The sequence below is a fragment of the Ruegeria sp. CRTD044 genome, from assembly GCF_059613485.1.
Map to the genome: position 1 here is coordinate 170820 of NZ_JBXWSP010000007.1, position 55782 is coordinate 226601.

The 55782-nt window shown below is 61.1% G+C and carries 58 protein-coding genes and 1 tRNA gene (2 of these 59 running past the window's edge); 18 read left to right on the plus strand and 41 right to left on the minus strand.

Going from position 1 to position 55782, the window contains the following annotated elements; genetic code table 11:
- The 9 genes from AC2FNL_RS08560 to AC2FNL_RS08600 form a co-directional block, all read right to left on the minus strand.
- Positions 1-214, minus strand: partial view of an ATP-binding cassette domain-containing protein gene (locus AC2FNL_RS08560; RefSeq protein ID WP_496833124.1) — the beginning only. It extends 521 nt beyond the left edge of the window; only the first 214 of its 735 coding nucleotides appear in the window; its start codon is at positions 212-214; the stop codon falls past the left edge of the window.
- Positions 207-920, minus strand: coding sequence for an ABC transporter permease (locus tag AC2FNL_RS08565; protein ID WP_260065751.1), 714 nt, complete (start codon positions 918-920; stop codon positions 207-209). Before AC2FNL_RS08565 ends, AC2FNL_RS08560 begins: the two co-directional genes overlap by 8 nt.
- 153 nt (positions 921-1073) lie before the next feature.
- Positions 1074-2063, minus strand: coding sequence for an ABC transporter substrate-binding protein (locus AC2FNL_RS08570; RefSeq protein WP_093961809.1), 990 nt, complete (start codon positions 2061-2063; stop codon positions 1074-1076).
- A 63-nt stretch (positions 2064-2126) separates the two neighbouring features.
- Complete coding sequence (locus AC2FNL_RS08575; RefSeq protein ID WP_496833126.1) at positions 2127-2972, minus strand: ABC transporter permease; 846 nt, start codon at positions 2970-2972, stop codon at positions 2127-2129.
- A complete protein-coding gene (locus tag AC2FNL_RS08580; RefSeq protein WP_170403668.1) occupies positions 2969-3886 on the minus strand; it encodes an ABC transporter permease in 918 nt (305 codons plus the stop codon). Before AC2FNL_RS08580 ends, AC2FNL_RS08575 begins: the two co-directional genes overlap by 4 nt.
- Entirely contained in the window at positions 3883-4314 is a 432-nt protein-coding gene (locus tag AC2FNL_RS08585) for a GNAT family N-acetyltransferase (RefSeq protein WP_496833128.1), read from the minus strand. The genes AC2FNL_RS08580 and AC2FNL_RS08585 overlap by 4 nt, the downstream gene beginning before the upstream one ends.
- Positions 4314-5111, minus strand: coding sequence for an ABC transporter ATP-binding protein (locus AC2FNL_RS08590; RefSeq protein WP_093961805.1), 798 nt, complete (start codon positions 5109-5111; stop codon positions 4314-4316). Before AC2FNL_RS08590 ends, AC2FNL_RS08585 begins: the two co-directional genes overlap by 1 nt.
- Before the next feature lie 51 nt (positions 5112-5162).
- On the minus strand, positions 5163-6617 hold the full coding sequence (hydA, locus tag AC2FNL_RS08595) for a dihydropyrimidinase (RefSeq protein WP_496833130.1): 1455 nt from the start codon (positions 6615-6617) through the stop codon (positions 5163-5165).
- Between the two features lie 72 nt (positions 6618-6689).
- Complete coding sequence (locus tag AC2FNL_RS08600) at positions 6690-7940, minus strand: Zn-dependent hydrolase (protein ID WP_496833132.1); 1251 nt, start codon at positions 7938-7940, stop codon at positions 6690-6692.
- A gap of 171 nt (positions 7941-8111) precedes the next feature.
- On the opposite strand from AC2FNL_RS08600, the gene AC2FNL_RS08605 reads away from it, so the two are divergent.
- The gene (locus tag AC2FNL_RS08605) at positions 8112-8720 is read left to right on the plus strand and encodes a TetR family transcriptional regulator C-terminal domain-containing protein (protein WP_093961802.1); all 609 of its coding nucleotides are present in this window, start codon (positions 8112-8114) and stop codon (positions 8718-8720) included.
- Between the two features lie 43 nt (positions 8721-8763).
- On the opposite strand, the gene preA is transcribed toward AC2FNL_RS08605, so the two are convergent.
- The 3 genes from preA to AC2FNL_RS08620 form a co-directional block, all read right to left on the minus strand.
- Positions 8764-10068 (minus strand): NAD-dependent dihydropyrimidine dehydrogenase subunit PreA, encoded by a 1305-nt coding sequence (preA, locus tag AC2FNL_RS08610; RefSeq protein WP_093961801.1) that lies wholly within the window; start codon positions 10066-10068, stop codon positions 8764-8766.
- A 69-nt stretch (positions 10069-10137) separates the two neighbouring features.
- Positions 10138-11472: an NAD(P)-dependent oxidoreductase gene (locus AC2FNL_RS08615; RefSeq protein ID WP_496833134.1), complete on the minus strand. Its 1335-nt coding sequence runs from the start codon at positions 11470-11472 to the stop codon at positions 10138-10140.
- A gap of 160 nt (positions 11473-11632) precedes the next feature.
- The gene (locus AC2FNL_RS08620; RefSeq protein ID WP_170368316.1) at positions 11633-12265 is read right to left on the minus strand and encodes a cupin domain-containing protein; all 633 of its coding nucleotides are present in this window, start codon (positions 12263-12265) and stop codon (positions 11633-11635) included.
- 151 nt (positions 12266-12416) lie between these two features.
- On the opposite strand from AC2FNL_RS08620, the gene AC2FNL_RS08625 reads away from it, so the two are divergent.
- The 3 genes from AC2FNL_RS08625 to AC2FNL_RS08635 all read left to right on the plus strand — a co-directional run bounded on the left by AC2FNL_RS08625 (position 12417) and on the right by AC2FNL_RS08635 (position 15494).
- On the plus strand, positions 12417-13412 hold the full coding sequence (locus tag AC2FNL_RS08625) for a GT-B fold glycosyltransferase domain-containing protein (protein ID WP_170339642.1): 996 nt from the start codon (positions 12417-12419) through the stop codon (positions 13410-13412).
- Between the two features lie 72 nt (positions 13413-13484).
- Positions 13485-14777 carry an O-acetylhomoserine aminocarboxypropyltransferase/cysteine synthase family protein gene (locus AC2FNL_RS08630; RefSeq protein ID WP_496833135.1) on the plus strand — a complete coding sequence of 431 codons (1293 nt, stop codon included), beginning with the start codon at positions 13485-13487 and terminating at the stop codon, positions 14775-14777.
- A gap of 6 nt (positions 14778-14783) precedes the next feature.
- Entirely contained in the window at positions 14784-15494 is a 711-nt protein-coding gene (locus AC2FNL_RS08635) for a GNAT family N-acetyltransferase (RefSeq protein ID WP_496833137.1), read from the plus strand.
- Between the two features lie 2 nt (positions 15495-15496).
- On the opposite strand, the gene AC2FNL_RS08640 is transcribed toward AC2FNL_RS08635, so the two are convergent.
- A complete protein-coding gene (locus tag AC2FNL_RS08640; RefSeq protein ID WP_496833139.1) occupies positions 15497-16192 on the minus strand; it encodes an SIMPL domain-containing protein in 696 nt (231 codons plus the stop codon).
- 164 nt (positions 16193-16356) lie between these two features.
- Here AC2FNL_RS08640 and AC2FNL_RS08645 point away from each other — a divergent pair, with 164 nt between their 5' ends.
- The gene (locus tag AC2FNL_RS08645) at positions 16357-18387 is read left to right on the plus strand and encodes a hypothetical protein (protein ID WP_496833141.1); all 2031 of its coding nucleotides are present in this window, start codon (positions 16357-16359) and stop codon (positions 18385-18387) included.
- 60 nt (positions 18388-18447) lie between these two features.
- Here AC2FNL_RS08645 and hppD read toward each other — a convergent pair whose 3' ends face one another.
- A complete protein-coding gene (gene hppD / locus AC2FNL_RS08650; RefSeq protein ID WP_496833142.1) occupies positions 18448-19545 on the minus strand; it encodes a 4-hydroxyphenylpyruvate dioxygenase in 1098 nt (365 codons plus the stop codon).
- A 145-nt stretch (positions 19546-19690) separates the two neighbouring features.
- Between hppD and AC2FNL_RS08655 the strand changes: the two genes are divergently transcribed.
- Both AC2FNL_RS08655 and AC2FNL_RS08660 read left to right on the plus strand, forming a co-directional pair.
- A complete protein-coding gene (locus AC2FNL_RS08655) occupies positions 19691-20146 on the plus strand; it encodes an Lrp/AsnC family transcriptional regulator (protein WP_093961793.1) in 456 nt (151 codons plus the stop codon).
- Positions 20147-20165: 19 nt separating this feature from the next.
- Positions 20166-22043 carry a monovalent cation:proton antiporter-2 (CPA2) family protein gene (locus AC2FNL_RS08660; protein WP_093961792.1) on the plus strand — a complete coding sequence of 626 codons (1878 nt, stop codon included), beginning with the start codon at positions 20166-20168 and terminating at the stop codon, positions 22041-22043.
- A 27-nt stretch (positions 22044-22070) separates the two neighbouring features.
- Here AC2FNL_RS08660 and cobT read toward each other — a convergent pair whose 3' ends face one another.
- Positions 22071-23084: a nicotinate-nucleotide--dimethylbenzimidazole phosphoribosyltransferase gene (gene cobT, locus AC2FNL_RS08665; RefSeq protein ID WP_496833145.1), complete on the minus strand. Its 1014-nt coding sequence runs from the start codon at positions 23082-23084 to the stop codon at positions 22071-22073.
- Positions 23085-23163: 79 nt separating this feature from the next.
- Between cobT and cobS the strand changes: the two genes are divergently transcribed.
- Positions 23164-23928, plus strand: coding sequence for an adenosylcobinamide-GDP ribazoletransferase (gene cobS, locus AC2FNL_RS08670; protein WP_496833147.1), 765 nt, complete (start codon positions 23164-23166; stop codon positions 23926-23928).
- Here the strand turns inward: cobS and AC2FNL_RS08675 are convergent.
- The 6 genes from AC2FNL_RS08675 to AC2FNL_RS08700 form a co-directional block, all read right to left on the minus strand.
- Entirely contained in the window at positions 23925-24686 is a 762-nt protein-coding gene (locus AC2FNL_RS08675) for an ion channel (protein WP_496833149.1), read from the minus strand. The two genes, cobS and AC2FNL_RS08675, sit on opposite strands and share 4 nt — an antisense overlap.
- A 126-nt stretch (positions 24687-24812) precedes the next feature.
- The gene (locus AC2FNL_RS08680; RefSeq protein WP_093961789.1) at positions 24813-25322 is read right to left on the minus strand and encodes a CarD family transcriptional regulator; all 510 of its coding nucleotides are present in this window, start codon (positions 25320-25322) and stop codon (positions 24813-24815) included.
- A 282-nt stretch (positions 25323-25604) separates the two neighbouring features.
- A complete protein-coding gene (fdxA, locus tag AC2FNL_RS08685) occupies positions 25605-25943 on the minus strand; it encodes a ferredoxin FdxA (protein ID WP_093961788.1) in 339 nt (112 codons plus the stop codon).
- 66 nt (positions 25944-26009) lie between these two features.
- The gene (locus tag AC2FNL_RS08690; RefSeq protein WP_496833151.1) at positions 26010-26381 is read right to left on the minus strand and encodes an RNA-binding S4 domain-containing protein; all 372 of its coding nucleotides are present in this window, start codon (positions 26379-26381) and stop codon (positions 26010-26012) included.
- A 6-nt stretch (positions 26382-26387) separates the two neighbouring features.
- A complete protein-coding gene (locus tag AC2FNL_RS08695; protein WP_496833153.1) occupies positions 26388-29210 on the minus strand; it encodes a helicase-related protein in 2823 nt (940 codons plus the stop codon).
- 20 nt (positions 29211-29230) lie between these two features.
- Positions 29231-29839 carry a tetratricopeptide repeat protein gene (locus AC2FNL_RS08700; protein ID WP_496833155.1) on the minus strand — a complete coding sequence of 203 codons (609 nt, stop codon included), beginning with the start codon at positions 29837-29839 and terminating at the stop codon, positions 29231-29233.
- 29 nt (positions 29840-29868) lie between these two features.
- On the opposite strand from AC2FNL_RS08700, the gene AC2FNL_RS08705 reads away from it, so the two are divergent.
- From AC2FNL_RS08705 to AC2FNL_RS08720, 4 genes are all read left to right on the plus strand, one after another.
- Complete coding sequence (locus tag AC2FNL_RS08705; protein WP_170433170.1) at positions 29869-30159, plus strand: SCP2 sterol-binding domain-containing protein; 291 nt, start codon at positions 29869-29871, stop codon at positions 30157-30159.
- Positions 30159-31136 carry an alpha/beta fold hydrolase gene (locus tag AC2FNL_RS08710; protein WP_496833157.1) on the plus strand — a complete coding sequence of 326 codons (978 nt, stop codon included), beginning with the start codon at positions 30159-30161 and terminating at the stop codon, positions 31134-31136. The genes AC2FNL_RS08705 and AC2FNL_RS08710 overlap by 1 nt, the downstream gene beginning before the upstream one ends.
- A gap of 70 nt (positions 31137-31206) precedes the next feature.
- Positions 31207-33027 (plus strand): M3 family oligoendopeptidase, encoded by a 1821-nt coding sequence (locus AC2FNL_RS08715; RefSeq protein ID WP_496833159.1) that lies wholly within the window; start codon positions 31207-31209, stop codon positions 33025-33027.
- Between the two features lie 101 nt (positions 33028-33128).
- On the plus strand, positions 33129-33260 hold the full coding sequence (locus AC2FNL_RS08720; RefSeq protein WP_254920109.1) for a hypothetical protein: 132 nt from the start codon (positions 33129-33131) through the stop codon (positions 33258-33260).
- Positions 33261-33278: 18 nt separating this feature from the next.
- Here AC2FNL_RS08720 and AC2FNL_RS08725 read toward each other — a convergent pair whose 3' ends face one another.
- Genes AC2FNL_RS08725 through AC2FNL_RS08740 form a run of 4 tightly spaced genes read right to left on the minus strand, consistent with a single transcriptional unit; the run spans position 33279 to position 35463 of the window.
- Complete coding sequence (locus tag AC2FNL_RS08725; RefSeq protein ID WP_176432420.1) at positions 33279-33656, minus strand: EamA family transporter; 378 nt, start codon at positions 33654-33656, stop codon at positions 33279-33281.
- Positions 33647-34165 carry a DMT family transporter gene (locus AC2FNL_RS08730; RefSeq protein WP_496833161.1) on the minus strand — a complete coding sequence of 173 codons (519 nt, stop codon included), beginning with the start codon at positions 34163-34165 and terminating at the stop codon, positions 33647-33649. Before AC2FNL_RS08730 ends, AC2FNL_RS08725 begins: the two co-directional genes overlap by 10 nt.
- The gene (locus AC2FNL_RS08735) at positions 34162-34431 is read right to left on the minus strand and encodes a DksA/TraR family C4-type zinc finger protein (protein ID WP_093961778.1); all 270 of its coding nucleotides are present in this window, start codon (positions 34429-34431) and stop codon (positions 34162-34164) included. The genes AC2FNL_RS08730 and AC2FNL_RS08735 overlap by 4 nt, the downstream gene beginning before the upstream one ends.
- Before the next feature lie 57 nt (positions 34432-34488).
- The gene (locus AC2FNL_RS08740) at positions 34489-35463 is read right to left on the minus strand and encodes a Gfo/Idh/MocA family protein (RefSeq protein ID WP_496833163.1); all 975 of its coding nucleotides are present in this window, start codon (positions 35461-35463) and stop codon (positions 34489-34491) included.
- Between the two features lie 147 nt (positions 35464-35610).
- On the opposite strand from AC2FNL_RS08740, the gene AC2FNL_RS08745 reads away from it, so the two are divergent.
- The gene (locus AC2FNL_RS08745; RefSeq protein WP_496833165.1) at positions 35611-36789 is read left to right on the plus strand and encodes a dipeptidase; all 1179 of its coding nucleotides are present in this window, start codon (positions 35611-35613) and stop codon (positions 36787-36789) included.
- A 60-nt stretch (positions 36790-36849) separates the two neighbouring features.
- On the opposite strand, the gene rpoH is transcribed toward AC2FNL_RS08745, so the two are convergent.
- Positions 36850-37746 (minus strand): RNA polymerase sigma factor RpoH, encoded by an 897-nt coding sequence (rpoH, locus tag AC2FNL_RS08750; protein WP_170339116.1) that lies wholly within the window; start codon positions 37744-37746, stop codon positions 36850-36852.
- A gap of 124 nt (positions 37747-37870) precedes the next feature.
- Complete coding sequence (locus tag AC2FNL_RS08755) at positions 37871-38914, minus strand: RluA family pseudouridine synthase (RefSeq protein ID WP_496833167.1); 1044 nt, start codon at positions 38912-38914, stop codon at positions 37871-37873.
- Here AC2FNL_RS08755 and AC2FNL_RS08760 point away from each other — a divergent pair.
- Positions 38913-39215, plus strand: a complete 303-nt coding sequence (locus tag AC2FNL_RS08760; protein WP_093961773.1) for a DUF6476 family protein — start codon at positions 38913-38915, stop codon at positions 39213-39215. The genes AC2FNL_RS08755 and AC2FNL_RS08760 overlap by 2 nt on opposite strands.
- Positions 39216-39233: 18 nt before the next feature.
- Here the strand turns inward: AC2FNL_RS08760 and AC2FNL_RS08765 are convergent, their stop codons facing one another.
- The 7 genes from AC2FNL_RS08765 to AC2FNL_RS08795 all read right to left on the minus strand — a co-directional run bounded on the left by AC2FNL_RS08765 (position 39234) and on the right by AC2FNL_RS08795 (position 46282).
- Complete coding sequence (locus AC2FNL_RS08765) at positions 39234-40217, minus strand: hypothetical protein (protein WP_496833169.1); 984 nt, start codon at positions 40215-40217, stop codon at positions 39234-39236.
- Positions 40217-41221: a glycosyltransferase family 2 protein gene (locus tag AC2FNL_RS08770; RefSeq protein WP_496833171.1), complete on the minus strand. Its 1005-nt coding sequence runs from the start codon at positions 41219-41221 to the stop codon at positions 40217-40219. Before AC2FNL_RS08770 ends, AC2FNL_RS08765 begins: the two co-directional genes overlap by 1 nt.
- A 164-nt stretch (positions 41222-41385) precedes the next feature.
- Positions 41386-43380: a hypothetical protein gene (locus tag AC2FNL_RS08775; protein WP_496833173.1), complete on the minus strand. Its 1995-nt coding sequence runs from the start codon at positions 43378-43380 to the stop codon at positions 41386-41388.
- Positions 43377-44312, minus strand: coding sequence for a hypothetical protein (locus tag AC2FNL_RS08780; protein WP_496833174.1), 936 nt, complete (start codon positions 44310-44312; stop codon positions 43377-43379). The genes AC2FNL_RS08775 and AC2FNL_RS08780 overlap by 4 nt, the downstream gene beginning before the upstream one ends.
- Positions 44313-44317: 5 nt before the next feature.
- Entirely contained in the window at positions 44318-45301 is a 984-nt protein-coding gene (locus tag AC2FNL_RS08785) for a glycosyltransferase family 2 protein (protein WP_496833175.1), read from the minus strand.
- Between the two features lie 365 nt (positions 45302-45666).
- Positions 45667-45743, minus strand: a tRNA-His gene (locus tag AC2FNL_RS08790).
- A 47-nt stretch (positions 45744-45790) separates the two neighbouring features.
- Positions 45791-46282, minus strand: coding sequence for a GNAT family N-acetyltransferase (locus AC2FNL_RS08795; RefSeq protein WP_496833177.1), 492 nt, complete (start codon positions 46280-46282; stop codon positions 45791-45793).
- A gap of 70 nt (positions 46283-46352) precedes the next feature.
- Between AC2FNL_RS08795 and AC2FNL_RS08800 the strand changes: the two genes are divergently transcribed.
- The gene (locus AC2FNL_RS08800) at positions 46353-46541 is read left to right on the plus strand and encodes a DUF6324 family protein (RefSeq protein WP_496833179.1); all 189 of its coding nucleotides are present in this window, start codon (positions 46353-46355) and stop codon (positions 46539-46541) included.
- A 2-nt stretch (positions 46542-46543) separates the two neighbouring features.
- On the opposite strand, the gene AC2FNL_RS08805 is transcribed toward AC2FNL_RS08800, so the two are convergent.
- The 7 genes from AC2FNL_RS08805 to AC2FNL_RS08835 all read right to left on the minus strand — a co-directional run bounded on the left by AC2FNL_RS08805 (position 46544) and on the right by AC2FNL_RS08835 (position 52014).
- Entirely contained in the window at positions 46544-46975 is a 432-nt protein-coding gene (locus tag AC2FNL_RS08805) for an MmcB family DNA repair protein (RefSeq protein WP_170339701.1), read from the minus strand.
- 349 nt (positions 46976-47324) lie between these two features.
- Positions 47325-48437, minus strand: coding sequence for a PIG-L deacetylase family protein (locus tag AC2FNL_RS08810; RefSeq protein ID WP_496833181.1), 1113 nt, complete (start codon positions 48435-48437; stop codon positions 47325-47327).
- Positions 48438-48791: 354 nt separating this feature from the next.
- A complete protein-coding gene (locus AC2FNL_RS08815; protein WP_170339706.1) occupies positions 48792-49088 on the minus strand; it encodes a hypothetical protein in 297 nt (98 codons plus the stop codon).
- 67 nt (positions 49089-49155) lie between these two features.
- The gene (gene nusB / locus AC2FNL_RS08820) at positions 49156-49638 is read right to left on the minus strand and encodes a transcription antitermination factor NusB (RefSeq protein ID WP_093961764.1); all 483 of its coding nucleotides are present in this window, start codon (positions 49636-49638) and stop codon (positions 49156-49158) included.
- Positions 49635-50186: a 6,7-dimethyl-8-ribityllumazine synthase gene (locus AC2FNL_RS08825; protein WP_093961763.1), complete on the minus strand. Its 552-nt coding sequence runs from the start codon at positions 50184-50186 to the stop codon at positions 49635-49637. The genes nusB and AC2FNL_RS08825 overlap by 4 nt, the downstream gene beginning before the upstream one ends.
- Before the next feature lie 2 nt (positions 50187-50188).
- Positions 50189-51310 carry a 3,4-dihydroxy-2-butanone-4-phosphate synthase gene (gene ribB, locus AC2FNL_RS08830; RefSeq protein WP_093961762.1) on the minus strand — a complete coding sequence of 374 codons (1122 nt, stop codon included), beginning with the start codon at positions 51308-51310 and terminating at the stop codon, positions 50189-50191.
- 116 nt (positions 51311-51426) lie between these two features.
- Positions 51427-52014 carry a riboflavin synthase gene (locus AC2FNL_RS08835; protein WP_170339138.1) on the minus strand — a complete coding sequence of 196 codons (588 nt, stop codon included), beginning with the start codon at positions 52012-52014 and terminating at the stop codon, positions 51427-51429.
- A 152-nt stretch (positions 52015-52166) separates the two neighbouring features.
- Between AC2FNL_RS08835 and AC2FNL_RS08840 the strand changes: the two genes are divergently transcribed.
- The 3 genes from AC2FNL_RS08840 to AC2FNL_RS08850 form a co-directional block, all read left to right on the plus strand.
- Complete coding sequence (locus AC2FNL_RS08840) at positions 52167-53465, plus strand: capsule polysaccharide biogenesis protein (protein ID WP_496833185.1); 1299 nt, start codon at positions 52167-52169, stop codon at positions 53463-53465.
- Positions 53466-53557: 92 nt separating this feature from the next.
- Positions 53558-54691, plus strand: a complete 1134-nt coding sequence (locus AC2FNL_RS08845) for a polysaccharide biosynthesis/export family protein (RefSeq protein ID WP_093961759.1) — start codon at positions 53558-53560, stop codon at positions 54689-54691.
- 3 nt (positions 54692-54694) lie between these two features.
- Positions 54695-55782, plus strand: the 5' portion of a protein-coding gene (locus tag AC2FNL_RS08850) for a capsule polysaccharide biogenesis protein (RefSeq protein ID WP_496833187.1). 913 nt of this gene lie beyond the right edge of the window; only the first 1088 of its 2001 coding nucleotides appear in the window; the start codon lies at positions 54695-54697; its stop codon lies beyond the right edge, outside the window.

Genomic DNA, 55782 nt, shown 5'->3' on the forward strand with positions numbered 1-55782 from the left:
CATCCTGCCGAACCTGCCCCGCATCCGCCTTGATCAAACCATGCAGGCAACGCAGCAGCAGGCTTTTGCCAGCACCGTTTGGCCCAAGGATCAAAGTCGGCCCCGGACCATCCATCATCAGCTGCGGAACATCCAACAACAGCTTGCCATTGCGTTCCACTCGCAGCCCATCGGCCTGCAGACAATTGGGCATTTCTGGCATCAGATCACGCATGGCGCAACCCTTCCTGCTCGGCCCGAAGCGTCAGGGCGCTGACTGCCGCATTCACGGCCACGGCAATTCCGATCAGGATCGTCCCCAAGGCCAGCGCCAGGGCCAGATTTCCCTTCGAGGTCTCCAACGCAATCGTCGTCGTCATGACCCGTGTCACATGGTTGATGTTGCCGCCGACGATAATCACCGCGCCGACTTCGGCGATGGCTCGTCCGAACCCGGCCAGCAATGCAGTCACCAACGCCAGACGCGCATCCCACAACAGCACGGGAACAGACGCCAGCCGCGACACTCCCAACGAACGCAACTGTTCCGAATATTCCTCGGCCAGCATCTCGATCACCTGCCGCGTCAACGCCGCGACGATCGGGGTCACCAGCACAGTTTGGGCAATGATCATGGCGGTTGGGGTGTACAAAAGCTCCAGCACGCCCAGCGGGCCCGAACGGGACAGCATCAGGTAGACCAGCAGGCCGACGACAACCGGAGGAAAGCCCATCAGTGCGTTCATCAGAATGATCAACGCGCGCCGTCCGGGAAAGCGGGCCACCGCCAAGGCCGCGCCAACCGGCATCCCGATCACGGCTGAAATCAACACAGCCAGCACCGAAACTTGCAGCGACAGCGTCACGATCGCCCAAAGGTCCGGATCCCCGGTCAGGATCAGGTGGCTTGCTTGGCTGAATTGTGATGCAAAATCCTGCATTTTATTCCCAAATCCACCAATTTTCGTAGGGATCGCAAAATCTTACAGGAATAATAGAGGAAACTGCCTCTGAAGACAGTTAAATTCCGACATCCGCAAAAACAAACGCGGCCCACAGGGGGCCGCGCTGAATTGTTGCCATGGTACAGCCAATCAGTTCAGGGCTGCATCCGTGATCTGGCTGGTCCACGCGCCTTCGGGCTTTTTGGTGATCACCGGGTCCGAGCCGCCGGCCAGCAGCGTGTTCACCGTGCGCTCGAAATCAGCCGGATCCAACGCGCCATTCGAACCGGCGGTCAGCTTGGCGATTTCGCCCATCATGCGCTTCTGGTGTTCCTCGGTCTGAGCACCGGTCGCATCGTTCTCCAACACGATTTCGGCGGCTTCGTCCGGGTTCTCCTCGGCGTATTTCCAGCCTTTCATCGAAGCGCGCACAAAGCGTTCCATCTTGTCGACGAAGGCCGGGTCGCTGAGGTTTTCTTCAAGCACGTAAAGGCCATCTTCCAGCGTGGCAACGCCCTGGTCTTCGTACTTGAAGGTCACCAGCTCGTCGGGGCTGACGCCGGCGTCGATCACCTGCCAGTATTCATTGTAGGTCATGGTGCTGATGCAATCGGCCTGACGCTGCAGCAGCGGGTCGACGTTGAAGCCCTGCTTCAGAACCTCGACGCCGTTCTCGCTCTTGCCGCCGGTGTCGATGCCCAGCTGGCTCATCCAGCTCATGAACGGGAATTCATTGCCGAAGAACCAGACGCCCAGCGTGCGGTTCTTGAGGTCCTCGGGCGAGGAAATGCCCGCATCCTTCCAGCAGGTCAGCATCATGCCCGAGCTTTTGAAGGGCTGCGCAATGTTGACCAGCGGCAGGCCCTTTTCGCGTGCGGCCAGCGCGGCGGGCATCCATTCCACGGTGACATCAGCGCCACCGCCCGCGATCACCTGCGTGGGCGCGATGTCGGGGCCGCCGGGCAGGATGGTGACGTCCAGCCCCTCTTCTTCGTAGAACCCCTTGTCCTTTGCGACGTAGTAGCCCGCGAACTGGGCCTGGGTGACCCATTTCAACTGCAGCGTCACCTCGTCTGCGGCAAAGGCCGAACTTGCGGCGAATCCTAGGGCGGCTATGGCCCCGGTCAGTAGCTTGTTCATCTTCATCTTCTCCTAGTTGCTAGTGCTGCCCCGTTTTCGGGGTCTGTTGAATTGTTGTTCCGCTTAACTGCGTTGTGACGGGTGCCAGAAGGTCACCAATTTCTCGATCATGGCGACCAGACCGTAGAAGGCGGTCCCGGCCAGTGCCGCGACCACGATTTCCGCCCAGACCATGTCCAGCGACAATTGCCCGACACTGGTCGAGATCCGGAACCCCATGCCCAAGGTGGGCGAGCCGAAGAACTCTGCCACGATAGCGCCGATCAGGGCCAGCGTGGTGGAAATTTTCAACCCGTTGAAAATAAACGGCATGGCCGCGGGCAGCCGAAGCTTCAGAAAGCTCTGCCAATAGCTTGCGGCATAGGTATCCATCAGATCGCGCTGCATGGCGGTGGCCTCGCGCAGGCCGGCCACCGTGTTCACCAGCATCGGGAAAAAGACCATCACCACCACAACGGCCGCCTTCGAATGCCAGTCGAACCCGAACCACATCACCAGGATCGGCGCGGTGCCCACGATCGGCAGCGCGGCCACGAAATTGCCCACCGGCAGCAAGCCCAGGCGCAGGAAGTCCCACCGGTCCACGGCGATTGCCATCAGGAAGGCAGCGCCACATCCGATCACATAGCCGCTGAGCGCGCCCTTGATGATGGTCTGCACGAAATCGGCCCACAAGATCGGCAGGCTGTCCCAGAACCGGTCCCAGATCACCGAAGGCGCGGGCAGGATCACCAGAGGCACCTCGAGCCCGCGCACCAGCAATTCCCACACCCCGATGACGGTCAGGCCGAAGATCAGCGGCGCAAGAATGCGCACCGCCCGCGTGTCGGCATAAGGTCCGCTGGCCAGGCGGGTGTTCAGCCACCAACCGGCCAGCCACAAAAGGATTGCAAGACCGACCATCATCATTGCGCCATCCCCATGCGTTTCAACACCGCGCGCTCGATCAGGCCCAACAGGCCCACAAGACAGGCCGCCAGAATGGCCGCGGCAAACAGCGCCGACCAGATCTGCACCGTTTGGCCATAGTAGCTGCCGGCCAGCAGACGCGCGCCCAGCCCCGCCACGGCGCCGGTCGGCAGTTCGCCGACGATGGCCCCCACCAGCGACGCGGCGATCCCGATCTTGAGAGAGGCGAACAGATAGGGCATCGAGGCCGGCAGGCGCAGTTTCCAGAACGCCTGCCCGTTGCTTGCATTGTAGGTGCGCAGCAGGTCCAACTGCATCGCATCGGGGCTGCGCAGGCCCTTGACCATGCCGACGACCACCGGGAAAAAGCTCAGATAGGCCGAGATCACCGCCTTGGGGATGATCCCCTGAATGCCGATCGAATACAGCACCACGATGATCATCGGCGCCAATGCGATGATGGGGATGGTCTGACTGACGATGGCCCAGGGCATGACCGACAGGTCCATCACCCGACTGTGCACGATCCCCACCGCCAGCAGGATGCCCAGCCCCGTGCCGATGGCAAAGCCCAAGATCGTCGCGCTGAGCGTCACCCAGCCGTGATAGACCAATGACCGTTTCGAGGTGATCTTCTTCTGAACCGTGGTCTCCCACAGTTCGATGCCCACCTGATGCGGTGCGGGCAGACGCGGCCGATCCTGCGCCCAGGTCGCCGGAACGGCAAAGCTGTTGCGCAGCGCCAGACCGATTTCCCCCATGTCGCGGCGGTCTTTGGCCGAGGGCGGAACCACTTCGGCCCCGGCCCGTTCCTGTTCAGTTAGAACGCCCTTGATGTTCATCGGAATGCAGGCCGCGTACCAGATGACGATGATGGCCAGCAGAACGGTCAGAACGGCAACAAGCTGCTTCATGCGTGCCACTCCATCCGCACGACGGGGACGGTCTCGGGCGGCGTTGCGGCCTCGGTCCCGGTCTCGACAAAGCCCTCGCGGCGATAGAATCGTTGCGCGGCGGCATTCGGTTGATGGGCCGTCAGCCACAGAAAGCTGCGCCCCTGTTTTGCCCGGTCCAGCAGGCGCTTGCCGATGCTCTGCCCGGTCCGCAGGCAATACAGCGCGCCGACCTTCTGCGCCGCGGGATCGACCGACATGTAGCAATCGACGGGTTCGCCCACGACCCACATCTCGCGGTCTGGGAAGGCCTGCGCGATCAGCGCCTCCAACTCCTGCTGGGGCAGTTCATCCGTCATCCACTCGGTCTGGCGGACCCAGGCCGAGACCACCGCCGCGCAGGCCGGCACATCCGCCTCGATCGCGCGTCTGATGTCATCCCTGCCCATCACACATCGTCCCCGTGCCCGGCGCGCAGCCCTTCGCGCACGCGATGCGCGACCTCGATGAATTCGGGCGTGTCGCGGATGTCCAGCGGCCGTTCCTTGGGCAGAGGGCTGTCGATCACATCGGTGATCCGCCCGGGGCGCGGGCTCATCACCACGATCTTGGTGCTCAGATACACCGCTTCGGGGATCGAGTGGGTGACGAAGCCGATCGTCTTGCCGGTGCGCGCCCACAGCGCCAGAAGCTGTTCGTTCAGGTGATCGCGCACGATCTCGTCCAGCGCGCCAAAAGGCTCGTCCATCAACAGGATATCGGCGTCGAAAGCCAGCGCCCGGGCGATGCTGGCCCGTTGCTGCATCCCACCCGACAGCTGCCAGGGGAATTTTCCACCAAACCCCGCAAGATCAACAAGGTCCAGAACGTTCCTTACGCGATCTTCCTGTTCCTGAGCCGAGTATCCCATGATCTCGAGCGGCAGTTTGATGTTCTTGGCGATGGTCCGCCACGGGTACAGGCCCGCCGCCTGGAACACATAGCCATAGGCCCGGTTCCGGCGGGCCTCGTCCGGGGTCATGCCGTTGACGGTCAGCGTGCCACCCGTAGGTGTCTCCAGCGCAGCGACACAGCGCAGAAAGGTCGTCTTGCCGCAGCCCGAAGGGCCGATGAAACTGACGAATTCGCCCTTGTCGATCGCCAGGTTCACGTCCTTGAGGGCGTGCACGGGTCCGTCATTGGTTTGGAAGGTCAGGTCGAGGTTCTTTGCCTCGATCACGGGCTGGGTATTGCTTTCAGATGTCATCCTACTGCCTTGAAGTTTTGGCTTTTTTGCCCGTTCGGTAACCTTCGAACATCACACCCCCGTCGCCGGGATGCCCGACCGCTCTACCGGGCGCGGGGCGGTCAGCTCTTTCCAGGTGCTCAGCGCCTTGTTCACCGTGGTGTTGGCCTCGCGCGCGACGAATTTACCGTGGCCTTCCTGCGTTCGGATCTCGCCATCATGCACCGCGACCTGTCCCCGGGTCAGAGTAAAGCGCGGCAGGCCCTTGACCTCGTGCCCCTCGAACACGTTGTAGTCGATCGCCGACTGCTGCGTCGCCGCGCTTATGGTCTTGGTCTTGTCCGGGTCCCACACCACCAGATCGGCATCTGCGCCCACCAGAACGGCGCCCTTTTTCGGATAGCAATTCAATATCTTGGCGATGTTTGTTGACGTCACGGCCACGAATTCGTTCGGCGTCAGCCGCCCGGTCGCGACGCCGTGGGTCCACAGCATCGGCATCCGATCCTCCAGGCCGCCCGTCCCATTCGGGATCTTGGTGAAATCACCCACGCCGAACCGTTTCTGCTCGGTCGTGAAGGCGCAGTGATCAGTGGCGACCACGCTCAGCGAGCCCGACTGCAACCCCGCCCAAAGGCTGTCCTGGTGCTGCTTGTTGCGGAACGGCGGGCTCATCACCCGACGCGCGGCGTGGTCCCAATCGGGATGCGCATATTCGCCGTCATCCAGCGTCAGGTGCTGGATCAGCGGCTCGCCCCAGACGCGCTTGCCCTGCATCCGGGCCCGGCGGATGGCCTCATGCGCCTCTTCGCACGAGGTGTGCACCACATAGAGCGGCACCCCGGCCATGTCGGCGATCATGATGGCGCGGTTGGTGGCCTCGCCCTCGACCTGCGGCGGGCGCGAATAGGCATGGGCCTCGGGGCCGGTATTGCCTTCAGCCAACAGCTTGGCCTGCAACTCGGCCACCACGTCGCCGTTCTCGGCATGGACCATCGCGATTCCGCCCAGCTCGGCCAGCCGCTTGAACGAGGCAAACAGCTCGTCGTCATTGACCATCAGGGCGCCTTTGTAGGCCATGAAATGCTTGAACGTGTTGATGCCGCGCTGTTCGATGACGGTTTTCAGATCGTCGAACACCTGCTCGCCCCACCAGGTCACGGCCATGTGGAAGGAATAGTCGCAATTGGCGCGGGTCGACTTGTTGTCCCAGCGTTTGAGCGCATCCAGCAGGCTTTCGCCCGGGTTCGGCAGCGCGAAGTCCACCACCATGGTCGTGCCGCCGGCCAGCGCCGCGCGGGTGCCGCTTTCGAAATCATCGCTGGAATAGGTTCCCATGAACGGCATTTCCAGATGCGTGTGCGGATCGATCCCGCCGGGCATGACGTAACAGCCGGTCGCATCCAGTTGCTCATCCCCCTTCAGATCCGGCCCGATTTCGGTGATCACGCCACCTTCGATCTTGACGTCGGCCTTGTAGGTCAGATCCGCGGTAACGACGGTTCCGTTCTTGATGACTGTGCTCATGTTCAACTCCCTGCGGGCGCGTCTGTTGCGCCTCTATTGGTTTTCCAGCGGATTGGGGGCGCGCGGCCCCGGCTACTCCACGATCTCGGCGGTTTCGACGACCGCGTGGAACAGGACATCCGCCCCGGCGGTTGCCCATTCCTTGCCGATTTCCTCGGCCTCGTTGTGGCTCAGGCCATCCACGCAGGGGCACATCACCATCGCGGTCGGCGCCACGCGGTTGATCCAGCAGGCATCGTGCCCCGCGCCCGAAATGATGTTGGTATGCGAATAGCCCAGCCGCTCGGCTGCATTGCGCACGGCGGCGACGCAGGTCTCGTCGAATTTCACCGGGTCGAACCCGCCGACCTTCTCGAACGCGACCTGCAGGCCCATCTCATCCACGATGTCCTCGGCTGCGACGCGCAGCCGGTTCTCCATGTCCTTGATGACGTCCAACTCGGGCGAGCGGAAATCGACCGTGAACACCACCTTGCCCGGGATCACGTTGCGCGAGTTCGGATAGACGTCGATATGCCCGGCAGCCCCCACGGCATGGGGCGCGTGCGACCAGGCGATCTCGTCCACCTTTTCAAGAATGCGCGCCATCGCCAGCCCGGCATTCTTGCGCATCGGCATCGGGGTTGATCCGGTATGCGCGTCCTTGCCGGTCACGGTCACTTGGGTCCAGCTCAGGCCCTGGCCATGCGTGACGACGCCGATATCCTTGCCCTCAGCCTCGAGGATCGGGCCCTGTTCGATATGCAGCTCAAAGAAGGCATGCATCTTGCGGCCTCCGACCTCTTCATCGCCGCGCCAACCGATGCGCTGCAACTCGTCGCCAAATTTCTTGCCCTCGGCATCCTCGCGGTCATAGGCCCAGTCCTGGGTGTGCATCCCCGCGAACACGCCCGAGGCCAGCATGGCGGGGGCGAAGCGCGTGCCCTCTTCGTTGGTCCAGTTGGTGGCCACGATCGGGTGTTTGGTCTTGATGCCCAGATCGTTCAGGGTGCGGATGATCTCGAGCGCGCCCAGAACCCCCAGCACCCCGTCGTACTTGCCGCCCGTCGGCTGCGTATCCAGGTGCGAGCCGACATAGACCGGCAGCGCATCGGGATCGGTACCCGGGCGCATGGCGAACATGTTGCCCATCTGGTCAAGACCCATGGTGCAGCCGGCCTCTTCGCACCATTTCTGGAATAGCGCGCGGCCTTCGGCATCTTCGTCGGTCAGGGTCTGGCGGTTGTTGCCGCCGGCAACGCCCGGACCGATCTTGGCCATCTCCATCAGGCTGTCCCACAACCTGTCGCCATTGATCCTGAGATTCTGCGCCGGAGCTGCCATGTTCGTCTTCCCTGTTGCTTGCGATTTGGCTCGCTTTTGGTGTCTTGATTTGACCATCTGGTCAAACTCACGCTATCACGGGTTCGATATCAGTCAAGAAATTGCATCGCGCCGATGCAAAAATCGGCATATTCAACACCTGCTTGTTCGAAAAAGAGACGCCCTGCATACATGCCCAAAGACCGCGCCCCGACCCGAATTCAGAAAAAGAACCGCGCCGCGATTCTCGAGGCCGCGCTGAACGTGTTCTCGGCCCACGGCTTTCGCGGGGCGACCGTCGATCAGATCGCGGCCGAGGCCGGGCTGAGCAAGCCGAACCTTCTGTATTATTTCCCGTCCAAAGAGGCGATCCACACCGCGCTTCTGTCCGGCCTGCTGGACACCTGGCTGGCGCCGCTGCACGACCTTGATGAAAACGGCGAGCCGATGGAGGAGATCCTCTCGTACATCAAGCGCAAGCTGCAGATGAGCCGCGAGTTGCCGCGCGAAAGCCGCCTTTTCGCGAATGAGTTGGTGCAGGGCGCGCCCCGCATCCATGACGCCCTGTCGAACGATCTGAAGGCGCTGGTCGATCAGAAGGCGGCCGTTCTGACGCACTGGATGGACCAGGGCAAAATCGCCCGCCTCCACCCGCATCATCTGATCTTTTCGATCTGGGCGCTGACCCAGCATTATGCGGATTTCGATGTTCAGGTGCGCGCGATCCTGGGCGACGAAGACCCGTTCGAAGGGGCTGCGCCCTTCATCGATACCCTGTACCGAAAACTGCTGACCCCATGAAAAAAGGGCCGCAGCGCGGCCCCTTTTGGTGATCTGACGCCGGTCACTCGGCGGCCTTGGCCATCGGGTTGTTCGGGTGGGTCGTCCAGTTGGCATAGTCCGGCTGAACCACCTTGCCGGTGCGCGGATCGACCTCGCCCGCCGCCATCGGCACCATCGAGATGCAGCCCTCGACCGGGCAGACATCCACGCACAGGTTGCAGGCCACGCATTCCTCGTCGATCACCTCGAACACTCGGTCGGGCGACATGGAGATCGCCTGATGGCTGGTGTCCTCGCAGGCCGCATAGCAACGGCCGCACTTGATGCACTGATCCTGATCGATCTTGGCCTTGGCGACGTAGTTCAGGTTCAGATACTGCCAGTCGGTCACGTTCGGGACGGCCCGCCCGACGATCTCGGAGACGTTGGAGTATCCCTTCTCGTCCATCCACTGCGACAGGCCAGCCGTCAGTTCGTCGATGATCTTGAACCCATAGGTCATCGCCGCGGTGCACACCTGCACCGTGCCGCAGCCCAGCGCCATGAACTCGGCCGCGTCGCGCCATGTGGTCACTCCGCCGATGCCCGAGATCGGCAGGCCTTGGGTCGCCTCGGCGCGGGCGATCTCGGAGACCATCGACAGGGCGATGGGCTTGACCGCCGGGCCGCAATAGCCGCCATGGCTGCCCTTGCCGTCGATCGAGGGTTCGGGGCTGAACGTGTCCAGATTGACGCTGGTGATCGAGTTGATCGTGTTGATCAGCGACACCGCATCGGCCCCGCCATTCCGCGCCGCAGCCGCCGGCTTGCGAATGTCGGTGATGTTGGGCGTCAGCTTCACGATCACCGGACGGTCATAGTATTTCTTGCACCAGCGGGTGACCATTTCGATGTATTCGGGCACCTGCCCTACGGCCGAGCCCATGCCGCGCTCGCTCATCCCGTGCGGGCAGCCGAAGTTCAGCTCGATCCCGTCGGCGCCGGTTTCAGCGACGCGGGGTAGGATGGCTTTCCAGGCCTCCTCCTCGCACGGCACCATGATCGAGGCGATCAAGGCGCGGTCCGGGTAATCCGCCTTGACGCGGGCCATCTCCTCGAGGTTCACCTCGAGCGGCCGGTCGGTGATCAGTTCGATGTTGTTGAGGCCCAGCAGACGCCGGTCGGCCCCGTAGATCGCCCCGTACCGGGGGCCGTTCACGTTGACCACCGGCGGGCCTTCCGAGCCCAGCGTTTTCCACACGACGCCGCCCCATCCGGCCTCGAAGGCACGGCGGACGTTGTATTCCTTGTCGGTCGGCGGCGCCGAGGCCAGCCAATAGGGGTTGGGGCTTTCGATGCCCAGAAAGTTCGTTTTCAAATCAGCCATTTATCCGGCCTCCCTGATGCGAAGATGCATCTTCGTCCTGTCACACATATTCACGCGCCGACGCCTGGCTCAGGCGCTCAGGCTGGCGTGAATGTCCATCGCAGCATCGCGGCCCTCGGCCACGGCGGTCACGGTCAGATCCTCGCCGCCCGCAGCACAGTCTCCGCCGGCCCAGACCCCCGGAACCGAGGTGCGCCCGGTTGCGTCAACGGCGATCTTGTTGCCGTCGAGTTCCAAACCTTCCGGCGCACCATCCAAGGTCTGACCGATCGCCTTCAGAACCTGATCCGCAGGCAGGCGAATGGTTTCGCCCGTGCCGGTCAACGTGCCATCTACGGTGGCAGTATACTCCAATTCGATCTCGGCCGCTGCCCCGTTGCCGTGGATGGCGACGGGTTGGACGTTGCACAGAATTCGGACGCCGTGCGATGCGGCCAGATCCTGTTCGTAGCGGCTGGCACCCATTGCTTCACGACCGCGGCGATAGGCGATGGTCACATGTTCGGCCCCCAGCAGCTTGGATTTCACCGCGGCGTCCACGGCCGTCATTCCACCGCCGATAATCACCACATTTCGGCCTACCGGCAGTTTTGCCAAATCGGATGCTTGCCGAACATCTGCGATGAAGTCGACAGCGTTCCTGACGCCGTCCTTGTCCGACCCTTGCGCGCGCAAAGCGTTGACGCCCGCAAGGCCGATTGACAGGAAGACAGCGTCGTAGGCCTCCAACAACCCGTCCAACGAGATCGTGTCGCCCAGAACCGATCCGGTTTCAATCGCGATGCCGCCGATCTTCAGCAGCCAGTCCACCTCGGCCTGGGCAAAGTCATTGGTCGCTTTGTATGCGGCGATCCCGTATTCGTTCAGCCCGCCGGGTTTGGGTTTCGCCTCATGGATCACCACGTCATGGCCCAGCATCGCCAACCGATGCGCACAGGCCAGCCCCGCCGGCCCTGCCCCAATCACGGCGACGGTCTTGCCGGTGGGGGCCGCGCGCGTGAACGGATGCACACCGGCCTGCATCAGCGTGTCGGTCGCATACCGCTGCAAGCGCCCGATCTCGACCGGCTTGCCCTCGGCCGTTTCGCGCACGCAGGCTTCCTCGCACAGCGTTTCGGTCGGACACACACGGGCGCACATACCGCCCAGGATGTTCTGATCGAGGATCGTTTTCGCCGCCGATTCCGGTTGCCCGGCCTGAATCTGCCGGATGAACAGCGGAATATCGATATCGGTCGGACAGGCCGTCACGCACGGCGCGTCATAGCAGAAATAACACCGATCGGCGGCCACAGCGGCCTCGTGCGGCGCCAGAGGCGGATGCAGATCGGTGAAATTCGAGGTCAGCTCATCGCTGGAAAGCCGCCCGGCGACGATGCCGGGTACCATCTGGCCCTGTGCCATCACTCTACTCCCTGTAGATATGTTTGTTATTGAGACCAGCTTGCCACAAACAAAAATTTTATCAATTGGTAAAATTTGCCAAATGGTCAAAAAAGCGAAAACCGGGCCGAAAGACCCGGTTTTTTGGTGGCATTTGCCCTTTTTTCAGGCGAAACCGGCCTCAGACCATGCCGGACAGGTGGCCTGACTTTATCCAGACGCGGGCGCCATCTGGCCCTGCCCGCAATTCAGTGCGCGTTCCGGGCGGCAGCCGCAGCCAGTCCCATCGCGCGAATTCCTCACCTTGTTCGGTGAAGCCGCCGTCGATCACGAAGACCTCGGCGCCTCCAGGTACGTCAATCGGCACGACCTGGCCGGGCGGCCAACTGCGCACTTCGACCGTTTCATGGTCGTCCTTGAACAGCGGCACGTGGTCCGCACCGTTGATCGAGCGGCGCACGGTGGTTCGGTCGTTCGGGTCGAATTGGTGCAGTTTGACAAGGATCGTCGCGCCCTGGCTGGCCGATGGCGTATGCGACGAGGTCGGCGGGTTGCGGACATAGCTCCCCACCGGGAAACCTCCGGTCTCGTCCTGAAACACGCCGTCCAGCACCAGGTATTCCTCGCCCCCGTCATGGGTGTGGGCGGCAAAGGCGCTGCCGGGGGCAAAGCGCACGATGGTGGTGGCGCGCGCCACCTCGTCGCCGATCCGGTCCAGCATCTTGCGCTCGACCCCTGCGGCGGGCGAGGCCACCCACTCGGTCTGGTCGAAGTGAACCGCCACCCGTTGGGTGAAATCCGCATTGATCCGCATGTCGCGCTCCTGTCTGGTCTTCTCCATCAACATGGGCGTGCCGGGCCGGATTTCAAACACGCGGCGTTAACGGTTTTGACGCAGGTTCAGCGATGCTGTAGGTCGAAACCAACGGCAAGGGGCGGGCAAGCGCCCCGAACGGAAGGCGCAGATGCAGGCAGACCGGCAGAAATTCAACATCCTGATCATCGGGCAGAACAACCGCCTGCAATACGAAGCCGTCCTGTTCGCCGCCTCGCTGCGCCATTGTTCGCCCGGGTTCTCGGGCCGCCTGTTCGTTGGCGTTCCGCAACCCGGCCCGCGCTGGAGCCAGGACCCGAGCATCCGCAACGAGGATGTTCTGAAGGCGCTGAAACAGCTCGATGCCGAGATCCTGCCCTTTTCGTCCGAGGTGTTCGGCCAAAGCTATCCCTACGGCAACAAGATCGAGGCGCTGGCCGCCCTGCCCGAGGGTGAGCCCTTCGTGTTCTTCGACACCGACACGCTGATCACCGGCGACCTGGCCGCCGTGCCGTTCGATTTCGACCGGCCCGGCGCATCTCAGAAGGTCGAGGGCACCTGGCCCAAGCCAACCCTGTACGGGCCTGGCTTCGACGGCATCTGGCGGGCGCTCTATGACCGGTTCGGGCTGGATTTCCAAAGCTCGATCGACCCGACCCAACCGGCGGAATACTGGCGGCGGTACCTGTATTTCAATGCGGGCTATTTCTTTTACAAATGCCCCCGCCAACTCGGCGCGCGGTTTCTGGACTATGCCCGCACCATCCGGGATGGAGAGATCCCCGCCCTGACCGGCCAGAACCTGGACCCTTGGCTGGACCAGGCGGCGCTGCCGCTGGTCATCCACGCGCTTGGCGGCGGGCGCGATGTTCTGCCCGAGGGCCTGCTGGATGGCTCGGTCAGTTGCCACTATCGCCTGTTTCCGCTGCTCTATGCCCGCGAAAGCGACCGGGTGGTCGAGGTGCTGGAAACCGTTGCCGCGCCCAACAAGGTCAAGAAGGTGCTTAAGAACTACGACCCGCTGAAACGGCTGGTCTATCAGGGCAAGGGCGCCAAGATCCGCGCCATGTTCGACCGGGACAACCTGCCCCAGCGCGAGCAGGCCATCCGTAAGGTGATCAAGAACAAGGGGCTGTGGCTGCGCTGACGCGGACATTGTGCCGGGCCCGGCAATCGCCTAGAGATTCTGCAACGCTTATACCCAACAGGAGAGTGACGGATGTCCGACGGCCCCACCTATGGTTTTGATACGCTGCAAATTCACGCGGGCGCCCGCCCCGATCCGGCGACCGGCGCGCGCCAGACCCCGATCTATCAGACCACTGCCTATGTGTTCCGCGATGCCGATCACGCGGCCGCTTTGTTCAACCTGCAAGAGGTCGGCTATATCTACTCGCGCCTGACCAACCCCACGGTGGCAGTTCTGCAAGAGCGGGTGGCGACGCTGGAAGGTGGCGTTGGCGCGGTATGCTGCTCTTCGGGTCACGCGGCGCAGATCATGGCGCTGTTCCCGCTGATGGGGCCGGGCTGCAACGTGGTCGCCTCGACCCGGCTGTATGGCGGGACGGTCACGCAGTTCAGCCAGACCATCAAACGCTTTGGCTGGACGGCCAAATTCGTCGATACCGATGATCTGGATGCGGTTAAGGCCGCCATCGACGACGACACCCGCGCGGTGTTCTGCGAGTCCATCGCCAATCCGGGCGGTTACGTCACCGATATCCGTGCGCTGGCCGATGTGGCCGACGCCGCCGGCATTCCGCTGATCGTCGACAACACCTCGGCCACGCCCTATCTGTGCCGCCCGATCGAGCATGGCGCCACGCTGGTCGTGCATTCGACCACCAAGTACCTGACCGGCAACGGCACGGTCACCGGCGGCTGCATCGTGGATTCGGGCAAGTTCGACTGGTCCGCCAATGACAAGTTTCCCTCGCTCAGCGCGCCGGAGCCTGCCTATCACGGCCTGAAGTTCCACGAAACCTTCGGCCCGCTGGCCTTCACCTTCCACGGTATCGCCGTTGGCCTGCGTGACCTGGGCATGACGATGAACCCGCAGGCAGCGCATTACACGCTGATGGGGATCGAGACGCTCAGCCTGCGCATGCAGCGCCATGTCGAAAACGCCGAAAAGATCGCCGCCTGGCTCGAGAAAGACGACCGCGTGGACTATGTGACCTATGCGGGCCTGCCCTCGTCGCCCTATCACGACCGGGTCAAGAAGCATTACCGCAGAGGCGCCGGGGCCCTGTTCACCTTTGCGGTCAAGGGCGGCTATGACGCCTGCGTCAAGCTGGTGAACGCGCTCGAGATCTTCAGCCACGTCGCCAACCTGGGCGATGCGCGGTCCCTGATCATCCATTCGGCCTCGACCACGCACCGGCAGTTGACCCCCGAACAGCAAGAGGCTGCCGGCGCCGGGTCGAACGTGGTGCGGGTCTCGATCGGGATCGAGGATGCCGACGACCTGATCGCCGATCTCGATCAGGCGCTGTCCAAGGCTTGCGCCTAGGCCGAAATGCCAGGGCACCGGATCAACGCGTTGGGGCAGCCCGTGGGCCTGCCGGTTGCGGGGGATTTCCCGCGCCCGGCCCCACCGCGCGCGCCCATGCAGGGGCGGTTCTGCTGCGTGGTGCCCTTGGATGTGAATGCGCACGCGCCCGGCCTGTTCCGGGCGTTTGCCGCCGATACCGACGGGCGCAATTGGACCTACCTGCCCTACGGCCCGTTCGACTCGCAAGCCCAGTTCGCCGCCTGGCTGGCCCAAACCTGCACGTCGGACGATCCGCTGTTCCACACGGTTCTGGACCAGGGCGGGCAGCCCGTCGGGATGGCGTCCTACCTGCGTATCGACGGCAATGCCGGCGCGATCGAGGTGGGACACATCCATTTCTCGCCGCTGATGCAGCGTACTCCGGTCGCGACCGAGACGATGTTCCTGATGATGTGCCGCGTGTTCGACGAGTTGGGCTATCGCCGGTACGAATGGAAATGCGATGCGCTGAATGCCCCGTCGCGCCGGGCCGCCGAACGGTTGGGTTTTGTCTTCGAAGGCGAATTTCGGCAGGCCACCCATTACAAGGGGCGCAACCGCGACACGGCGTGGTTTTCGATCATCGATACGGACTGGCCACGCATCCGGCAGGCGTTCGAAACTTGGCTGTCACCTGAGAATTTCGATGCCACGGGCCAACAACGGGAACCGCTGATGGCCCGCAGCGAAAGCTGACGTCACTCGGAAATGTCGAACTCCATCGACACGGTGACCGAAACCGAAACCTCGCCACCGGCGACCGGGACCCCGCCCGAATCGGCCATGGCCATCTCGCGCATCTGGGGCATTGGGCGAATCCCCCCGCCCTGCTCGTTGATCGACACGACTGAACCCAAAGTGACACCGGCGGCCTGAGCCAATTGTTCGGCCTTGGCTGTCGCATCGGCGACGGCTTGAGCGCGCGCCTTCGCCTCAAGTGGCTTTGGATCCTGAATCGTGAAGGTCAAACCACCAAAATCATTCGCGCCATCCTGAATGACCGCATCCATGATCTGCCCCAGATCATCCAGATTTCTGACCCGCACGAACACACGGTTCGACGCAACGAATCCTGTGATCCTAGGTGCTTCGCCATCCGCGTTACCCCGTCCGGACCAGACCGGGGACAGGGACAGATCGCGGGTCTGCAGGTCGCGCGATTCGATCCCCATCTCACTCAGGCGGTTCAGGACGGTGGCAACCGCGTCCGAGGTCGCCTGCATTGCTGCCGAAGCCTGCGCGTCTTGATTTGTCACCCCCACCGTGATGGTTGCCATATCCGGCGCGGCCTCGGCCGTGCCGGTTCCGTAAACCTGGATGCGACGTTCTTCCGCATGGGCGGCCACAGCAACTGTCGCCGCCAATACCGCCGCCAAAAAAGCAAATGTCTTCAATGTGATCTCTCCTGTTTTCTGAGATCAAAGATGGGTTGGCAAGCCTTCGCCGGACAAGGGGAGATTTTGCCTTTTCCTTTCCCTCGGCGGGTTCCTGCTTTAATCTCGGTGCGCGGACGCAAGGGCGTTTGCTTTGGTTCAGACAATTACGGCACCCTTGAATAATGAAACCCGCTTTTGCGCTGTCTCTTTCTGATAACGGGATCACTCTGCTGCACTATTCGGATGACGAATGGTTTGGCATCGGGACCGTATCACTAGACGCGCCGGACTTTTCCGAACAGCTGAACGAGCTTCGCGGTCGAGGTTTCGCCCTGGCCAATGACCTCAGCTGTACGGTCGTGATTCCTCCGGACCACGTGCGCTACCTCACGGTCACCATTCCAGACGACTCTGACGTGACGCAGGTTGTCGAGACGGAATTGGCTCAGGCCACGGGCTGCGAGATTGCCGAGTTGATGTATGACCTCCGTGCGGATGGGTCGGATCTTCTGGTAGCTGCCGTGGCGAAAGAGACAGTAGAAGAGGCCCGAGCCTTTGCCAGTCGCTACGGGTTCGTGCCTGTCCGGTTCGCTGCAACATTGGCCCCCGATGTGCCCTGGACCGGTACCGGAGAGTTCGAGTTCGCCGAGCGCGCGACATCCGTCACACCGCCACCCGAGCCACCGGCCGAGGAGATTGCTGCTGTCGCGCCGGCCGAGGACGCAGAACCCGCGCCTCAGGCTTCGCAGGCATCGGAAGCCGATCCGGCTCCCTCGCCTCAGGCGCATCCGATTGCTGAACCGGCTCAGCCGGACGTATTCGTTTCGCCGATAGAAGCGACTGAAACCGCCGCACTGAAACCTGCGGCATCGAACTCCGGCATACCGGTTCGCTACATTGGTGCCGCTGCGGCGGGCGCTGTCGTGCTGGCCGTTGTCGCATTGATCTGGTCGGGTTCAGACGAAACCGGCAGCCCGGTGGCTACTGCGCCGATCGTCGAAACGGCACCTGCGCCAGTTTCTATCGCCGCCCCGCCGCTGACCGAGACCGACGCTGAAGGACTTGCAGAAGTCGCTCCTGAGCCCGAGGGCACGCCCGACCCCGAGGCATTGGCCAACGAAGACCTGACGTTTGAAGCCAGCACACCCCTGGTCGAGCCGGAGACACCCACGCCTCCCGAATTGACGCCGACGGATCAGGCAATTCTGGAAGCATTGAATGTTGCGCCCTCGCCTGTCGAGCAGGTCGAACGCGATCCGGAAAGTGTCGAGGATTTCGAAGAAGCCTCAGGCCTGACGATCACCGCGCCCGATCCGCTGCCGCTGCCAGATCCCGAGGTGCCCGAGGACGTATACCTGTCGTCCGTTGATCACGCGGCGCTGTCGCAGGATGCCGTGGCGCTTCCTGCCGAAAAGAGCTTTGATACCGACGAGCCGGTGGCTACGGTTGGTCTGCCCAATGCCGCGGGCAGCCGTTTCGAGCTGGATGACCGCGGCCTTGTCACTCCGACACCTGAGGGGACATTGAACCCCGACGGCATCCTTGTGTTCCTCGGCCGCCCGTCGTCGGTTCCCCCCCAGGTGCCGGTCAGGTTCGAAACCGACCCAACCGCCACAGACGACGACACACGGCTGGCCGGCCTGCGTCCGCGCCTGCGCCCGGAAACGCTGGTTGAGAACTTTGAGCGTGGGCAGTTGGGCGGCCGAACGGTGGACGAGCTGGCGGTCATTCGCCCGAACTCCAGGCCGGCGTCTATCCAAGAGCGCGCGGCCGTGGACCGCACGCCCACCGCATTGGCAGTAGTGCGCGTTCCCCGTCCCCGCGTTCGTCCGTCGACCGTGGCCGCATTGGCGGCCCGAAAAGCAACAACCGGCACGGCCACTCTGGGGTCGACCGCAGCGGTAGCAAAGGCGGATGACGATGAAGCGGGATCGTTCAAACCCACAACCGTCGCACCCAAGATACCCAGCCGGGCCTCGGTGGCGCGCCAGGCCACGATTGACAATGCATTGAACTTGCGGCGTCTGAACCTGATCGGCGTTTACGGTACTCCCGCCAATCGGCGTGCCTTGGTCCGACTACCGAGCGGTCGGTACAAGAAGCTGAAGGTAGGAGATCGGATTGACGGCGGCAAAGTCGTCGCGATCGGCGACAGCGAGCTTCGTTATCAGAAAGGCGGGCGCAACGTCACGTTGAAGATGCCGCGCGGATAAAATTCGCCGCGTTTCGGAAAAAGGAACCCGGCAGGCCGGGTTCCAAATTCTGGGTCTTCATCAGGCGGCAGAAATCTCTCCGGATTCAATCTGCTCACGCTCGATCGACTCGAACAGAGCCTTGAAATTGCCCTCGCCAAAGCCGTCATCTCCCTTGCGCTGGATGAACTCGAAGAAAATCGGACCTATCACAGTTTTCGAGAAGATCTGCAGCAGGATCTTGGTCTCGCCGCCGTCCACCACGCCTTCACCGTCGATGAGGATACCGTGCTTTTTCATGCGGTCCACCGGCTCGTCATGGCCCTTCACGCGGTCGAAGGACATATCATAGTAGGCATCGTTGGGACCAGGCATGAACTTCAGACCGCGTTCGGCGATTGCATCGGTCGAGTCATAGATGTTCTCGCTGCCGACGGCGATGTGCTGGATGCCTTCGCCTTTGTACTTCTTCAGGTAGGATACGATCTGACCGGTCTCGCCGCGGTCTTCGTTGATCGGAATCCGGATACGGCCGCAGGGCGAAGTCAATGCACGGCTGAGCAAGCCGGTATATTTGCCCTGGATGTCAAAGAAACGGATTTCGCGGAAATTGAACAGATCGCCGTAGAACTTGAACCACTTGTCCATGTTGCCCTTGAAGACATTGTGAGTCAGGTGATCGAGGTAGTAGAAGCCGACGCCGCGCGGCTTGGACTGCTTCAGCCACTCGAATTCCTGATTGTAGGGCGAGGTTTCGTAATACTGGTCGATGAAATAGATCAGCGACCCGCCGATGCCCTTGATCGCGGGCACGTTCATGGTCTTGTCGGCCGCATCATAGGGTTCTGCCCCCTTCGACACCGCATGGTCATAGGCCTTTTGCGCATCCACGACACGCCAGCCCATCGACGGGGCACAGGGGCCATGCTCTTCCACAAATTTCGCGGCAAAGCTGTCGGGGTCCGCGTTCAGGATGTAGGTCACATCGCCCTGCTGCCACAGCTCGATCAGTGGCTTGGTCTTGTGGTGCGCAACCTTTTCGAAACCCATCTTGGCGAACAGGTCGTGCAGCTCCTGCGGTTCGGGATGCGCGAATTCGACAAATTCAAACCCATCGGTGCCGGCAGGGTTCTCGGCGCTGATCACGGATTTCGGGGCATTGTGCGGGAAAGGGCCCATGGCTTGTCCTCTTGAAACAGGAAATTCTTTGCTGATTCAAGAATACGCCTTTTTCAGCGCTGTTTTTGCGCATTCTTTTCATGTAAACTACAGAAGTCTGCGAAATTTCCGCACCAGAACCCGAAAAATCTGAGAATCTCCGCACATGCTGGACGCAACCGATACTCGCCTTCTGGCCGCGCTGCAAAAAGACGCGCACCTGACCGCGCATCAGTTGGGCGAGATGCTGAACCTGTCCCCCAGTCAGGCCGGGCGCCGCCGTCAGCGGCTGGAGGCCGAGGGCTATATCACCGGCTACGCGGCGCGGCTTGACCCGCGCAAACTTGGGCTGCAGGTTCAGGGATTCGTACAGGTTCACCTCGGCACCCACGGCCCCGAACAATCATCCAGTTTTGCGCGCATGGTGGAAACCCGCCCGGAAATCACCAGCGCCTGGACGATGACTGGCGAGGCAGACTATCTGCTCCATGTCTATTGCGAGGATCTTTCCGCGCTCAACACCTTGCTTCACGAGGTGATACTGCCCCATCCTGCGGTGGCACGGGTGCAAAGCCAGATCGTGATGGACCAGCTGAAACGCGACGCTCCGCTGCCGACCTGACGGCAAGGAAAGGAAGAAGATGAACGAGTTTCTGTATCAGGCTTCGATCTATCTGGCAGCCGCCGTGATCGCCGTCCCCCTGTCGGCGCGGCTTGGGCTGGGGTCTGTCCTCGGATATCTCGCCGCCGGCATCGCCATCGGTCCGGTCCTTGGGCTCGTGGGCGCGGAAACCAAGGACTTGCAGCATGTCGCGGAATTTGGCGTCGTCATGATGCTGTTCCTGATCGGGCTCGAGCTGGAACCCCGCGCACTTTGGGATATGCGGCACCGGTTGTTGGGGCTTGGTGGACTGCAGATCTCGCTCTCTACGGTCGTGATTGCAGCAGTTACCTTCTATACAGGTCAACCATGGTCAGTTGCTTTGGCCGTGGGGCTGACACTGTCCCTGTCATCAACCGCCATCGTGCTGCAGACGCTGTCGGAAAAGGGCTTGATGCGCACAAACGGCGGGCGATCCACGTTCTCGGTCCTTCTGACCCAGGATATCGCCGTGATCCCGATCCTGGCGTTTCTGCCGCTGCTGGCCATGCCGGCCAGCATCTTTATCGAGGATGACGGATCAATCACGCGCGGCGGCGACGGGCACGGCGACGCGCACCATACATTGTCATTGGTCGATGGCCTGCCCGGATGGGCAGTGACGCTGGTGACATTGGGCGCGATCGCGTTCGTGATCGTGGTCGGCGTCTATCTGACCCGTCCCTTGTTCCGGTTCATCCACACCACCCGCCTGCGCGAGATGTACACGGCGTTGGCCCTGATGATCGTGGTCGGGATCTCGTTCTTGATGACGCTGGTGGGCCTGTCCCCGGCGTTGGGCGCTTTCCTCGCTGGCGTCGTTCTGGCCAGTTCCGAGTTCCGGCACGAGATGGAAAGCGACCTTGAGCCATTCAAGGGATTGCTGCTGGGCCTGTTCTTCATCACTGTCGGGGCCGGGATCGACGTCGGGTACTTTTTCAACGATCCGTTCGACCTGATCGGGCTGGCCTTGCTGGTGATCCTGGTCAAGGGCCTGATCCTGTACGCCGTTGGTCGTGCATTCAAATTGCGCGGCCGCGACCATTGGCTGTTCACGCTGGGTTTGGCTCAGGCGGGTGAGTTCGGCTTTGTGTTGCTGGCCTTTTCGACCAAACAGAATGTCATTCCCCCGGCCCTGTCCCAGAAGCTGTTGATGATCATTGCCCTGACGATGCTGATCACACCGCTTCTGTTCATCATCTATGACTACCTTTCGCGCCACATCCGCGACAACTCACCCGAGGTTGAACCCGAGGAAATAGACGAAAAAGGTCCCGTCATCATTGCGGGAATTGGGCGGTTCGGACAGATCGTCAACCGGCTGGTGCGCGCCAGCGGGTTCAAGACGGTGGTGCTGGACCACAATATCGAAACGATCCAATTGATGCGTCGGTTCGGCGTCAAAGGATTCCTGGGTGATCCGACGCGCCCCGAGCTGCTGCGGGCCGCGGGGCTTGAGAAGGCTTCCGTTTTGGTGGCCGCGATGGACAACCGCAAGGAAGTGACCCGATTGGTCGGTTACGCCCGCCGGCAGCGTCCCGACCTGCACATCGTCGCCCGCGCGCATGACCGCACCCATGTGTACGAGCTGTATCAGGCCGGCGCTGATGACATCGTGCGTGAGATGTTCGACAGCTCTCTGCGGGCCGGGCGTTATGTGCTGGAAAACATTGGTCTGAGCGAGTACGAGGCCGCGCAAGCACAGCAGACCTTCTATCACCACGATCGGCAGGCAATTCGCGAACTGGCCGAACTCTGGGTTCCTGGCATGCCGACGGCCGAGAACAAAAAGTACATCGCACGCGCGCGCGAGTTGGAGAAGGACCTGGAAACTGCGCTGCTGGAACTGGCCGAAAAGAACGAAAAGAAATCAGCCTGACCCGGGGATCTCCCGGGCCAGGCAGGCTCAACCGTCCGACACACCGGCTTCGGCAAAGGTGGCCATGCCCGAATGGCAAGCAACGGCGCTTTTCAGGATGTTGATGGCCAGCGCAGCCCCCGACCCTTCTCCCAGCCGCAGCCCGAGGCTCAGCAAGGGCGCTTTGTCCAGCTTGGTCAGCATGGCCGCGTGCGCACTTTCCGCACTCTGATGGCCGGCAACGGCATGGTCCAGCGCTCCCGGCGCGAGACGTTCGAGGCAAGCCGCAGCCGAGGTGCAGATGAACCCATCCAGAATGACAGGGATGCGCAGAACTCGTGCGGCAGCAATGGCCCCTGCCATGGCCGCAATCTCGCGCCCTCCCAAACACCGCAGGATCTCAAGCCCATCGCCCGATGCTCCGTGCAGCGCAACACCTTCGGCCACGACACGCGTCTTGTTGGCAAGGCCCGCATCGTCCACACCGGTTCCACGCCCGGTCCAATCAGCGGCTTCTCCGCCGAACAACGCGCAGGCGATGGCCGCTGCAGGGGTGGTGTTGCCAATGCCCATTTCGCCCACGACCAGAAGGTCTGCGGTGGGATCAACGGCGTTCCAGCCGGTCTGAAGAGCGGCCAGAAGCTCGGCCTCGGACATTGCCGGGGCCTTTGTGAAATCGGCCGTCGGCCGATCCAGGTCCAGCGCGTGTACCGTCATCTTGGCCCCGGCCGCCTTGGCCAGTTGGTTGATGGCCGCGCCTCCGTGCTCGAAGTTCATGACCATCTGAACCGTAACTTCGGGCGGAAAGGCCGAAACACCCTGCGCCGTCACGCCGTGATTGCCGGCAAATACAATCACCTGAGGTGCCTCAATCTGCGGTCGGGCATCCCCGCGCCAACCGGCATACCAGATCGCCAGATCTTCGAGCCGGCCCAACGCACCCGGCGGCTTGGTCAGCTGTCCGTTGCGGTCGGCAGCCCCTTGCTTTGCAGCCTCATCCGGGCCCGGGACATTGCACAAGGCGTCGCGGAAGGTATTCAGATCATTGAGTTCAGGCAGCATTCAAAGCCTCGTTGCATCGGAGTGGTCCTGCGTGTTTAACCGAAGTAGGCAAGGCAACAACCCCTCGAAAGGCGCGCAAGTGCACAAAAACGACACTCGAACCTTTTCGCCATGGGACGTGCCGCTGGTTCTGGTTCTTCTGACGCGGCTGCCTTTGCCCGTGCTACCCAAATGGCTCTTTGAGCGGCAGTCCAAAGCCGCTTGGGCCTATCCTGCGGCCGGGCTGGTCGTTGGCGGCTTGGGCTGTATCGTAGGCTGGTCTGCGATGGCCCTGGGCCTTTCCGGGACAGTCAGCGCAGCCCTTGCTGTCGCCGTTCTGATCGCAGCGACCGGCGCCATGCACGAGGACGGGCTGGCCGACACCGCGGATGGGCTTTGGGGCGGATATACACCCGAACGCAGACTCGAGATCATGAAGGACAGCCATATCGGCAACTATGGGGTGTTGGCCTTGTTGGTCATTCAACTGCTCAGGATCTCAGCGGTCGCATCATTACTGGCGGCAGGAAGTCCGGCCGGAATACTGGCGGCGGCTGTGTTTTCCCGTGCGCTGATGCCACCAATGATGGCGGGCCTACCGAACGCCCGCGGCAGCGGGCTGAGCCATAGCGTCGGCGCTCCTCCGCCTTTGTCGGTTGCAGCCGGTTTTGGGCTGGCTCTCGTTTTCTCTCTGGCTCTTCTGGGTTGGACCGCCCTTCTGCCCGTCGCCTGTGCGGTAACTGCAACCGTGGGTCTGGCAATCATAGCCAAAGCCAAGATTGGCGGTCAGACCGGTGATATCCTGGGGACTTCTCAACAGCTGTCGGAGGTTGCTTTCCTGCTGGCCGTTGCGGCCCTGCTCTAGCCGACACCGCCGGTTTTGATCCGCAGTGTCTCACCGCAGTGCTTGCAGTGTACGGCATCCGGGTCGTGCCGAAACAGGCCGCAGTTGGGACATTTGTGGCGTACTTTCTGCGGCATGAAAATGGCCTGAGCCAGCCGCACGAACAGCGCCACACCAACCACCATTATGAACACGGAAAACAGCTTGCCGCCCGGAGAGTTCAGTGTGATGTCGCCGAACCCCGTCGTGGTCAGTGTCGCCATAGTGAAATACAGCGCATCGATATACGGGTTCTGGCTATCCTGGGGGATATAGAAAACCAGTACGGCGGTGGATGTTGCGAAAATGAACACCAACAGGTTCACGGCCGCGATGACCGCATCCTCGTGGGTTCGGAAAAACTCACTGTCGCGACGCAGATCATGCAACAGGTGATAGGAATGGATCAGTCGCAGCGCGCGCAAAATCCGCAGGAACGCAAGGCTGCCGGTCAGGAAAGGGTCAAGGATCAGCGAGGCGATCACGACCAGATCCGCAAGCGTGTAGATTTTGAACAGCAGCTTCTTGCGGTCTTTCGCGATCCACATCCGAGCCGCGAAATCCAGCAGGATGATCAGCCCCACTGCCCAACTGACTGCAATCAATCCGGGGCCGTGCGGAATGTTCGCCGTCGCCACGAAAAACACGATCGAGGCAAGGTCGAACAGGATCAGACAGTACCGGAACCAGACCGAAACCGCCCCTCTGCCGATATAGAGTGCCTTGACCGTCTGCTTCATGACTGACCCGTACACGGTTCCAATAACTGGGAAATTAGCGGGAAAGGCGGCGCGAACCAAGCGATCGGGCATGAAAAAGGCCGCTCTGAAACCAGAGCGGCCCTTTGGTGTTGCTTCAAAGCCCGATCAGGCCGCGCGCGAGGTCAGGACTTCGTCCACTTGCTTGGCCGCTGCGATTTCGTCCGAACCGGACACGGCCGCAACTTCGCGCGTCAGACGCTCAAGCGCGGCTTCATAGAGCTGACGTTCGGAATAGCTCTGCTCGCGCTGGTCGTCGGTGCGGTGCAGGTCACGCACCACCTCGGCGATCGAGATCAGGTCACCCGAGTTGATTTTCTGTTCGTATTCCTGCGCCCGACGCGACCACATCGCACGTTTTACCTTGGCTTTGCCCTTCAGCGTCTTCATCGCCTGGCTGATCACATCGGGCGAGCTGAGCGAGCGCAGACCGGATTCAGTGATCTTGTTGGTCGGCACCCGCAGGGTCATCTTGTCTTTCTCGAATGAGATGACGAACAGCTCGAGCGAGTATCCAGCGACTTCCTGTTCTTCAATCGATATAATTTGCCCGACCCCATGTGCAGGGTAGACAACATAGTCGTTCGGACGGAACTCAAGCTTCTTCGACTTTGTCATGCACGTGTTTCCTTGGTTGCAGAGCGGGAAAAAAGCGACAAAAAACCTAACCGGGGTCACCCGCGACCCCTGTCAGGCTGATTACATGTCAAAAACTCAGAACTCCAAAGTGAGCATACTTACGGAGTCGTCCCCATCTCGATCATCATTTGCCAAATGAGTATATCACAAAATTAAGACACCTGAAAGCGGACGGGGCCTTCGGTTCGGAATTTGTGACTTTTTTCAGCGCATTAAGGCAAAAACTTACGGCAGCCTTACGGGTTTTACGACCCGAATCGCTCAGCCGCCCTCGCCCGGTGCCTCGGAGAAGTATTTCTCCATCTTGCCCTCCTCACCGTCGCGCTCCTCGGCGCCCGGAAGCGGGTCTTTCTTGGTTACGATAACCGGCCATTGTTCGGCGTATTTGCGGTTGAATTCGACCCACTGCTCCATCCCCGGCTCGGTATCCGGGCGAATGGCGTCCGCCGGGCATTCCGGCTCGCATACGCCACAGTCGATGCATTCATCCGGATGGATGACCAAGGTATTTTCACCTTCATAGAAGCAATCCACCGGGCATACCTCGACGCAGTCGGTGTATTTGCAGGCGATACAGTTCTCGGTGACAACGTAGGTCATGGTCCAATTCCCGTCAGAGGTTTGGCCGACTAGCTAATTCAGTCTGACCCCATCTTCAAGAGAAGATCAGCCCTTGGGGGTGCGAGAAAGATCAAGCGCGCGCCGATCCTTCTTGGTCGGACGACCTTTTCCTTCGAAACCCGGATTTTGTGGCGGATTATCCTTCTCTTCGGTCAAATCCGTATACAGTGTCCGCGCCTCGGTCGCCGGGCCGCGTCGCGCGCCCAGGATTTCGACCTGAACAACGCGAATAACGCGCCCCTGAGCGAATGTCAGGACGTCACCGGGCCCGACGGTTTGCGCCGGCTTCTGGGCCCGGTCACCGTTGATGCGCACATGCCCGCCGCTGACCTGTTTGGCGGCCAGGCTGCGGGTCTTGAAAAACCGCGCATGCCACAGCCACTTGTCGATCCGCAGCTTGGCCTGTGCGTCGGCCATCAGCGATCAGTTGCCGTCCTTCAGACCCATCAGCGCAGCGGCAAACGGGTTGTCAGGATCAATCGCCTTTTCCTTTTTGGGCGGCCGGGACGAGAAGGTCTTGGCCCCTTGCGGCTTGCCACCTTTCTTGCCCTGCGGCTTGCCGCGACCATCCCGAGGCTTTCCGCCCGGTTTGGCCCGACCCTGCCTTTGGTCTCCACGTGGCCCCCGGTTGGCCTGACGACCCCAGGTAAAGGTGTAGAACACCTCGACTTCGGGTTCGTCCGATGCCGGGTCTGCGGCCGTGGCCTCGGCTTCAGCCTCGGTGCTTTCGGTGGCCTCGGCTGGCGCCTCGGCAGCGACGGCCACATCCGACTGTGCCTCTGCTTCGGCGGTCTCTGCCGGAGCTTCGGCGGTCTCGGCCTTTGCTTCGGCGGTTGCCGCCGGTGGTTGCTCCGTCGGCTGAGCCGGTTTGATCTTGGTCCGTTCACCACGCTCAGCCTTGTAGCCCAGCCCCTGCATCAGGTCGGCGAACTGTTCCAGCGTCATGCCGGTGATCGACAACATGTCCGCCTTGGCTTCGAAACCGCCCCGGCTGTCTTCGGCGCGCAGCATGTCGGCCAGACGCTCCAACATGTCGATACGGATCGAACGCTCGCCCGCGTTGCGGTAGCCGCACATGGTGTCATAGCCCTCGGGCGCGCCCTTGGCGACGGGCACCGTCACCAAGCCCGGCGGCGGCGCTTCGGGAAACTCCTGAAGTCCATTTGCCAGGGCCCACAACACCAGACGCAGGCGCGTCGGAGCAGGTTTCAGCAACAGCGGCATGAAAATGGTGAACTGGCCGAACCGGATGCCATGCTTGCGCAGCGCGCCACGGGCGTCCTGGTCCAGGTCCTTGACCTCTTGTGCGACTCCGGCGCGCGGCAGGATGCCCAACGCCTCGACCATGCGGAAGGCAAATCCCTTGGCCAGCCCGGTCAATTCTTCGTCGCGCGACAGGTTCAGCAGAGGCTCGAACAGCGCCGCGATCTTGCGGTCGACGAAGTGTTGCAGGCGGCGCTGCACTTTCTGCTCGACCTCCGGCCCTGCGGCCTCGTCCACGAACACTTCGACCATCGGCTTGAGCGGTTCGGCCCCGGCAACCAGCTTGCCGACGGCATATTCGCCCCACATCAGGCCACCCTGATCGGTAAAATCAATTTCGGTATCGGGCGCATTGTAGAAGCGATCAGCACGCAGATGGAATTGCGGCGCGAGTGCTTGCAGTGAGGCCGATTTGAGCGCTTTCGCCTCGGTTCCCTGCGCGCTTTTGTCCGGGATGAACCGGAACCCTTCCAAACGACCGACGAATTCGCCTTCGACGGTCACTTCACCCTTGTCATTCACTTCGGCCAAAAGGGCCTCCTTCTGTTTGAGCCGGCGCAGCAGAACAGATGTACGCCGGTCCACAAATCTTTGCGTCAGACGTTCATGCAAAGCGTCTGACACCCTGTCTTCTACAGCGCGGGTTTCCGCGCGCCAATGGGATTCGTCGCGCACCCAGCCGTTTCGTTGCGCAACATATGTCCACGTGCGAATATATGCCAACCTTTTAGACAGTGCATCAATATCGCCGTCTGTTCGGTCGATCCGGCGGATCTGGCGGGCCAGAAAATCCTCGGGGATCGTGCCGCGTTCGTGCAGATGTCCGAAGATCGATTCGAGCAGGCTGGCATGTTCCGCATGGCTGATGCCCCGAAAATCGGGGATTCGACAGACATCCCACAACAGGCGGATCGACGGACCATCGCTTGCACGGGCCGCAACCTCGGGCACCTGGGCCAGCGACTTGAGCGCGTTCAGGTCGTCTGCGGGCCGGGCTTTGACCAAATGCTCGTTGTCCGGGCTGGCCTCGAGCGAGTCGATCAGCGCATCGACCGAGCCGAACCGCAAGGCGGCATTCCGCCAGTTCAGCTTTTTCATCGGCGTGAACCGGCTGTCCATGATGGCCTGTGCCACGCCTTCGTCCAGCGGCGATGCTTCACCGGTCACGCCGAAGGTGCCATCCGACATGCCGCGCCCGGCCCGGCCGGCGATCTGGGCCAGTTCGTTCGGGGCCAGCGGCCGCATGCGCCGGCCATCGAATTTGGATAGGGACGAAAACGCCACGTGGTTCACATCCAGGTTCAGCCCCATTCCGATGGCATCGGTGGCCACCAGATAGTCGACCTCGCCATTCTGGTACAGCTCGACCTGCGCATTCCGCGTGCGCGGGCTGAGCGCACCCATGACCACGGCCGCCCCACCCTTTTGCCGCCGCAGAAGCTCGGCAATGGCATAGACGTTCTCGACCGAGAACCCGACGATCGCGCTGCGCGGGGGCATGCGGCTGATCTTCTTTGATCCGGTGTAAACCAGTTGCGACATCCGCTCGCGCCGAGCGAACTGCGCCTGCGGCACCAGCGCCGCGATCGGGCCGCGCATCGTGTCGGCACCCAGAAACAGCGTCTCGTGCGTGCCGCGCATCCGCAGCAGCCGGTCGGTAAAGACATGACCGCGCTCGGGGTCGGCGCACAGCTGGATTTCGTCGATGGCCACGAAATCGGTGCCCATCCCCTCGGGCATCGCCTCGACCGTGCAGACCCAGTATTGCGTGCGCGGCGGGACGATGCGTTCCTCGCCCGTTACCAGAGCCACCACCGAGGGGCCGCGGATGGCGACGATCTTGTCATAGACCTCGCGCGCAAGCAGCCGCAGCGGCAGGCCGATGACACCGGTCCGGTGCCCCAGCATGCGTTCGATGGCATAGTGGGTTTTGCCTGTGTTGGTCGGGCCAAGTACGGCCACGATTCGGGATGCCCCATTCACCTTTGCCCCCTGCCCGGACCTTAGAGCGCCTTGCCCGCGATTTGCGGTTTCAGCCGATTCACGGCATTGGTTACTTCTTCGTGATGGGGATGTATAGCCAGCGCGCGGGAATAGGCGTCATAGGCCTGTTCAGGCTGACCCAGCACCTCAAAGATCAGGCCAAGCCCGTAGATAGCTTCGTAATTGTTCGGGTTCAACGCAAGCGCGTGTTCAAGATCGGCGGCCGCCATGCCGAACCGCTCCAGCCCAAAAAACACAGAGGCGCGCACATGCCAACCTTCTGCGAAATCGGGCGCATGGTCCGTAAGGGCCGTCAGATGGTCCAACGCGGCTTCGACATTGCCCTCGTCCAGTGCTTCACGTCCGCGTTCAAGCAGCAGATCAGCCGAGGCAGACCCGGATTGCGACCACAGCGACTGCAGTTGCCGATCCAGACCGGCTGCCTGCTCGGGAGACGCTTCGGCAAGCTGCCGCAGAAGCTCGGCTTCGTCCCGCAAATCGGCCTGTTGCGCAATCCCAGTGGTGGAATACATGACTAGGAGGGCAAATGCCGTAACGGTACCTTTGAGATTGTTGATTGCAATGCTCATAACAATGATCAGTGTAGCGTTGCGACCGCGGATGTCCATTCACGGCGCACTAACAAATGAGGAAGACCATGAGCGACACTCTTGAAAAAGCGGCAGCCGCGCTGAACGAAAAACTGTCGGGTGGCGATTTCGATTCGTCGGCAAAATTCGCCATCGCCGACCTCGGCTCGATCGTGTTGGATGAAAACGGTGCGCGGGTCAGCGACGAGGACGCCGAAGTGACCCTGAGCGCCGACGCGGACACGTTCGAACAAATCCTCAGCGGCGAGTTGAACCCCACGGGTGCGTTCATGGCCGGCAAGCTGAGCGTCGACGGCGACATGGGTGTTGCCATGAAGCTTGCCTCGGTGCTGGCCTGATGGATCTGTCGCCGGCCCCTTTCTTTGAAGATGTGGCCGGCGGTCCCGCCGGCGGCGCCGCGCATTGGTTGACCACAAGCGACGGCACACGCATTCGCGTGGGCCATTGGCGCCCCGAAGGTGAGGCGACCGGGACGGTGATGATCTTTCCCGGCCGCACGGAATATATTGAAAAATATGGCAATGCAGCGGGTGAGTTCGTACAACGCGGCTTTGCTGTACTGGCCGTGGATTGGCGCGGACAGGGTCTGGCTGACAGGTTGCTGGAAGATCCGCGCGTTGGCCATGTGGACAAGTTTACCGACTATCAGCAGGACGTGCGCGAAACGCTGAAACTGGCCGAGCAGCTTGACCTGCCGAAACCCTGGCACGTGATCGGCCATTCGATGGGCGGCGCGATCGGGATGCGCGCTGTTCTGGAAACCGGCCTGTTTGCCTCTTGTGCCTTCACCGGCCCGATGTGGGGCATTTTCTTCACCCCACTCATGAAACCGCTCAGCCGCCTGACCGCCTATTGGGGGCCGCGATTTGGGCTGGGCGAACGCACACCGCCCACGACGTCGCTGGATAGCTATGTGCTGACCCAGCCTTTCGAGGGCAACGTTCTGACCCGCGACCCTCAGATGTACCGGATGATGCAGGATCAGTTGAAAGCGCATCCCGAACTGGCCCTGGGCGCGCCGTCGACCATCTGGCTACGCGAGGCACTGGACGAGTGCGCCTGGCTGATGGCGCGGACCGCGCCCGACATTCCTTGTCTGACCTATCTTGGCAGCCACGAGCAGATCGTGGACCGCAAGGCGATCCGGGCGCGCATGGCGAACTGGCCCAGCGGCCGGTTGGTCGAGATCCCCGACGGCGAACACGAGGTGATGATGGAGCCGCCAGAGGTCCGCGGCCCCGTGTTCGAGGAGATGGCCGCGCATTTCTCGGCCGCCGCCAACGGGCAGACACCCGAACTTGCGATGACGCGCTGACACCTCGGCTGCTTGTGATCCGCGCGCCCTGCGCCTAGATGTGATCCAACGCAGACAATCGAGGTGTTCCATGCACGAGCTTCCCTTCCCCGTCCGAGACGCAAATGCCGGTGGCGGCGCCGACAACCTTGGCAACCTGCCGGAATGGAATCTGGACGATCTGTACAAGGGACAGGACGCGCCGGAACTGACCCGAGATCTTGAGTGGCTGGAACAGGAATGCGCGGCATTTGCCGCCGATTACGAAGGCAAGCTGGCCGATCTGGACGCTCAGGGCCTTCTGACCTGTGTCCAGCGCAACGAAAAGATCAACGCCGTCGCCGGGCGCATCATGTCTTTTGCCGGGCTGCGATATTACCAGCTGACCACGGATGCCGAGCGCGCCAAGTTCCTGTCGGACATGCAGGAAAAGGTCACGCTTTTCACCACGCCGCTGGTGTTCTTCACGCTCGAGATCAACCGCATCGACGATGACGTGCTGGCCGCTCATTTTAAGACCAACGCGGACCTGGCCCGGTACGAGCCCGTCTTCCGCCGCATCCGCGCGATGAAGCCCTATCAACTGTCGGACGAACTGGAGAAATTCCTGCATGATCTGGGGGTGGTCGGCGACGCGTGGGAACGGCTGTTCGACGAAACCATCGCCGGGCTGACCTTTACCGTGAACGGCGAAGAGCTGAACATCGAGGGCACCCTGAACCTGCTGACCGAACAGGACAGGTCCAAACGCGAGGCCGCGGCCCGCGAACTTGCCCGCGTGTTCCAAAACAACGTCAAAACCTTTGCCCGCGTGCACAACACGCAGGCCAAGGAAAAGGAAATCATCGACCGCTGGCGCAAGATGCCGACCCCGCAGACCGCGCGGCACCTAGCGAACGATGTCGAACCCGAGGTGGTCGAAGCCCTGCGCGAGGCGGTGGTGGCCGCCTACCCCAAGCTCAGCCACCGCTATTACGAGCTCAAGCGCAAATGGCTGGGGCTGGATGTGATGCAGGTCTGGGACCGCAACGCGCCGCTGCCGATGGAAGACACCCGCACCGTGTCGTGGGAAGACGCCGAGAAGACGGTGATGGAGGCTTATGCCGCATTCGATCCCCGCATGGCCGACATCGCAGCGCCGTTCTTTTCGAAAGGCTGGATCGACGCGGCAGTGAAACCGGGCAAGGCCCCGGGTGCCTTCGCGCACCCCACCGTGACCGATGTGCACCCCTATGTGATGCTCAACTATCTGGGCAAACCGCGCGACGTGATGACGCTTGCGCATGAGTTGGGCCACGGGGTGCATCAGGTGCTGGCCGCCGATCAAGGCGAGATGCTGTCCTCGACCCCCCTGACGCTGGCCGAAACCGCCAGCGTCTTCGGCGAGATGCTGACCTTCCGCAAGATGCTGGATCAGGCCGAAACGCCCGAGCAGCGCAAGGTTCTGCTGGCCGGCAAGGTCGAGGACATGATCAACACGGTGATCCGCCAGATCGCCTTCTACGACTTTGAATGCAAGCTGCATGCCGCCCGCCGCGAAGGCGAACTGACGCCGGACGACATCAACGCCCTGTGGATGAGCGTTCAGGCCGAAAGCCTTGGCCCGGCGTTTGAGTTCATGGACGGGTACGAGACCTTCTGGGCCTATATCCCGCACTTTGTTCACTCGCCCTTCTATGTCTATGCCTATGCCTTCGGCGATGGGTTGGTGAACGCGCTGTACTCGGTCTATGAAAGCGGCGCGGACGGGTTCGAGGAAAAGTACTTCGAGATGCTCCGCGCGGGCGGTTCCAAGCACCACAAAGAGCTGCTGGCCCCGTTCGGGCTGGATGCCAGCGACCCGAAATTCTGGGATAAGGGTCTGTCGATGATCTCGGGGATGATCGACGAGTTGGAGGCCCTGGAGGGGTAACAGACCCAACCGACAAGGGGCGTTGGCGGGCCATCAAGGACCGCCTGCGCCCTGTTCTCGCCCGGATCCGCCGCAATGTCCCGCGGGGGCTGCGGTTTGTCGTGGGACTTTTGTTGATCGTCGCCGGCGTCTTCGGTTTCCTTCCTGTTCTTGGGTTTTGGATGATCCCCTTGGGCATCATGGTGGCCGCCATGGACGTCAACCTGCTGCGGCGCTGGTGGCGCCGCCGGTAACCCCGTTCCGGCGGTCGCCTAGTTTTTTCTGGTCGTGAGGAACACCGCGAATACGATCAATCCCGCCCCAATCGCAGCCATTGGGGTGATCGGTGTCCCCAGAAAAATTGCCGAATTGACGAAGGTGAACACCACCGAGGTGGCGAACAAAAGGGTCGCGGTCAACGTCGACACTCGCGCGGCGGCCTCGTACCAGAGGTAGTAGGCCAACGCAGTCGGGAAAGCGCCCAGCAAAACCAAAAACACCAAATCGTTGCCGGAGGGCATCCGCAGCGCAAAAACGGACAGCGGAAGCAGAATTACGGCCGAGCACAGGAACACACCAAACAGGAAATTCAGACGCTCGGCCGTCGATTTCGACGCGCGCATGGCCCGGCTACTGGCGATCAGGAACACAGCCCAGTTGACCCCGGCCCCAATTCCATCATATCCCCCAGAACCGGGTCCCCGCCGCCTTCGAAATCGCGGAAAACCGTAAGAAAGACCCCGAAGATGGCCAGAAGGGTCGCCAGAACATCGGTTTTTCCAACAGGGGTGTCGGCGAAGAAATACAAGAAAACCAGAACAAAGAACGGCGCGGTATTTTCCAACACCATCGCGCTGCCTGCACCGGTGTGTTCAAGCCCGATATGGAACAGAATGTAGTTGATGACGGTCGCCAAAACGGCAAGACGGAAGTTCCAATCTCGGAACTGGACGGAAACCGGCGCATTCATCGCACGCAACATACAGTAGATGGCCAAAGCAGCTATGAACAGCCTAGTTGTGGCAATTTGCATGCCACCCAGGTCTCCGGTCAGGTAGCGCACGATGACGCTGTGCGTGCCCCAAAGAAATGCGGCCAAGAACCCAAGAAACAGGCCATTCTGAAAAAGGGAACCGCCGTCTTTGCCGGGCCCTTTCACTTGAGCTGGCTGTCCTTGGAGCCGCGCCGATTGATACCGCCGCGGGCCTTGAAAGCACCATCACGCTCTTGCTGGCAATCCAGGCACAGCTTGACCCCGGGGATGGCCAGTCGGCGCTTTTCGGGGATCGGTTCTTCGCACTCTGCACAATGGGTCAGGCTTTCACCGACCGGGCGCTTTTTCGCCTGCATCCGTGCCAGCTCGTCTGAAATCGAAGCCTCGATCTGTTCGCTTACCGCGCCGTCACGCGCCCAGCCTCCGGCCATGGCCCCCTCCTGTTCAGGTGCTCTCCAGTTTAGGCGCGGGGTGGCTGATCACGCAAGTCAGAGCGGTGTTGCGCCGTCGAACACCCGGTCGATCATTGCCTGCGTCCCGCGCGAGAATTCGAGCGGACACGGGTATTCGTCGCCCGCGCGAACGGACCAGCAAAACGCCTCGACCTGCAGCTTGTAGTGATCGTCGGCTGGGAAGCGCGTCACAAGAACTTCCAAACCTGGGCGATGCAGTTCGACCCGAGCCTCACCAAAAACCCGCGCGTTGAACGGCGCGGTCAGGCGGATCAGGCCGCGTTCGCCGTGAAAGACCATTTCCTGATGCGGATGCATGCGGATCGAGACATAGGCCGAATAGGTAAAGCTTGGAAACTGCGCGCGGATTTCCGTGAACGCGTCGATGCCGTCCTCCCAGCGGATGGCCGATTGCACGGTATCCGGTTCCTGCCCCGTCGCAAAACGGGCCGACCCGATAACATAGACGCCGATGTCGCGCAGCCCGCCGCCGCCGGTTTCGGCGCGGTTGCGGATATTGCCGGTGTCGGTGCGGTTGTCGAAGCTGAATGCCCCCGTGACATGCACCAGATCTCCGATGGCGCCGTCGGCGATCAGATCGCGCACATGCTGCCATTGCGGGTGGTGCACGATCATATAGGCCTCGGCCGCCAGCAGCCCGGTCTGGTCGCGCTTGTGGATCAGAGCGTCGAACTCCTCGGCGCGCATGGTCATCGGCTTTTCACACAAAACGTGCTTGCCAGCGTCCAGCGCCTTCAGGCTCCATTCCACATGCAGGTGGTTCGGAAGCGGAATGTAGACCGCCTCGATTTCGGGCGAAGCCAGCAACGCGTCATAGTCATCAAAGACCTCCAGGTCCGGGCAGAAGTCCTGAAACGGCTCGGCCTTCGCCGGATCCGAAGTCGCCAAGGCAGACAAACGCGCGCCCGAGGCCGCATGGATCGCCGGACCCATGAATTGGCGTGCGAATTTCGCCGCCCCCAGAATGCCCCATTGAACCGGCTTGTGCATGGTTTCCTCCGTATTTGACCATGTTCGGCGCCAAAGTGTTTGCGCCAACATCCGTTGCGCCCTCTGTACCAGCCAAGCGACGCCAAGTCAGGCTTTTCTGTTCGCGGGACACCCGTAATCTGCGCATGACAAACGGGAGGGACTAACGTGAGAAGATTTCTGAAATGGCTGGCAAGCCTCACGGCGGCTGTGATCGTCATCGGGGCCGCGATATTTTTCGTGGTTGTGCCGCCGTATGTCGAAAACGCGCGCAACAACGTGATCGACCACGACCCATATCCGGTGTCCGACACCGCCGCTGCTCTGCACGAAACCCTGATCGTGGGCGACCTGCATGCCGATCCGCTGTTGTGGAGCCGCGACCTGACCGAGCGTGGAACCCGCGGCCAGGTGGATATTCCCCGACTGATCGAAGGCAACGTGGCCCTGCAGGTGTTCACCGCCGTGACCAAATCACCGGCCGGGCAGAATTACGAGGCAAACTCGGCCGAGGCGTTCGACAACATCACGCTGTTGGCCATCGGTCAGCTGTGGCCGCTGCGCACCTGGGACAGCCTTAAGGAACGCGCGATTTATCAGGCTGAGAAACTGCACCGGTTCGAGGCCGCCTCGGACGGGCATCTGAAAATCATCAAGACCCGCGCGGATCTGGACGCGGTGCTTGAGGCCCGCGCGCGCGGCGAACAGGTCGTGGGCGGCATTCTGGGGATCGAAGGCGCCCATCCGCTAGAGGGCGATCTGGCCAATCTCGAGCCGATATTCGAAACCGGCCACAGGGTGTTCGGGCTGCAGCATTTCTTCGACAACGAACTGGGCGGCTCGCTGCACGGCACCGGGAACACGGGCCTGACCGAATTCGGACGGCAGGTGGTGGCCGAACTGGCCAAACGCCCGGTGGTGATCGACCTGGCCCATTCCAGCCCGCAAGTGGCGCGCGACGTGCTGGCCATGACCGACGAGCCGCTGATCGTCAGCCACGGCGGACTTCACGGGTTCTGCCCGGTCAAGCGCAACTATCCCGATGACCTGATGAAGGAAATCGCGGCGACCGGCGGTGTCATCGGCATGGGATACTGGGCAGACGTCACCTGCGGCGACATCGCCCCGTCGGGAATTGCCAAAATGATCAAGGCAGCCATCGAGACGGTCGGGGAAGACCATGTCGCGCTGGGGTCCGACTATGACGGCTCGGTCGAGACCGCGTTTGACACGTCGGAACTGGCGGCGCTGACCTCGGCCTTGCTGGACGAAGGCCTGACCGAAGCGCAGATCCGCAAGGTCATGGGCGAAAACATGGTACGGGTATTCCGCCAGCAACTGCAGTAGGACATGACGAAAAAAACGGCCCGGGTTTCCCCGGGCCGCTTGTTCATCGGATTGCCGTGATCAGGCGCTGGCCAGCATGCCCTTTTCACGCGCCAACTCACGCATCTTTTTCTGCAGCTTTTCAAAGGCGCGCACCTCGATCTGACGGATGCGTTCGCGGCTGACATTGTACTGCGTACTCAGTTCCTCGAGCGTCACGGGCTGATCCATCAACCGGCGCTGGGTCAGGATGTCTTTTTCGCGGTCGTTCAGAACGTCCAGCGCCTCGGTCAGCAACTCGCGACGCACCTCAAGCTCTTCGCGGGCCTCATAGTCGCCGGCCTGGTCTGCATCTTCGTCTTCCAGCCAGTCCTGCCACTGCATGGTGCCTTCGCCGTCGGAACCGACCGTGGCGTTCAGCGACGCATCCCCGCCCGACATGCGGCGGTTCATGCTGATGACCTCTTCTTCGGTCACGCCCAGATCGTTGGCGATCTGCTTGACATTGTCCGGGTGCAGGTCGCCCTCCTCCAACGCGCCAATCCGGGCCTTCGCCTTGCGCAGGTTGAAGAACAGCTTTTTCTGCGCCGAGGTGGTGCCCAGTTTCACCAGCGACCAGGATCGCAGGATGTATTCTTGGATCGAGGCGCGGATCCACCACATTGCATAGGTCGCCAGACGGAAGCCTTTTTCCGGGTCAAACCGCTTGACGGCTTGCATCAGGCCCACATTGGCCTCGGAAATCACCTCGGCCTGCGGCAAACCATAGCCGCGATAGCCCATGGCGATCTTGGCGGCCAGTCGCAGATGCGATGTAACCATCTTGTGCGCCGCTTCGGTGTCCTGCTCTTCGACCCAACGTTTGGCCAGCATGTACTCCTCTTCCGGCTCCAGCAGGGGGAATTTGCGGATTTCCTGCAGATACCGGTTCAGCCCACCTTCTGGCGTAGGCACGGGGAGATTTTTGTAATTTGCCATGTATCACGTCCCTTGGACAAATGTTTACGCCCTTAACATGGATATGGGGCCACGTTCAGGACCATTCAAGAGCAGGTGTTAACAGTCTGGGATTAAGGAACGATAAAGGAAAGCTAAGAAAGTCTTAGTCACGAGACTTTGCAGGTTGTTTCAGAACAGAGATGAGCGTCTCGATATCTTGCGGCAATGCTGCCTCAAAACGCATTTTCTCGCCGGAGACGGGATGTACAAAGCCCAGGACAGCCGCGTGCAGGGCTTGGCGCGGAAACGCACGCACCGCTTCCGCAGCGTCTGCGTCAAACGACCGGGCCGACAGTTTGCGCTTGCCGCCATAGACCGGGTCGCCCACCAAGCCGTGGCCCGCATGTGCCATGTGCACCCGAATCTGGTGGGTGCGTCCGGTTTCCAGCCAGCACTCGATCAATGATACCGCGCCGGGTTGTCCGAACACGTCAACGACGCGCGCACGCGTCACGGCATGGCGCCCGCCATGAAAAAGCACCGCCTGTTTCTGCCTGTCGTGCTTGTGCCTAGCCAATTGCGTTGTGATGCGCATCACGTTGCCGGGCTCAAAACTCACGCCTTTGACACCGCGCAGCCGCGGGTCATTGGCATCCGGAACGCCATAGCAGACCGCGCGATAGTAGCGCTCGACGCTGTGCGCCTCGAACTGGGCCGCCAGCCCCTGGTGGGCGGCGTCCGATTTGGCAACCACCAGCAACCCGCTGGTATCTTTGTCGATCCGGTGCACGATGCCCGGTCGCTTGACCCCGCCTACCCCAGACAATTCCTCGCCACAGTGGTGCAGCAGGGCGTTCACCAAGGTGCCATTGGGCGATCCCGGTGCCGGGTGGACGACCATGCCCGCGGGCTTGTTGATCACGATCAGGTCGGCGTCTTCGTGCACGATGTCCAGAGGAATGTTTTCGGCCCCGATGTGACTCTCGTCCGCTTCGGAGACGGTTATGGACACAACGGCGCCTTCCGGCACTTTGGCCTTGGCGTCGAGCACGACCTTGCCGTCGACCAGAACCGCGCCCTCTTCGATCAGCCGGGCCAGCCGGGTGCGCGACAGGTTTTCATCTGCTGGAACATCCCGCGAAAGCGCCTTATCAAGGCGGGGCGGCGGAGCGTCCGCGATAACGAAGTCTATTTGCCGGGTGCCCATGACTGTCCCTTCAGATCCCCAAGAACCGCAGGAAACGCCTCAGCTGCGCCTTCTGCGCCGCATGGTCATGCTGCTGACCGCGGTGATGATTGGCGGGGTTCTAGTGACATTCGCTTTGATTGTCATCCGTCTATCCGACCGGACCCCCACCCTGCCCGATCAGATCGAACTGCCGGACGGTGCAAAGGCCCAAGCCGTGACCATTGGAAACAACTGGTTCGCCGTGGTGACCGATGACAACCGCATCCTGATCTTCGACAAGACCACAGGGAAGCAACGACAGCAGATCTCGCTTGATTGAGCCTGTGGCGCCGCCAGCCTATTCACCCAAGGCCATTCTGAACACAATTTCTGCAGCCTGCTTGAACGCAACGATCTCGTCCGGTGCATCACGACGAAACCTGACTTCGTCCGGGCTCAGCCAGACCGGCTGGAACAGAGTGTCCCGGTCGGGAAAGAATTCAGCACGAAACCCTTCGTCGGCTTCGGTCAAATAGGTATCAAGCCATGCCCGTTCCTCGGGTTCCAGAACGTCGTGGTGCCGGAACATGATGGGTTCTTTGGGCACCTGACGACGCAGTTGGCGGCTACGCTTGCGCCCGATGGCTCGCGTGACAACGCCAAAGGCTTCACTTGCAGCGCGGGACAGTGTTGGATTGGCAGGCTCACCGGCAACTTCACCTCCGGGTCGCGACACGCCCAGTTTGTTCAGGAAGTCATCGACGATATTGCCATTCAGCATTTCGTCGCGATCATAGAGTGCCGGCACAACCGTGACACCCGGAAACGCGTTGCGGATTCGGGTAACCGCGCCGGAAAAAGAAACCGAGTGAGGCTCGGCCTCGATCTTCGCCAGCCGATCCCGAATCAAGGCTGAACCGTTGGCAGGCAAACGGCCATTTTTGGCCCGCTGCTTGTAATCCGCCTCGAAGAAATCGGAGTAGCGGCGGCAATAGAATACCACACGCATTTCGCGTGCGGGTATCTCGGTAAAGAGCTGCGCAAGCCGTTCCAGATCGGCCGAATAGAACATTTCCGACGACATCAGGCAGGCCTTGCTGCCATGTGCCTCGTACTCGCGCGCGACGGCCTCACGGTACTTGTCCATCGGCTCTGCGGACTGGTTCATGTGGAACGCCAACAGATTATGGCTGACCTTCGGGCGATCGTCACCTTCCGGTCTGCGACGTCCGGCCTCCATGTATCTGAGCCCGGCATCCGACAAGGCCGAAGCATTGTTGCGCAGATAGGACTGCAAGGCCGTCGTCCCGGTCTTCGGCATCCCCAAATGCAACCACAGCATCAGGTCGCGCCTCTTGTGACGGTATCGGCCTGCGTGGTCATCTGATGCATCAACTCCTGCATCTCGGACGTGCCCAGCAGTTCCGATATCTGTTTGCGGTGCAGTTCGCAGGACCGGCGGTGCAGCCGGGCCGTTTCGGGGTCCGACATCAGGTCGTCGAAACAGTCCCGCTTGCGTGCGGCAATCGCATCGATCGAAGTCTCGACCACCGCATTCTGGTTCATGATGTTCCAGTATTCCAAGCCGAGGCTGTCGCCCGTGTGATGAGCCCGTCCCCGCACTTTCTTGACCAAGTAGCTCTCGCAGGACTTCAGAGCATAATGGTTGAGTTGCACAAGGTCATATCCGACCGAGTCCCGCGCCGACCGCCAACTGCTTGTAAAATACCGCTCGGGCATTGGTTGGCCCGAACCATTGTACCAATGGCAGTCTTCCATGCGGTCGACCGTCGGACGTTTGGGGCGATGAACGCCGATCACATCCCACAAGCGCCGCTGGAACATCGTCTTCAGCCCCCATGCCTGCGCCGGTCTGGGTTTGCGTTCGGGGGCAGCATGGCGGAATTGCTCGGACAGGAACCTGTCTTCGTATTGAACCACTCCGGCATTGCCGAACAACCGCCAGGTCATTGATATCATCTTGGCATCAGGCACAGCATCAACCAATGACTTCAGTGTGTTGTCGCCCGTCTTCACATTGATTTGCTCGTCGGCGTCGATCACGATCACCCAGTCTTCAGGGCCCGCGATCTCCATTTGCAAAAAGCGTTTGTACGCGCGTTTCTGAGGGCTTGTTGCGCGACGGGAATTGTTGTCCACATGGATCAAAACCCCGCGCTGGTCGAGCCGCTCGAGCAGCGCATCCGTCCCGTCCGTGCAGTCATTCGTCATCACGACCATCTGGTCGATGCCAATAGCCTGATTGTGCGCGACCCATTCCAGAACGAACGGGCCTTCGTTCTTCATCGGGGTAACGCTGACAAAGCGGGGGGGCTGATCGACCATTTTTGCCTCAGTTTTTGGTGCCATGCAGGCCGGACGCGGGCACGCAAGACCAGTGTTTGCCCGGCAGACTAATTCCATTGCAGGCGGTGACCAAGCCGAAACCTTGGGTGTGTTTGCACACAGATGACCCTGAATGGTGCTGGATATCGCGAAAGGCCCGCATGTTACCCTTCTGCCCTTTTGAGTTGATTGGAAAACCGTTTGTAGGTTGGGCACAACGCCTTGGCCCGTTGCAGAAACACCTGCGCCCGCTGTTTTTCGCCGCGCTTCAGGCAAATCTGACCCGCGGCCCCTTGAATGGCAGCGGTGATGTCGTCCAGCTCGGCCGCGTGCAGGATCTGCGCCTCGGCCTGCTCTTCAGCGCCGATGCGCACCAAGAGTTGCCCCATCGCGAAAACCAGAAACGCGCTGTCAGGGTCACAAGCCAGCGCCTCGGCCATAGTCAATCGCGCCTGTCGTCGGTCACCTGCATCCGCATAGAGCTCGGCAAGACGTTTGTGGTACAGAGGGTTGTCAGGGCACCGAAGAACCACGTCCCGGGCGGCATCAATTGCCGCCTCGACGGCAACCTCGCCCATGCGCCATTGCAGCAACGATGACAGGCTTTCCAAAGCGGGGTCCTGTTCCGGCACGTCGTCGATCGCAGTCAGCCCGGCCCGCAAAGCTTGCAGGCGCCGACTGCTGTCCTGCAGCCGCTTGGCGCGCTGGTCCAGGGAAAGATCGGACCAATCAAGCAGGATCATGTCGAAATTGCAGGGCGCCCTCACGATCACCTTGTGCTGGACAAGGTACAGGTTGTTGAACGGCGGAAACCGACGTTGGCGCAGCCTGCGCTGCAGGGACCAATCCACCGGCGGAAACAGTCGAACGGGCAGTTGGTCACGGTACAGCATGCGCGAACCCAAAACCACAACATCGGGTCGCAACGGCTTGGCCCAAAACGCTTTTGCGAAATGACGCCCGGCAGCCCAGCGTTTCTTTCTGGCGCCAAGGATGGCCCCCCGCAATGCAGTCAGAACCGCGTGATCTTCGGGCCAAAGATGCGGGTTTTCCAACCCGTCCCGGGCCAACTGCTCGCTTTCCTTCCACTTGCCCAGGTAGAACGCATTCAACGCCTGCAACAGGGGCAGAAAAGCGTTGTCCGCCCCGGCATCGAGGATGGGCTGACCCAGATCATAAGCCTCTTGGCACCGATCCTGAGCGCACAGGTATTGCGCGGCCTTGGCATAGACATGGGCGGCCTCGGACGGGTTCAGAAAAGTCTCGGGCCCTTGCGCCACGCGCCGGATGACGTTTTCGTTCGCCTCGTCCAGTTCGGCCTCGGTCAGGACATCGCGGAATACCAGTCTTTGCTGCCCCGATATCCGTGCGGCCGCCATGGAAAAGGCCGAGATGAACGGAGCGATCACCTGCTCGGCCCGGGACATCGCGTAAAGCTCGAGAAAGTCGCGCTGTGCTCGGGTCATTCCCGACAGGTCCGCAATGTCGGACATCTGCATCAGGTTCGGATAACGCTTTTGAAACCGCGCAATCAGCTCGGGCTGGTCCGAGAACATGATCGCGGGCCGGTCCTGCCTCTTGGAAAGATGCATATCGTAGAGTTCTTCCGGCTCGACCTTTGCCGGCCAGGTGGTGTGCTTCCAGGGCAGCGCGTTCAGGATGTCACCGCGCCGGATATGGTAGGCAGAAACGCCCTGCCCCGAGAGCCTGGCATCGGCAAGCTCCATGATGTGCCGGATATGCGGAGTGAACCCGATACGGTGAATGAACTCGCGGTAGCGCGGGCGGATCGCCTCAATATCCTCCCAAGGAAAGGCAAGAACCTCGAACCCCTCTTCGACCAAGACCGAACGGCCAGCGGCCAGATGCGCCATCAGCCGATCGGGCGTCGCGTCGCCCAAAAAGCTCCAGACCGGCAGCGCATCCTTCGCCAGCCGATCGTGAGTTTTCTGATCCAGAAATTGAGACTTGATCCATTCGGGATCGAACAGCTCTTCCGGGTTGTCCAGTTCGGGGGCATCTGCCCCGGGTGGAAACCAGTTGACCCGATAATCCGCGTCGAAATCCTCGGCCAGGCGTATGCAGGTCAGCATCATCAGCAGTCGGGCACCCATGCGGTCCTTGCGCTGGCCGATGAACACGCCCCGTTTGGGCGTCATGACGCGTCCCCTGCCGCCATAGCCCGGCGCATGGCCCGGAACCGCTGGCGGGCGGTCATTACCAGCTTTGGGTGACGTTCTTCGCCCACGGCTTCAATGCCGCGCATGTAGATCGGCAATCTCCGGCGGGCACGCATCATCTTGTAGTACTCGGACGGCTCCAGGGTCCCACGCATCGCCTGCTGCATCACCGGCTTCAAAAGATTGAGTTTCCGCAGCATTGGTGCGGCGAAGTGGTTGGCGAACCAGGTTTTGAGAAGAACGACATTGCCGCCCTGCAGCCGTGTGACTTGTTGCCTGTCCAAGTCAAAAAACGGGTCGTAAAACACATAGGCCCGGGCGGCGGCCTGAACGGTTTCGACAGCGTCACTCAGCGGCAGATCCCAGTCTTGGACACGACCGAACCGATAGCGAGTTTCCCAAGGGACCCTCCGCTCGTCCAATGTGGTCTGAGGATTGAAAGCTATGACGATCGCACCCGGCACCAGCGCCGAGAAGGTCAACGCGGCGAACCCTCCCATGGACGCTCCGGCAAACACGACCTGATCGAACTGGTCAAAAAACCCCTCGCGCGCCTTGTCCTCGAAATAACCGATGATTTCGGGGTCGCGATACCATGCCTTTGTGCGGGCGATCACGCCCAGATGGGACCATCCCTCGTCCCGGAAAAACTTCCAGCCCCACGGCTCGCGGGCAAAGGACAGGTCATTGGCATTTGCAATATTGTCAAAACTAATGACCAGCCGCGCCGTGTCACGCTGGTGGAAGAGAACCGAGTGACGGTCGAGCTTTTGCAGAAACCCCTTCCCGTCCCCGCCGGGGTAAATCTCGACAAACCAAGGCGGAGGCGGATCGGTCAGAATGCGTTCATAGCCGGTCTTACGATCCGGGTGGTCAGGTTGCAGCTGCGCTTTGGTTAGATCGTCCGCCATGGCCGTCACACCAGATTGTCGGCCAGCCAAGACCGGAACTCCACCCAATCGGGGCGCATCTTGATCTCGGCGATTTTGGCGCGGTGCCAGTCGCAAGCCTGTTCGTGCAATTCGCGCAGTTCGGGGTCCGATTTGAGTTCGTCGAGCAACGGTGCTGCACGCTGGGCGATCGGCTGGATCGAGGTGTCCTGAACCTTGTTTGCATTCATGTCCGACCAGTAGGATTGCCCCTGATCCACCTTTACGTGGTTGGTCCGCCCCCGGTCCCGCTTGATAAGAAAGCCATCCAGAGATCGAACGGAATAATGATGGAGCCGTCCGAAGGAATGGTCAAAATTCCTCCACGCGCGCCAACCGACATTCTGGGCCGGAAATAGATTTCCGCCGGCGTCCGACCATGCGACCTCGGCCTCTTTGCCCTCTTCAATGCCCTTGGGTCTATGCGGACCGAACCGCGTGAACTTGCCATTGTTCCGAAACAGCGTTTTCAGACCATATGCGCGACCCGAATGATAGGGAAACTCCTGATCGGCCATGCAAAAAGACCGTGTCACGGGCGTGTCGTCAAAACTGATATTGCCCGACGTCCCAAACAACCGCCATGCGAACGAAATGGCGTCCACCGATTGTCCTGCCTTCTGTTCGACGGCATCAATCAAGGCCGCGAAACTGTTGTTGCAGCATCGAATGTTCCAAAACTCATCGACATCAAGGCACATCAGCCAGTCGGCTTCTTTGACCTTGGGATGCCGCCGTGCCCGCCGGAGCATCTGGTGCTGGGGATTTCCACCCTCAGGCACAGCATTTGGGACGTGGGATGCCAAACCCATCTGCTCAAGGCGTTGTGCAATTCTGTCGGTACCGTCCTCACAGTCATTGGTGAAGATCACAAAGTGATCGACGCCCAAAGTCCGATGAAATGCGACCCACTCCAACATGTAGGGGCCTTCGTTCTTCATCGTCGTGAATACGGTAATGGTCTGAGACATTTACGCCTGTTCCCGAACTGCCTTTGACCTTCTTCTTACACAAAGCGCACCAATGCTGCGAGGGTCGAATTCCGTGCGAGGGAATGACTGCTCCAACTGGTGCACCGCTACACGCGCACCCGACCTTCAGACGCAAGTGCACATAGCACCACTGAAGCAGATGACAGGTTCCATCCGGGGTCCATTGCCCTCTCGCACAATCCCAAACCTACGGCTTCCGGCGTAAAGAGGAGCAGTAAAAACCAATCTAATTCCACCGGTTGTGCGGCAAATCTCGTGCGGCCGGCCTCTGTAATCCTCACCGGCGTGACGGAAATAAAGCGCACAGTCACAGGCGGCGGACGAGCAGTTTTGTCGAGGGGAGATGGTACCGCCTCCCTGGCTTGAACAGGGGACCTCTGGATCCACAATCCAGCGCTCTAACCAACTGAGCTAAGGCGGCACTCGTGAGGGGCGATTTAACGAACGCGTTCGGGGATTGCAAGAGCCTTAAAGTCGAATTGACCAGCTTTGTTCGATGAGATCGACGCCGAAGGAATGAACCGGTTTGCTGTCGGTCAGGCGCCATCCATGCGCTTGGTACAGCTTGCAGGCAGCCCTGTGGCTTTCGTGGGTCCACAAGACCATCGACGTGTACCCTGTGGATCGCGCAAATCCCATGCATGTCATCAAAAGCCGCGCTCCAAGTCCCCTGCCCCGCGCGTCGGGTTCCAGCAAAAAAAGGCGCAGTTTGGCGGTAGTTTCATCCTGCGCGACACAGAAGATACTACCAAGGCGCTTTCCGTCACTTTCAACGATCCATCCCCTCTCGCGTTGGGGATCATGCCCGGCGACAAATTCGTCCAGAATACGGGCCACCAGCGGAGCGAAGCTCTCGTCAAATCCTTCATCCCGCGCGTAAAGTGTTCCGTGGCGCTCGACCAGCCAATCGCGGTCATCGTCGCGAAACGGCCGGATCTCAGCATAGTCCCCTTGTGACATCGGCCACACACTCCGCTTGATTCCCATTGCGTTGCAGGCTAGCAGAAACGCTCAGTCCCCGGAGGCGAGAATGGGCATCAATACCGAACGTGACATCGAAGCGAACCTTCAGATCGGTCCGACCGACCATGGAATGGTGCGCCTGTTCATCGAGGCGGGCGAGCTTGAAATCCCCATGGATTTCGACCCGGAAGAAGCCGAGGAAATCGCCGACGAGATCCGCGCCGCAGCACGAGCCGCACGCGCCGTCAAAGGCTGAAATCAAAGCCGCGGATCACGCAGGCCATGCAACCGCCGCGCGGCGTCCATGGCAAATTTCTGGATCATTTTTTTGCGTCTTGCCCCGGCCAACTTGGTCTCGGGGGACATGCGTACGATCTCGGCGTCATAAGCATCCGCAATGATAAGTCCGGTTTCAGCGGGCAGCAGCTCGGTGGGAAAGTCCGTGTCGACCGCCCAGAAGAAGCGGTCGCACCAATCCAGATAACCCTGCCACTTCGAATCGGACATATAGTCCGCCCGGCTGGACTTGCACTCGATCACCCAAAGCTCGCCCTTTGGCCCCAACCCCATGACGTCAACGCGCAACCCGCGGGTCGGGACGAATTCCTCAATCGAAACAAAGCCGTGCGTCACAAGGTGTCTAGAGACCCCCCTGGCCAGTCTTTGTCCGGGCTGAAGTTCAACTGTCATGCGCAGAGTGTGAACAATTAGTGAACAAATTGTCAAGTTGGCAGGGGTTGTTCATCATCCCGGATTTTACCCGGCCCCCATGCCCAGAATCTGCCCCCACAATCAACTTCCGCACGACCCAGACCAAAAACTGTTGTGCAAGCCCCTTGTGTAACTCAGTATTGCGCCCTACTTACGCCCTTGGCGGGTTCTGCCCTTCTCGTGACTGGTAGCATTCCGGTGGCCTTAAGCAATTCCGAGGGAGCTGGCTCTGTTCGGGCCCTGGCCCGTTTACCTGGCGCCCACCTGTACATACAGGTCCTCGGGAATCAAAACCGCACGGTTGCCTGGTGGTCCCGCCGCCTTCCGATCAGGTGAATTCCTGCGGATCGACCCGTGCGAAGGTTTCGTCATCCAGAGCAAAATCATAAAGCCTGCGTCCGTTCCATTGCGGCATATAGCAGTCAAACAATCTGTTTTTTTGCTCCGGCAGGCTTGGCACGGTCAAATCTGCCGCTGGCAGGTTCAATCCAAACGTCAACATCTGGGCGTCCGTGTAACGTGCAGATGCCTGCTTGACCGCATGATGCAACAGCACGTGTTCGACATGCCCGTATTCGCCAACTCGGTTGTGAGTGATGACGGTTGTCGGCGCGAACTGCTTCATCAACGCATAGGCAGATCCAGATAACAGTCCAAACAACGGATGGCGGCGCAATGGCCGGACGATTTCGGGTTCTGGCAAGCCATCGTCGGTTGGCATGCGAATAAAACGGCGCAGCCTCGGGTAATCACTTTCGACCGCAAAGGGCAGTTGCACCCGGGTGGCACCAATCATTTCGCACACCTTTTGCATCGCTGCCTCGCGCGTGTCGGTGTCTCTACGGTTGGATGCAGGGCGGAAGAAGCTTGCGACGAAAACTTCGGCACGCCCCTTGAGATGCGCCAGAAGTGAGCCGGCAAACAGCGTTTCATCATCCTGATGGCACACGCACACAAGAATGCGCTGATGGGCAAGCACGTCCAGGCTGAGTCCGTTGCGCGCAACGCCCGGACCGGTCTCCAAAAGGCCGAAATTCGCGCTGTGCAGGGTTTCCGGCCCAACGAGGTTGACCGTCCGCGCGCGCCCTTGCTGGACCAAAAGGGCCGAGCTTGCCTGCACATGGCCGTTTCGGTTGTCTCCCTGAATCAAGTAGCATCTGTCAGCCAGGCCAGGCCAGACCGCATCCAGCTCGGCGATCCTGCTGTTCTTCTGCGCATCCAAGTGCAACAGGTCGATCGGGCCGAACGGCCGATCCTGAACCGCATGCTCAAGCCCTTCGATCGCTGGCCTGAGGTAGAACTTCACGCGATCAGGGAAGCGGTTTTCGAACCATCGGAATGCAATCGGCACATAGATGTCGACCGGCGGCCACGAGGCGCGCAAACGCTGTCCAAGGTCGATGCCGATATACTTCAAACCGGGGTTCGAGTGCAGCGCCAACAGACCCGCGTGACCGCCCGCCACTCCGACCTCGGCAAAGCAATTGCTTTCCTGTGCCAGCCGATGAAGAGCACGCCGTTTCGGCTCCATCGACGGCGCGAGATCGGATTTGTGAAAGTTTTCCTGCATGTGTGCATAGCACACGTTTCCATTGATCGCGACTGGCTCGCCTGCTTGTTTCAGCCCATCTGCAATCGCCTGATTCAAACTTGACAGATCATCCAGAAACGCCGGCGAATTTATGACGTCTTCATAACTTGGCTTGGTCAAGGAAACGGTCTTTCATGGACAATTCGATACGCTTGCGCATCAAATGTCAGGGGTAGACCAATTGCAAGCGTCAGCAACCACCCATCACGACCGGCGCGCTTCGACGCGCACAGGTTCCAGCTTGACCGCAACCGGGGTTCCTCCGCGAGGGCCTTTGGGCTTTTCGGCCATGCTCATGATCGCATAGGCGAATTGGACGCCCGCAAAAACGATCCCGTTCATGAACCAGATCATGATCAGAGCGATAAAGCCTATGTCGGACCCGGTGATGAGGTGGCGCAGGTTGGCCACGTTCAACAGCAGCAGCACCGCGACAAATACAGCCGAGATCACAAACCCCAGTGCAACCTGGGTGATATAAAGACGGATCAGTTTCGGCATGACGCACCTCCTTCACACGACAGGAGTCTAGCGCAATTTCATGCCGGGTAAAATCGCCCGTGGCGCGTCAGAACGCCTCGGGTTTGGCCTCGCGGGCCATGTGATCCAGAACCGCGTTGACGAATTTCGGCTCTTTGCCTTCGGGGAAGAAGGCCCGCGCCACGTCGACGAATTCGGTGATGACCACCTTGGGCGGCGTGTCGCTCTGGCTCAGCTCGGCGCCGGCCGCGCGGAACAGCGCCCGCAAGGTCGGATCAATGCGCGAGATCGGCCACTTGGCCACCAGCGCCCGGTCGGTCATCTGGTCGATCGGCGCCTGATAGTTCACCGCGTCATCCACCAGCTTGCGGAAGACCGAGCTGTCGCCTTCCAGCATCTCGTCGCCCTCGTAGACCGCGCCGAACCGGTGATCCAGAAACTCGTTGACCACCTGCTCGGTCGTCTGGCCCGACTGCTCCATCTGGAACAGCGCCTGCACGGCATACAGCCGCGCGGCGGATTTCATCAGGCGTTTCCGGCTTGCCGGTTTCGGCGTGTCTGTCTGGGTCATGCTGTCGTTGATCCGTTGCTGTCGCCCGCCACGAGGATGGACTCGGACGGCGGCTTGAATCCGACGCCCTTTTTCGAAGCGCCCCACTTACGTCTGAGTGCGATCAGATGCAAGGCCGCAGCCGCCGCGCCGCCGCCTTTGTTCATTTTTTCCGGATTTGCACGCACTTCGGCCTGCGCATCATTTTCAACCGTCAGGATGCCGTTGCCGATGCACAGCCCCTGCAGGCCCAGCAGTTGGATTGCGCGGCTGGAATCGTTGCAGACGGTTTCGTAATGCGTGGTCTCGCCCCGGATCACGCAACCCAGCGCCACATAGCCGTCGAAGTTGCACTGGCGGTCGGCCATGGCAATCGCCGTCGGGATCTCGAGCGCACCGGGCACCTCGACCACCTCGCAGCTGCCGCCGGCGGCCTCGATCTCGGCCTTGGCGCCGCGAACCAGGTCGTCGGCGATGGCGCGATAGAACGGGGCCACGACGATCAGCAGCTTGACCGGGTCCTCGAATTTCGGGGTCGGCAGAACGCCGTGTTTGTCTTGCTCAGCCATGCTCAGTCATCCTTGAAAATCGAGCGGGTCCCGACGATGGACAGGCCAAAGGCGTCCAGACCCAGGTATTTCGTCTGCGGCGAGTCGGTCAGCAGCACCAGTTCCTTTATGCCCATCTTGGACAGGATCTGCGCGCCCAGACCGGTTTGCTTGATGGTGCGCGGGCCTTCGTCCTCGGCCGCGTACAGCGAGTTGCGCGGGTTTCGGAACAGGCAGACCACGCCCCGCCCCTCGGCGGCAATCTTTTCCATCGCGCGCGGCAGTTCCTGCGGCGATTTCGGGCCAAGACCCAGAATGTCCGAGGCCTCGTGCAGCGCGTGGGTGCGGGTCAGGACGGGCTCGGGCGTGCTGATGTCGCCCTTGATCATCACCAAATGCTCAATCCCGTGGGTCTGATCGGTGAAGATCCGCATCTCCCACTCACCGCCATATTCAGACGTGACCATCCGGCGCGCGGTCTCGACCACCAGATTGTCGTGGCGCGCGCGGTACGAAATCAGGTCGCTGATGGTGCCGATCTTTAGACCGTGCTCCTTGGCGAACTCGACCAGATCGGGCAGCCGGGCCATGGTGCCGTCGGGCTTCATGATCTCGCAGATCACGCCCGAGGGGTTCAACCCGGCGAGGCGCGAAATGTCCACGGCGGCCTCGGTGTGGCCGGCGCGTACAAGCACCCCGCCCCGCTTGGCGCGCAGCGGAAAGACATGGCCGGGCGTGGCCAGATGCGCCATGGTGTTCTGCTCGTTGATCGCGGTGGCGATGGTCAGCGCCCGATCGGCGGCGGAAATGCCGGTGCTAACGCCTTCGCGTGCTTCGATCGAGACGGTAAAGGCGGTTTCGTGCCGCGACGAGTTGTTCACGGCCATCATCGGCAGGCCCAGCCGGTCGATCCGCTCGGCCGTCATCGGCAGGCAGATCAGCCCGCGGCCATGAGTGGCCATGAAATTGATCGCCTCGGCATCGGCGAATTCCGCCGGGATCACCAGGTCGCCTTCGTTCTCGCGGTCCTCGTGGTCGACCAATATGTACATCCGGCCCTGGCGCGCCTCTTCGATGATCTCTTCGATCGGGCTGATCGCGTCGCGCAGTTGGGCCTCGACCGGTCCGGGTGTTTCAAAGCTCATGGGGCAGCCTTTCACAGAGCAGGTGTTGCATCGCGGGATAGACCAGCGCGCGCACAAAGGCCAGTCCGCAAACGAAGTGGGCCGTACCTAACGCGACGCAATTTCTTCGCTGGCGATCAAGAAACCTCGGCCAGACGGGCCACGTACCGGGCCAGCGTGTCGATTTCCAGATTGACCCGATCTCCGACCTTCGCCGCGCCCCAGGTCGTCACCTCTTTGGTATGAGGAATGAAGTTGATCCCGAAATCGCAACCGTCGACATCGTTGACCGTAAGCGAAGTACCGTTCAGAGCAACCGAGCCCTTGGGCGCGATGAAGCGCGCCAAATCCTTGGGCGCGCGCAGGGTTACGCGAGTGCTGTCTCCTTCTTCGGCCATCGCGACGATCTCGGCGACGCCATCGACGTGCCCCGAAACGATATGGCCACCCAATTCGTCACCCACCTTCAAGGCCCGTTCAAGGTTGACCCTTGAGCCCACATTCCAGCCGTCCAGATTGGTTTTGGAAACGGTCTCGGCGCTGATCTGAACATCGTACCAGTCATCACCCAGCGCGATGACGGTCAGGCAAACCCCGTCGCTGGCGATCGACGCACCAATATCTATGCCGGATGTATCATAGCCTGTCCGGATGCGCGCCCGCAGATCGCCCTGCTGCTCCAACTCGATGATTGTGCCGATATCGGTGACGATCCCAGTGAACATTCCGTTAACCCTCTGCGCCTAAGCTGTGCCATGCAATCCACGCCGAGGTAAGGCCAAGTGGCGGGCGGAGCAAGCCCTGCCTTGCCCGGCTGGCCGCAAAAAGGCATAGTTTGTTCAATAAAACACGGGCAACCAGAATTCGAGCATCTGGCATGAGGCAACCGAAGGACAACTCCGACAGTCGCGTATTCCTGTTTTTGCAGGGGCCGCATGGGCCGTTCTTCAGCGGCTTGGGTCGCATGTTGCGCGCGGCTGGCGCGCAGGTGTGGCGTGTCGGGTTCAATGCCGGGGACCAGGCGTTTTGGTTCGATCGCGCCAGCTATATCCCCTATCGCGGCAGGCTCGACGACTGGCCGGAAAGCCTGAGGAACATCATCCTTGCGCGCGGTGTTACCGACATCGTGCTTTATGGCGATGTTCGCCCTGTGCACGCCGACGCGATCCGGACGGCGCGAATCCATGGCATCCGTGTTCATGTGTTCGAGGAAGGTTACCTTCGACCTTGGTGGGTCACCTATGAGCGCAATGGGTCCAACGGACATTCTCGCCTGATGGATCTGGAAATCGCCCAGATGCAGCAGGCGTTGCAAAGCTCGGGCGCCAAAACGCCCCCACCCCCGTCACATTGGGGAGATATGCGGCAACACGTTTTCTACGGCGCTCTGTACCATTGGTTCGTTCTGTGTGCGAACCGCGGGTACCGAAACTTCCGCCCGCACCGAGAAGTGCGTGTCTCAAAGGAATTCAAACTTTATTTCAAACGTTTGGCGCTCATGCCGATCCATCGACTGCAGCGCGTTCTCGCCACTTGGCGCGTAAGGCGCGGCGGGTTCCCGTATCATCTGGTTCTGCTACAACTGGGGCACGACAGTTCAGTCCAGGCGCATTCGGACTTTTCATGCATGGCCGATTTCATCACCCCGGTGATGGAGGGGTTCGCCAAGGGCGCTCCGTCCCACCACCGCCTCGTCATCAAGGAACACCCGCTAGAAAACCAGCGCGAGCCGCTGAGAAGACGCGTCCAAGCACAGGCGCGCGCTTTGGGCATCTCGGATCGCGTGCATTACGTGCCCGGCGGAAAGCTGGCGCGACTACTGGATCACGCGAGCTCGGCCCTGACCATCAATTCCACCGCAGGACAGCAGGCCCTGTGGCGTGGCATCCCTCTGCGTGTCTTCGGCAAGTCGGTCTACGACAAGCCTGAACTGGTCTCACATCAAACGATTGACGAGTTCTTCAGGCACCCGCAAAAGCCGGACACAGAAGCCTATCGGGCATACCGCCAATTCCTGTTGGAAACCAGCCAGGTGCCGGGCGGCTATTACTCGCGCGGCGGACGGCGCCAGTTGCTGCGGCGGGTTGCTGACATGATGCTGCAGGCCCGTGACCCTTACCAGGCCGCGATGACCGGAATCGCGACCATCACGCCACAGTTGAAAATCGTTGAATGACACGGTGCTTGGCTGGCTGGAACTTGAAGTATGAAACCGCTAGTTTGACCGCAAACCAAAAGACTACATACGAAACTCGAGGTATTTCGGCAGTGCAGCGTTTCCCTACTCGATGGATACGAGGGTTTTCCCTTGTTGCAGCCATTGGCCTTCTGACAGCGTGCCAACTGCCCAAGGCAGGGCCGAACAAAACCGAAATTCTGGCGGGCTCGACGGTCAATGGCGGCAACGCCCACGTGGTCGAAGTTGATGACAGGGTGGCCCACGTCACCTCTGCGGTTCCACAGTTTGGTTTTCCGCCTGCCTTCCGGTCAGCACAAAGCGTAACATCCGACACCATTCGTCCCGGCGACGTGCTTGGCCTGACCATCTGGGAAAACGTCGACGACGGTCTGCTGGCTGGCGAAACCGGCCCATCGACCAATCTCGATGAGGTTCAGGTCGACAGCGAAGGCTTTATCTTCGTGCCCTATGCCGGCCGCTTGCGCGCCTCGGGCAATACGCCCGAGCAGCTTCGCTCGCTGATTGCAGAAAAGCTGCGCGAGCAGACGCCTGATCCGCAGGTTCAGATCCGCCGCGTGGCGGGTGACGGTGCGACGGTCTCGGTAACCGGCACGATCGGCGCCTCCGGCATCTACCCGATCGAGCGCCCGACCCGCACCTTGTCGACGATGCTTGCAAGGGCCGGTGGCGTGGCGGTCGCCCCGGATATTGCGCTGGTCACGGTGATCCGCGGCAATCAGCGTGGCACCGTGTGGTATGACGATTTGTTCCGCAATCCTGAAACCGACATCGCACTGCGCGGCGGTGATCGCATCCTGGTCGAACAGGACACCCGGTCGTATATCGCGCTTGGGGCCACGGGCGGGCAATCCCGCGTCGCCTTCGACAGCCAGGATCTGTCCGCGCTGGAAGCGCTGGCGCAGGTCGGCGGTTTGCAATCGCTGTCCTCGGATCCCACAGGTATCTTCGTTCTGAGAGACGAGCGCGAAGACATTGCACGCAAAGTGCTGGGCCAGGCGAACCTTCAGGGCGAACAACGCGTGATCTACCTGCTGAACCTCACGGCGCCCAACGGCCTGTTTGTTGCACGTGATTTCGTGATCCGCGACGACGACACGATTTACGTGACCGAAGCCCCGTATGCGCAGTGGACCAAGTCGATTTCGCTGATTGCCGGTGGTCTGACACCCGTTGCAAACGTCGCCACGCTGACCGGAAACTGAGGCATGAAACCCGGCGCCGACACTGCGGACGCCGAGGATCGAACGCGCCTGTATGTCTACAATGGCGGGTTTCTGACCCAACGCAGGGTCCGACGCATCCTGTCGCTGGCGGGGCTTGACATTCGCGTTGGGCTTCCGCGTTCGGGCGACATGGTGGGCATCTGGGGCGAAAGCCCGACCGCACACCGCGGAATTCGAGTTGCGAAGGACCGGAAAATCCCGCTGTTGCGGGTCGAGGATGCATTCCTGCGATCCTTGCTGCCGGGGCGCGATCACGAGCCGCCGTTGGGCCTGCTTCTGGAACGACGTGCGATGCATTTCGATCCGTCACAGCCGTCGGACCTCGAAACTCTGCTGGCCACGCATCCGCTGGATGACACCGCGCTGCTGGATCGGGCACGCGGCGCGATCGCACGGCTGAAGGAATCGCATCTGAGCAAGTATTCGGCCTGCGACCCGGATATCGCGCCCCCGGATCCGGGCTATGTACTGGTTGTCGATCAGATACAGGGCGATGCGGCGGTTACGGCAAGCCGGGGCGACCCTGCGCGGTTTCTCGAAATGCTGATCATGGCCCAAGAGGAAAACCCCGGCGCGCGTGTGATCATCAAGACCCACCCGGAAACGCTGCAGGGCCATCGGCGCGGTTTCTTCTCGGAGGATGACGAAACTGAACGTGTCTCCCTGTTGGCGGATCAGATCAGCCCCTGGTCGTTGCTGGAAGGTGCGATTGGGGTCTATACCCTGTCCTCGCAACTGGGATTTGAGGCCATTCTGGCCGGTCACAAGCCTAGGGTTTTTGGGCAACCCTTCTATGCCGGGTGGGGTCTGACGCAGGACGAGATGCCTCTGGCGCGCCGTCAGCGTAATCTGACCCGCGCTCAACTATTCGCTGCCGCCATGATACTGTACCCGACGTGGTACGATCCCTATCGCGACCAGCTGTGTGAGCTGGAAACGGTGCTGGATACGCTTGAAGCCCAGAGCCGCGCCTGGCGACTGGACAGGCACGGCTGGACAGCGTCTGGAATGCGCTTGTGGAAACGCAGGCATATTCAGCAAACCTTCGGGAAGTGGAAAAAAGTCCGTTT

Bases quoted from the DNA above. Each gene is read 5' to 3' on its own strand.
- AC2FNL_RS08770 (WP_496833171.1), bottom strand. From the start codon at position 41,221: ATGGTCGATCAGCCCCCCCGCTTTGTCAGCGTTACCCCGATGAAGAAC.
- AC2FNL_RS08615 (WP_496833134.1), bottom strand. From the start codon at position 11,472: ATGGCACAGGGCCAGATGGTACCCGGCATCGTCGCCGGGCGGCTTTCC.
- fdxA (WP_093961788.1), bottom strand. From the start codon at position 25,943: ATGACCTACGTTGTCACCGAGAACTGTATCGCCTGCAAATACACCGAC.
- AC2FNL_RS08740 (WP_496833163.1), bottom strand. From the start codon at position 35,463: ATGCACAAGCCGGTTCAATGGGGCATTCTGGGGGCGGCGAAATTCGCA.
- ribB (WP_093961762.1), bottom strand. From the start codon at position 51,310: ATGAGCTTTGAAACACCCGGACCGGTCGAGGCCCAACTGCGCGACGCG.
- AC2FNL_RS08655 (WP_093961793.1), top strand. From the start codon at position 19,691: ATGCTGGACGCAACCGATACTCGCCTTCTGGCCGCGCTGCAAAAAGAC.
- AC2FNL_RS08580 (WP_170403668.1), bottom strand. From the start codon at position 3,886: ATGAAGCAGCTTGTTGCCGTTCTGACCGTTCTGCTGGCCATCATCGTC.
- AC2FNL_RS08605 (WP_093961802.1), top strand. From the start codon at position 8,112: ATGCCCAAAGACCGCGCCCCGACCCGAATTCAGAAAAAGAACCGCGCC.
- AC2FNL_RS08600 (WP_496833132.1), bottom strand. From the start codon at position 7,940: ATGGCAGCTCCGGCGCAGAATCTCAGGATCAATGGCGACAGGTTGTGG.
- AC2FNL_RS08565 (WP_260065751.1), bottom strand. From the start codon at position 920: ATGCAGGATTTTGCATCACAATTCAGCCAAGCAAGCCACCTGATCCTG.
- AC2FNL_RS08715 (WP_496833159.1), top strand. From the start codon at position 31,207: ATGCACGAGCTTCCCTTCCCCGTCCGAGACGCAAATGCCGGTGGCGGC.
- AC2FNL_RS08840 (WP_496833185.1), top strand. From the start codon at position 52,167: ATGAGGCAACCGAAGGACAACTCCGACAGTCGCGTATTCCTGTTTTTG.
- AC2FNL_RS08780 (WP_496833174.1), bottom strand. From the start codon at position 44,312: ATGGCGGACGATCTAACCAAAGCGCAGCTGCAACCTGACCACCCGGAT.
- AC2FNL_RS08805 (WP_170339701.1), bottom strand. From the start codon at position 46,975: ATGACAGTTGAACTTCAGCCCGGACAAAGACTGGCCAGGGGGGTCTCT.
- AC2FNL_RS08645 (WP_496833141.1), top strand. From the start codon at position 16,357: ATGAAACCCGCTTTTGCGCTGTCTCTTTCTGATAACGGGATCACTCTG.
- AC2FNL_RS08760 (WP_093961773.1), top strand. From the start codon at position 38,913: ATGACTGTCCCTTCAGATCCCCAAGAACCGCAGGAAACGCCTCAGCTG.
- AC2FNL_RS08625 (WP_170339642.1), top strand. From the start codon at position 12,417: ATGCAGGCAGACCGGCAGAAATTCAACATCCTGATCATCGGGCAGAAC.
- AC2FNL_RS08570 (WP_093961809.1), bottom strand. From the start codon at position 2,063: ATGAACAAGCTACTGACCGGGGCCATAGCCGCCCTAGGATTCGCCGCA.
- preA (WP_093961801.1), bottom strand. From the start codon at position 10,068: ATGGCTGATTTGAAAACGAACTTTCTGGGCATCGAAAGCCCCAACCCC.
- AC2FNL_RS08835 (WP_170339138.1), bottom strand. From the start codon at position 52,014: ATGTTCACTGGGATCGTCACCGATATCGGCACAATCATCGAGTTGGAG.
- rpoH (WP_170339116.1), bottom strand. From the start codon at position 37,746: ATGGCAAATTACAAAAATCTCCCCGTGCCTACGCCAGAAGGTGGGCTG.
- AC2FNL_RS08735 (WP_093961778.1), bottom strand. From the start codon at position 34,431: ATGGCCGGAGGCTGGGCGCGTGACGGCGCGGTAAGCGAACAGATCGAG.
- AC2FNL_RS08585 (WP_496833128.1), bottom strand. From the start codon at position 4,314: ATGGGCAGGGATGACATCAGACGCGCGATCGAGGCGGATGTGCCGGCC.
- AC2FNL_RS08680 (WP_093961789.1), bottom strand. From the start codon at position 25,322: ATGACAAAGTCGAAGAAGCTTGAGTTCCGTCCGAACGACTATGTTGTC.
- AC2FNL_RS08675 (WP_496833149.1), bottom strand. From the start codon at position 24,686: ATGAAGCAGACGGTCAAGGCACTCTATATCGGCAGAGGGGCGGTTTCG.
- AC2FNL_RS08825 (WP_093961763.1), bottom strand. From the start codon at position 50,186: ATGGCTGAGCAAGACAAACACGGCGTTCTGCCGACCCCGAAATTCGAG.
- hydA (WP_496833130.1), bottom strand. From the start codon at position 6,617: ATGAGCACAGTCATCAAGAACGGAACCGTCGTTACCGCGGATCTGACC.
- AC2FNL_RS08765 (WP_496833169.1), bottom strand. From the start codon at position 40,217: ATGCTGTGGTTGCATTTGGGGATGCCGAAGACCGGGACGACGGCCTTG.
- AC2FNL_RS08800 (WP_496833179.1), top strand. From the start codon at position 46,353: ATGGGCATCAATACCGAACGTGACATCGAAGCGAACCTTCAGATCGGT.
- AC2FNL_RS08710 (WP_496833157.1), top strand. From the start codon at position 30,159: ATGGATCTGTCGCCGGCCCCTTTCTTTGAAGATGTGGCCGGCGGTCCC.
- AC2FNL_RS08690 (WP_496833151.1), bottom strand. From the start codon at position 26,381: ATGGCCGACGCACAGGCCAAGCTGCGGATCGACAAGTGGCTGTGGCAT.
- AC2FNL_RS08785 (WP_496833175.1), bottom strand. From the start codon at position 45,301: ATGTCTCAGACCATTACCGTATTCACGACGATGAAGAACGAAGGCCCC.
- AC2FNL_RS08575 (WP_496833126.1), bottom strand. From the start codon at position 2,972: ATGATGATGGTCGGTCTTGCAATCCTTTTGTGGCTGGCCGGTTGGTGG.
- AC2FNL_RS08775 (WP_496833173.1), bottom strand. From the start codon at position 43,380: ATGACGCCCAAACGGGGCGTGTTCATCGGCCAGCGCAAGGACCGCATG.
- AC2FNL_RS08590 (WP_093961805.1), bottom strand. From the start codon at position 5,111: ATGACATCTGAAAGCAATACCCAGCCCGTGATCGAGGCAAAGAACCTC.
- nusB (WP_093961764.1), bottom strand. From the start codon at position 49,638: ATGACCCAGACAGACACGCCGAAACCGGCAAGCCGGAAACGCCTGATG.
- AC2FNL_RS08635 (WP_496833137.1), top strand. From the start codon at position 14,784: ATGCCAGGGCACCGGATCAACGCGTTGGGGCAGCCCGTGGGCCTGCCG.
- AC2FNL_RS08620 (WP_170368316.1), bottom strand. From the start codon at position 12,265: ATGCGGATCAATGCGGATTTCACCCAACGGGTGGCGGTTCACTTCGAC.
- cobT (WP_496833145.1), bottom strand. From the start codon at position 23,084: ATGCTGCCTGAACTCAATGATCTGAATACCTTCCGCGACGCCTTGTGC.
- AC2FNL_RS08630 (WP_496833135.1), top strand. From the start codon at position 13,485: ATGTCCGACGGCCCCACCTATGGTTTTGATACGCTGCAAATTCACGCG.
- AC2FNL_RS08795 (WP_496833177.1), bottom strand. From the start codon at position 46,282: ATGTCACAAGGGGACTATGCTGAGATCCGGCCGTTTCGCGACGATGAC.
- hppD (WP_496833142.1), bottom strand. From the start codon at position 19,545: ATGGGCCCTTTCCCGCACAATGCCCCGAAATCCGTGATCAGCGCCGAG.
- AC2FNL_RS08755 (WP_496833167.1), bottom strand. From the start codon at position 38,914: ATGGGCACCCGGCAAATAGACTTCGTTATCGCGGACGCTCCGCCGCCC.
- AC2FNL_RS08700 (WP_496833155.1), bottom strand. From the start codon at position 29,839: ATGGACATCCGCGGTCGCAACGCTACACTGATCATTGTTATGAGCATT.
- AC2FNL_RS08815 (WP_170339706.1), bottom strand. From the start codon at position 49,088: ATGCCGAAACTGATCCGTCTTTATATCACCCAGGTTGCACTGGGGTTT.
- AC2FNL_RS08660 (WP_093961792.1), top strand. From the start codon at position 20,166: ATGAACGAGTTTCTGTATCAGGCTTCGATCTATCTGGCAGCCGCCGTG.
- AC2FNL_RS08705 (WP_170433170.1), top strand. From the start codon at position 29,869: ATGAGCGACACTCTTGAAAAAGCGGCAGCCGCGCTGAACGAAAAACTG.